General features: G+C 67.1%; 53 protein-coding genes and 1 tRNA gene (2 of these 54 cut by a window edge). 23 read left to right on the plus strand and 31 right to left on the minus strand.

What is annotated here, in order from left to right; all coding sequences use genetic code 11:
* The 3 genes in view from AC07M9_RS07175 to AC07M9_RS07185 are tightly spaced (at most 35 nt apart) and all read left to right on the plus strand, a layout consistent with a single transcriptional unit that may run on beyond the window.
* Positions 1-41, plus strand: the end of a protein-coding gene (locus tag AC07M9_RS07175) for a hypothetical protein (RefSeq protein ID WP_494882534.1). It extends 1,141 nt beyond the left edge of the window; 41 of the gene's 1,182 nt are visible here — the last part of the coding sequence; the start codon falls outside the window, past its left edge; the stop codon is at positions 39-41.
* 35 nt (positions 42-76) lie between these two features.
* A complete protein-coding gene (locus AC07M9_RS07180; RefSeq protein ID WP_494882536.1) occupies positions 77-1,039 on the plus strand; it encodes a hypothetical protein in 963 nt (320 codons plus the stop codon).
* Positions 1,039-2,415 carry a sensor histidine kinase gene (locus AC07M9_RS07185; RefSeq protein ID WP_494883898.1) on the plus strand — a complete coding sequence of 459 codons (1,377 nt, stop codon included), beginning with the start codon at positions 1,039-1,041 and terminating at the stop codon, positions 2,413-2,415. Before AC07M9_RS07180 ends, AC07M9_RS07185 begins: the two co-directional genes overlap by 1 nt.
* A gap of 29 nt (positions 2,416-2,444) precedes the next feature.
* Here AC07M9_RS07185 and AC07M9_RS07190 read toward each other — a convergent pair whose 3' ends face one another.
* The 3 genes from AC07M9_RS07190 to gltX form a co-directional block, all read right to left on the minus strand.
* Entirely contained in the window at positions 2,445-2,642 is a 198-nt protein-coding gene (locus tag AC07M9_RS07190) for a hypothetical protein (RefSeq protein WP_494882538.1), read from the minus strand.
* A 155-nt stretch (positions 2,643-2,797) separates the two neighbouring features.
* On the minus strand, positions 2,798-4,081 hold the full coding sequence (locus AC07M9_RS07195) for a citrate synthase (RefSeq protein WP_494882540.1): 1,284 nt from the start codon (positions 4,079-4,081) through the stop codon (positions 2,798-2,800).
* A gap of 22 nt (positions 4,082-4,103) precedes the next feature.
* On the minus strand, positions 4,104-5,543 hold the full coding sequence (gene gltX / locus AC07M9_RS07200; protein ID WP_494883899.1) for a glutamate--tRNA ligase: 1,440 nt from the start codon (positions 5,541-5,543) through the stop codon (positions 4,104-4,106).
* A 114-nt stretch (positions 5,544-5,657) separates the two neighbouring features.
* On the opposite strand from gltX, the gene AC07M9_RS07205 reads away from it, so the two are divergent.
* Positions 5,658-7,811, plus strand: a complete 2,154-nt coding sequence (locus AC07M9_RS07205) for a ComEC/Rec2 family competence protein (protein WP_494882542.1) — start codon at positions 5,658-5,660, stop codon at positions 7,809-7,811.
* Here AC07M9_RS07205 and lexA read toward each other — a convergent pair.
* The 9 genes from lexA to AC07M9_RS07250 form a co-directional block, all read right to left on the minus strand.
* Positions 7,805-8,494, minus strand: a complete 690-nt coding sequence (gene lexA, locus AC07M9_RS07210) for a transcriptional repressor LexA (RefSeq protein ID WP_494882544.1) — start codon at positions 8,492-8,494, stop codon at positions 7,805-7,807. The two genes, AC07M9_RS07205 and lexA, sit on opposite strands and share 7 nt — an antisense overlap.
* 110 nt (positions 8,495-8,604) lie before the next feature.
* On the minus strand, positions 8,605-9,831 hold the full coding sequence (locus tag AC07M9_RS07215; protein ID WP_494882546.1) for a molybdopterin molybdotransferase MoeA: 1,227 nt from the start codon (positions 9,829-9,831) through the stop codon (positions 8,605-8,607).
* Positions 9,828-10,313: a cyclic pyranopterin monophosphate synthase MoaC gene (gene moaC, locus AC07M9_RS07220; RefSeq protein ID WP_494882548.1), complete on the minus strand. Its 486-nt coding sequence runs from the start codon at positions 10,311-10,313 to the stop codon at positions 9,828-9,830. The genes AC07M9_RS07215 and moaC overlap by 4 nt, the downstream gene beginning before the upstream one ends.
* 49 nt (positions 10,314-10,362) lie before the next feature.
* The gene (gene trpC / locus AC07M9_RS07225; protein ID WP_494882550.1) at positions 10,363-11,154 is read right to left on the minus strand and encodes an indole-3-glycerol phosphate synthase TrpC; all 792 of its coding nucleotides are present in this window, start codon (positions 11,152-11,154) and stop codon (positions 10,363-10,365) included.
* Between the two features lie 10 nt (positions 11,155-11,164).
* Entirely contained in the window at positions 11,165-12,157 is a 993-nt protein-coding gene (trpD, locus tag AC07M9_RS07230; protein WP_494882552.1) for an anthranilate phosphoribosyltransferase, read from the minus strand.
* Positions 12,154-12,765: an anthranilate synthase component II gene (locus AC07M9_RS07235; protein WP_494882554.1), complete on the minus strand. Its 612-nt coding sequence runs from the start codon at positions 12,763-12,765 to the stop codon at positions 12,154-12,156. Before AC07M9_RS07235 ends, trpD begins: the two co-directional genes overlap by 4 nt.
* Positions 12,762-13,556 carry a phosphodiester glycosidase family protein gene (locus tag AC07M9_RS07240; protein WP_494882556.1) on the minus strand — a complete coding sequence of 265 codons (795 nt, stop codon included), beginning with the start codon at positions 13,554-13,556 and terminating at the stop codon, positions 12,762-12,764. The genes AC07M9_RS07235 and AC07M9_RS07240 overlap by 4 nt, the downstream gene beginning before the upstream one ends.
* Positions 13,557-13,713: 157 nt before the next feature.
* On the minus strand, positions 13,714-15,225 hold the full coding sequence (locus tag AC07M9_RS07245; protein ID WP_494882558.1) for an anthranilate synthase component I family protein: 1,512 nt from the start codon (positions 15,223-15,225) through the stop codon (positions 13,714-13,716).
* Between the two features lie 23 nt (positions 15,226-15,248).
* Positions 15,249-17,195, minus strand: coding sequence for a peptidylprolyl isomerase (locus AC07M9_RS07250; RefSeq protein WP_494882560.1), 1,947 nt, complete (start codon positions 17,193-17,195; stop codon positions 15,249-15,251).
* Between the two features lie 369 nt (positions 17,196-17,564).
* Here AC07M9_RS07250 and tpiA point away from each other — a divergent pair, with 369 nt between their 5' ends.
* From tpiA to add, 5 genes are all read left to right on the plus strand, one after another.
* On the plus strand, positions 17,565-18,323 hold the full coding sequence (gene tpiA, locus AC07M9_RS07255; RefSeq protein ID WP_494882562.1) for a triose-phosphate isomerase: 759 nt from the start codon (positions 17,565-17,567) through the stop codon (positions 18,321-18,323).
* Positions 18,324-18,477: 154 nt separating this feature from the next.
* Positions 18,478-18,888, plus strand: a complete 411-nt coding sequence (secG, locus tag AC07M9_RS07260; protein WP_494882564.1) for a preprotein translocase subunit SecG — start codon at positions 18,478-18,480, stop codon at positions 18,886-18,888.
* Positions 18,889-19,029: 141 nt separating this feature from the next.
* Positions 19,030-20,664, plus strand: a complete 1,635-nt coding sequence (gene pyrG, locus AC07M9_RS07265; RefSeq protein WP_494882566.1) for a CTP synthase — start codon at positions 19,030-19,032, stop codon at positions 20,662-20,664.
* 10 nt (positions 20,665-20,674) lie between these two features.
* Positions 20,675-21,706, plus strand: a complete 1,032-nt coding sequence (locus AC07M9_RS07270; RefSeq protein ID WP_494882567.1) for an oxidoreductase — start codon at positions 20,675-20,677, stop codon at positions 21,704-21,706.
* Positions 21,707-21,976: 270 nt separating this feature from the next.
* The gene (gene add / locus AC07M9_RS07275; RefSeq protein WP_494882568.1) at positions 21,977-23,008 is read left to right on the plus strand and encodes an adenosine deaminase; all 1,032 of its coding nucleotides are present in this window, start codon (positions 21,977-21,979) and stop codon (positions 23,006-23,008) included.
* Here the strand turns inward: add and AC07M9_RS07280 are convergent.
* Both AC07M9_RS07280 and AC07M9_RS07285 read right to left on the minus strand, forming a co-directional pair.
* On the minus strand, positions 22,987-23,925 hold the full coding sequence (locus AC07M9_RS07280) for an AEC family transporter (RefSeq protein WP_494882569.1): 939 nt from the start codon (positions 23,923-23,925) through the stop codon (positions 22,987-22,989). The genes add and AC07M9_RS07280 overlap by 22 nt on opposite strands.
* Positions 23,926-24,114: 189 nt before the next feature.
* Positions 24,115-24,585: an Hsp20 family protein gene (locus AC07M9_RS07285; RefSeq protein WP_494882571.1), complete on the minus strand. Its 471-nt coding sequence runs from the start codon at positions 24,583-24,585 to the stop codon at positions 24,115-24,117.
* A gap of 196 nt (positions 24,586-24,781) precedes the next feature.
* On the opposite strand from AC07M9_RS07285, the gene grxC reads away from it, so the two are divergent.
* From grxC to AC07M9_RS07305, 4 genes are all read left to right on the plus strand, one after another.
* Positions 24,782-25,045 (plus strand): glutaredoxin 3, encoded by a 264-nt coding sequence (grxC, locus tag AC07M9_RS07290; protein WP_494882572.1) that lies wholly within the window; start codon positions 24,782-24,784, stop codon positions 25,043-25,045.
* A gap of 5 nt (positions 25,046-25,050) precedes the next feature.
* Positions 25,051-25,878 (plus strand): carbon-nitrogen hydrolase family protein, encoded by an 828-nt coding sequence (locus AC07M9_RS07295; RefSeq protein ID WP_494883900.1) that lies wholly within the window; start codon positions 25,051-25,053, stop codon positions 25,876-25,878.
* A gap of 7 nt (positions 25,879-25,885) precedes the next feature.
* Positions 25,886-26,422 (plus strand): DUF1178 family protein, encoded by a 537-nt coding sequence (locus tag AC07M9_RS07300; RefSeq protein ID WP_494882573.1) that lies wholly within the window; start codon positions 25,886-25,888, stop codon positions 26,420-26,422.
* A gap of 67 nt (positions 26,423-26,489) precedes the next feature.
* A tRNA-Arg gene (locus AC07M9_RS07305) sits at positions 26,490-26,566 on the plus strand.
* A gap of 109 nt (positions 26,567-26,675) precedes the next feature.
* Here the strand turns inward: AC07M9_RS07305 and AC07M9_RS07310 are convergent.
* Positions 26,676-27,017 carry a DUF952 domain-containing protein gene (locus AC07M9_RS07310; protein WP_494882574.1) on the minus strand — a complete coding sequence of 114 codons (342 nt, stop codon included), beginning with the start codon at positions 27,015-27,017 and terminating at the stop codon, positions 26,676-26,678.
* Positions 27,014-29,791 carry a DNA gyrase subunit A gene (gyrA, locus tag AC07M9_RS07315; protein WP_494882576.1) on the minus strand — a complete coding sequence of 926 codons (2,778 nt, stop codon included), beginning with the start codon at positions 29,789-29,791 and terminating at the stop codon, positions 27,014-27,016. Before gyrA ends, AC07M9_RS07310 begins: the two co-directional genes overlap by 4 nt.
* Before the next feature lie 309 nt (positions 29,792-30,100).
* Here gyrA and AC07M9_RS07320 point away from each other — a divergent pair, with 309 nt between their 5' ends.
* Positions 30,101-31,441 (plus strand): hypothetical protein, encoded by a 1,341-nt coding sequence (locus AC07M9_RS07320; RefSeq protein ID WP_494882578.1) that lies wholly within the window; start codon positions 30,101-30,103, stop codon positions 31,439-31,441.
* Positions 31,442-31,539: 98 nt separating this feature from the next.
* Here the strand turns inward: AC07M9_RS07320 and AC07M9_RS07325 are convergent, their stop codons facing one another.
* From AC07M9_RS07325 to tyrS, 6 genes are all read right to left on the minus strand, one after another.
* Positions 31,540-32,244, minus strand: coding sequence for a dienelactone hydrolase family protein (locus tag AC07M9_RS07325; RefSeq protein ID WP_494882580.1), 705 nt, complete (start codon positions 32,242-32,244; stop codon positions 31,540-31,542).
* A complete protein-coding gene (gene cysK, locus AC07M9_RS07330) occupies positions 32,241-33,158 on the minus strand; it encodes a cysteine synthase A (RefSeq protein ID WP_494882582.1) in 918 nt (305 codons plus the stop codon). Before cysK ends, AC07M9_RS07325 begins: the two co-directional genes overlap by 4 nt.
* Positions 33,155-34,417: an MFS transporter gene (locus AC07M9_RS07335; RefSeq protein ID WP_494882584.1), complete on the minus strand. Its 1,263-nt coding sequence runs from the start codon at positions 34,415-34,417 to the stop codon at positions 33,155-33,157. The genes cysK and AC07M9_RS07335 overlap by 4 nt, the downstream gene beginning before the upstream one ends.
* A 91-nt stretch (positions 34,418-34,508) precedes the next feature.
* The gene (locus tag AC07M9_RS07340; RefSeq protein ID WP_494882586.1) at positions 34,509-36,506 is read right to left on the minus strand and encodes a TonB-dependent receptor; all 1,998 of its coding nucleotides are present in this window, start codon (positions 36,504-36,506) and stop codon (positions 34,509-34,511) included.
* Positions 36,507-36,807: 301 nt separating this feature from the next.
* The gene (locus AC07M9_RS07345) at positions 36,808-37,146 is read right to left on the minus strand and encodes a PilZ domain-containing protein (protein ID WP_494882588.1); all 339 of its coding nucleotides are present in this window, start codon (positions 37,144-37,146) and stop codon (positions 36,808-36,810) included.
* Positions 37,147-37,249: 103 nt separating this feature from the next.
* Positions 37,250-38,479 (minus strand): tyrosine--tRNA ligase, encoded by a 1,230-nt coding sequence (tyrS, locus tag AC07M9_RS07350; RefSeq protein WP_494882590.1) that lies wholly within the window; start codon positions 38,477-38,479, stop codon positions 37,250-37,252.
* Positions 38,480-38,752: 273 nt separating this feature from the next.
* On the opposite strand from tyrS, the gene AC07M9_RS07355 reads away from it, so the two are divergent.
* Positions 38,753-39,289, plus strand: coding sequence for a DOMON-like domain-containing protein (locus AC07M9_RS07355; protein WP_494883901.1), 537 nt, complete (start codon positions 38,753-38,755; stop codon positions 39,287-39,289).
* A complete protein-coding gene (locus AC07M9_RS07360; RefSeq protein WP_494882591.1) occupies positions 39,286-40,485 on the plus strand; it encodes an exo-beta-N-acetylmuramidase NamZ family protein in 1,200 nt (399 codons plus the stop codon). Before AC07M9_RS07355 ends, AC07M9_RS07360 begins: the two co-directional genes overlap by 4 nt.
* 142 nt (positions 40,486-40,627) lie before the next feature.
* Here the strand turns inward: AC07M9_RS07360 and AC07M9_RS07365 are convergent, their stop codons facing one another.
* From AC07M9_RS07365 to AC07M9_RS07375, 3 genes are read right to left on the minus strand one after another with little or no spacing between them, the layout of a single operon-like run.
* Positions 40,628-41,809: a vWA domain-containing protein gene (locus tag AC07M9_RS07365; RefSeq protein ID WP_494882593.1), complete on the minus strand. Its 1,182-nt coding sequence runs from the start codon at positions 41,807-41,809 to the stop codon at positions 40,628-40,630.
* Positions 41,810-41,813: 4 nt separating this feature from the next.
* Complete coding sequence (locus tag AC07M9_RS07370; protein ID WP_494882594.1) at positions 41,814-42,245, minus strand: GFA family protein; 432 nt, start codon at positions 42,243-42,245, stop codon at positions 41,814-41,816.
* 1 nt (position 42,246) lies between these two features.
* Positions 42,247-43,092, minus strand: a complete 846-nt coding sequence (locus AC07M9_RS07375; protein ID WP_494882596.1) for an AAA family ATPase — start codon at positions 43,090-43,092, stop codon at positions 42,247-42,249.
* A gap of 128 nt (positions 43,093-43,220) precedes the next feature.
* Here AC07M9_RS07375 and AC07M9_RS07380 point away from each other — a divergent pair, with 128 nt between their 5' ends.
* A complete protein-coding gene (locus AC07M9_RS07380; RefSeq protein ID WP_494882597.1) occupies positions 43,221-44,420 on the plus strand; it encodes a glycosyltransferase family 87 protein in 1,200 nt (399 codons plus the stop codon).
* 71 nt (positions 44,421-44,491) lie between these two features.
* Here AC07M9_RS07380 and parE read toward each other — a convergent pair whose 3' ends face one another.
* A complete protein-coding gene (parE, locus tag AC07M9_RS07385; protein ID WP_494882598.1) occupies positions 44,492-46,501 on the minus strand; it encodes a DNA topoisomerase IV subunit B in 2,010 nt (669 codons plus the stop codon).
* Between the two features lie 124 nt (positions 46,502-46,625).
* Entirely contained in the window at positions 46,626-47,816 is a 1,191-nt protein-coding gene (locus tag AC07M9_RS07390; protein WP_494882600.1) for a penicillin-binding protein activator, read from the minus strand.
* A 39-nt stretch (positions 47,817-47,855) separates the two neighbouring features.
* Here AC07M9_RS07390 and rsmI point away from each other — a divergent pair, with 39 nt between their 5' ends.
* From rsmI to AC07M9_RS07410, 4 genes are all read left to right on the plus strand, one after another.
* Positions 47,856-48,683 carry a 16S rRNA (cytidine(1402)-2'-O)-methyltransferase gene (gene rsmI, locus AC07M9_RS07395; protein WP_494882602.1) on the plus strand — a complete coding sequence of 276 codons (828 nt, stop codon included), beginning with the start codon at positions 47,856-47,858 and terminating at the stop codon, positions 48,681-48,683.
* A complete protein-coding gene (locus AC07M9_RS07400; protein WP_494882603.1) occupies positions 48,680-49,042 on the plus strand; it encodes a YraN family protein in 363 nt (120 codons plus the stop codon). The genes rsmI and AC07M9_RS07400 overlap by 4 nt, the downstream gene beginning before the upstream one ends.
* 103 nt (positions 49,043-49,145) lie before the next feature.
* Entirely contained in the window at positions 49,146-50,117 is a 972-nt protein-coding gene (gene gshB, locus AC07M9_RS07405) for a glutathione synthase (RefSeq protein WP_494882604.1), read from the plus strand.
* Between the two features lie 12 nt (positions 50,118-50,129).
* Entirely contained in the window at positions 50,130-50,732 is a 603-nt protein-coding gene (locus tag AC07M9_RS07410; RefSeq protein ID WP_494882606.1) for a DedA family protein, read from the plus strand.
* Positions 50,733-50,749: 17 nt separating this feature from the next.
* Here the strand turns inward: AC07M9_RS07410 and AC07M9_RS07415 are convergent, their stop codons facing one another.
* The 4 genes from AC07M9_RS07415 to rph form a co-directional block, all read right to left on the minus strand.
* Positions 50,750-51,649 (minus strand): tyrosine recombinase XerC, encoded by a 900-nt coding sequence (locus AC07M9_RS07415; RefSeq protein WP_494882607.1) that lies wholly within the window; start codon positions 51,647-51,649, stop codon positions 50,750-50,752.
* The gene (gene hemW / locus AC07M9_RS07420) at positions 51,649-52,800 is read right to left on the minus strand and encodes a radical SAM family heme chaperone HemW (protein WP_494882609.1); all 1,152 of its coding nucleotides are present in this window, start codon (positions 52,798-52,800) and stop codon (positions 51,649-51,651) included. The genes AC07M9_RS07415 and hemW overlap by 1 nt, the downstream gene beginning before the upstream one ends.
* A 51-nt stretch (positions 52,801-52,851) precedes the next feature.
* Positions 52,852-53,493, minus strand: a complete 642-nt coding sequence (rdgB, locus tag AC07M9_RS07425; protein WP_494882611.1) for an RdgB/HAM1 family non-canonical purine NTP pyrophosphatase — start codon at positions 53,491-53,493, stop codon at positions 52,852-52,854.
* 128 nt (positions 53,494-53,621) lie between these two features.
* Positions 53,622-54,338, minus strand: a complete 717-nt coding sequence (rph, locus tag AC07M9_RS07430; protein ID WP_494882613.1) for a ribonuclease PH — start codon at positions 54,336-54,338, stop codon at positions 53,622-53,624.
* 101 nt (positions 54,339-54,439) lie between these two features.
* Here rph and hrcA point away from each other — a divergent pair, with 101 nt between their 5' ends.
* Positions 54,440-55,483, plus strand: coding sequence for a heat-inducible transcriptional repressor HrcA (gene hrcA, locus AC07M9_RS07435; protein WP_494882615.1), 1,044 nt, complete (start codon positions 54,440-54,442; stop codon positions 55,481-55,483).
* 17 nt (positions 55,484-55,500) lie between these two features.
* Positions 55,501-55,933 carry the 5' portion of a nucleotide exchange factor GrpE gene (grpE, locus tag AC07M9_RS07440; RefSeq protein WP_494882617.1) on the plus strand. The gene runs 143 nt beyond the window's last position, so 433 of the gene's 576 nt are visible here — the first part of the coding sequence; it begins with the start codon at positions 55,501-55,503; its stop codon lies off the right edge, out of view.

Below are 55,933 nucleotides of genomic sequence, written 5' to 3' on the forward strand. Positions count from 1 at the left end.
TCGCCGCGATGCTGCTGCTGCCCCCGCGGCGGCACGGCTAACTTCGATTTAACCAAATGCCGGTTAGACGGGTCATATGATCGACCAAGCCGCCCCTCCGGCCCGCCCGGAACGTGCCGAGACGGCGCTGCGAGACGAGCTCGCGCGGGGTGACGCGCTGGCCGGGACCGCGGTGTCGATCTTGCGCCCGCTCATCGCGGCGGGCGACGTTTCCCTGTTCAGCGAAGAGATTGTGACGCGGATCCGGGCCATGCTGGCCGATATCGCGCGGCAATTGCTCGATGCGCTTGTCGGTGGGCGCGGCCGGGCCCATTCGGCGGCAGAAGTCGAGGTAGTCGGCCATGCGCTGCTCGATAATCCCGCGCTGGTCTCACACCTTCATGCGCTGTCGCTGGAATGGCAGTCGACCGAAGGGCTGCACGACGCGCTCGCGCTCGATCCGGTAGCATCGCCGCTGTTACAGAGGCTGATAGCCTCGCAGGATGATGCGACGCGGAGCAAGGCGAGCGCCTTTCTTGGCGCCCAGGCGCGCTGGTGCCAGGCGCAGCGGCGGATGACCCTGCCTCTCGGGGAATTGCCGGCCGCTCTTCTGAACGTCGCGCTTTACACCCTTCGCACGCTGGCGGGCATAGAACCGGCCCTTGCCGAGCGGGCGACAGTCGTCGAAGGCGAAATCCGCCGGTCCTACGGTGAAAGTGCCACTCGTCTCGGGCTTGCCGCGCATCTGGTAGGATACCTCGTCCAGGACCGACCCGCGACACTGTGCATCGCGCAGGGCGGCGTCTCGCTGTTCCTGACCTCCATCGCAGTTGCATCGGGACAGGATCGTGACACGGCCGCGCTGACCTTGCACCGGACTCAGGCCGCCCGACTGGCCCTGACATTGCGCGCAGCGGGGCTGGGCGCCGGGGCGATCGAGGAGCAGTGTCTGTCGCTACACCCTGACGTCGCGCCGCCGGAGGCCGTGTCGTGGCTCGGCATCGAAGAGGCTGCGGCGCTGCTGCCGGCCGCAACACCCGCGCGGGGGCTCGGCCTGTGATGCACGCTGACGGCACCATAGTCGCGCTGGCGATGAGCGACGCGGAGGACAGGCTGCTCGAAGCGGCCGAGCCTCTCGCAGGCCTTCAGGTCCGCTGCGGCGGTGAATTGCCCGGTACGATAGCGGTGCCCGAACTGCTCGAATTGGTCCGCAAGGCGCGCAGTTCCGGCGTTACCCTTGCGCGCGCGGTCAACGCGCAGGACGGCAGCGATGCGATCAGCGCCTGGGTCGAAGTCGAACCGGACGGGGCGGGCGGGGGCTGTTCCATCCGCGTGCGAACCTGGCAGACGGCGCAGGTCCTGCAGGAGGACGGCGCGGCCGCCGCGCGGCGCCGGGCAGGAATAGATCGACATCTTGCCGAACTCTCCGCCCATCTCGATGCAGGCCAGCGGCTTCTGACCGTGACATCGGACGCGCCCGAACTGGCCGGACTGACTTCCGCCATGGCGGCCGGCGTTGGACAGGTCTGGACCGATTTCCTCGCGCCGGAAAATGTGACGCGCCAGCAACCGCTGCATTGGCGCCTCCTCGAAGGCGCACGCGTCGCCGTGCCGGGATCTGCGCGTGCCTGGCGTGTTTCACTGCTCCCCTTGATGTCGCCCGGGTACGATCCTTCGGGTTTCGAACTTCTGCTCCTCTCCGACCAGGTGGCGGCCGAGAGTCCGATCTTGGCGGAACCTGTGGCACGTCATCCGCGCAGCAGCCTTGTCGGGCAGGACCTTGCGCCGGTACTCAAGCAGCCGATCGCGCGCATCATCGCCAATGCCGAAACGATCCGCACGCGCCTCGCGGGGCCACTGCCGGATGCCTATGCCGAATACGCCGGCGAGATCGCCAGTGCGGGCAAGCTGCTGCTCGGATTGCTGGAAGACATGGCCGATCTGGAAGTCGTCGAATCTGACAGCTTCACCACCATGCCCGATCCCGTCGACCTTTCCGAAGTGGCACGGCAAGCAGCAGGCATTCTCGGCGTGCGGGCGCGCGAGAAGGGTATCGTCATCGATGCACCTCCGCCGCATGAGGCGCGCCCCGCCATTGCGGAGTTCCGCCGCGTCCTGCAGGTGCTGTTGAACCTCATCGGTAATGCGATCCGCTATTCACCGGAAGGCTCGCGCATCACCATCTCGCTGGAGACTGTCGGTGATTGTGCCCGGGTCGTCGTCGCCGATGAAGGTCCGGGCCTTGCCAAGCAGGACCAGGTGCGGGTGTTCGAGAAGTTCGAACGCCTCGGCCGAAGCGGAGATGGTGGATCGGGGCTCGGTCTCTACATCTCGCGCAGCCTGGCGCGAGCGATGGGCGGCGATCTCACGGTCGAAAGCGAGCCCGGCCAAGGCGCACGCTTCATCCTCGCGGTTCCGTCAGACCCTGACGCCTGAAGCTCAGGCCAGCGGATCGGTCCAGAGGGTCAGCAACGCCGCCCCAGCCAGACGACGATCCCGCCGACCACCGCCAGAACCGCGCCGCGAACGGCCCAGCCCCGGTCGGCCAGCATGAAGCTGTCCGCCGGCCACATCAGCACGCCCGTTCCCTGAGCCACGAAAAGCAGACCTGCGGCAATGACGAGCACGCCCAGGACCACCGCCAGTATTCGTACGAAAATCATGTCGTCGCGCCCCGTTGACTTGCGCCAGCCTGCCCCCCGGATGCGGCCAGATTGTGGCGGGATCATCAGGCGCCGTCTGTAAACTCCATGAAAAAAGGCCCCCGCTTTCGCGAGGGCCTTTCTCGGGTACCGCGACTGCTCGCGGAACTGGTCGATCAGCGCTGGCCGATCGGGAGATAGTCGCGCTGCGTCGGGCCCGTGTAGAGCTGGCGCGGACGACCGATCTTCTGGCCGGGATCGGAGATCATTTCGTTCCACTGCGCAACCCAGCCCACGGTGCGGGCGAGGGCGAAGAGCACGGTGAACATCGTGGTCGGGAAGCCGATCGCCGACAGGATGATGCCCGAGTAGAAATCGACGTTCGGGAACAGCTTCTTCTCGATGAAGTACGGATCATTGAGCGCGAGCTCCTCGAGGCGCAGCGCGGTCTCGAACAGCGGGTCGGTGACCTTGAGCGCGTCGAACACCTCGCGCAGGGTCGACTGCATGACCGTCGCGCGCGGATCGTAGTTCTTGTAGACGCGGTGACCGAAGCCCATCAGGCGGAACGGATCGTTCTTGTCCTTGGCGCGCTCGATGTAGTGCGGAATGCGATCGGGGGTGCCGATTTCCTTCAGCATGTTGAGCGCGGCTTCGTTGGCGCCGCCGTGTGCGGGACCCCAGAGGCAGGCGATGCCGGCCGCGATGCATGCGAACGGGTTGGCGCCCGAAGACCCTGCAAGCCGCACCGTCGAAGTCGAGGCGTTCTGCTCGTGGTCGGCGTGGAGGATGAAGATCCGGTCCATCGCCTTCTCGATCGCCGGGTGTACCACGTAATCCTCCGCGGGCACGCCGAAGGTCATGCGCAGGAAGTTGCCGGTGTAGCTCAGCGAGTTGTCGGGATAGACGAAGGGCTGGCCGACCGAATACTTGTAGGCCATCGCCGCGATCGTCGGCATCTTCGCGATCAGGCGGTGCGAGCTGATCTTGCGATGCTCGGGGTCCGCAATGTCCGTGGAATCGTGGTAGAACGCCGAAAGCGCACCGACCACGCCGCACATGATCGCCATCGGGTGCGCGTCACGGCGGAAGCCGCGGTAGAACGTCGCCAGCTGCTCGTGCAGCATGGTGTGGCGCGTGATGGTGTTCTCGAAAGTGGAAAGCTCATCCTTGCTCGGCAGTTCACCATTGAGCAGCAGGTAGCTCGTTTCCATGAACGAGGAATTCTCGGCCAGCTGGCCGATCGGGTAGCCGCGGTGCAGCAGCACGCCCTCGTCGCCGTCGATGTAGGTCAGCGCCGACTCGCAGCTTGCGGTCGAAGTGAAGCCGGGATCGAACGTGAACTTGCCGGTCTGGGCATAGAGCTTGCGGATGTCGACGACATCCGGGCCGACGCTCCCCTTGAGGATCGGGTATTCGAAATCCGCGCCACCAGCGCTCAGTTTAGCCTGATCACCCACCAGTTATATCTCCTTATGACGGTTACCCGACAGGAACGTCCGCCTGCGCACCGATACGTGCGAGGCTCTCTTCCCGTCCGAGCAAAACCAGTACGTCGAAAATCCCCGGCGAGGTCGTCTGACCTGTCAGGGCCGCCCGCAAGGGTTGCGCGAGCTTGCCGAGCCCCAGTCCCAGTGTCTCGGCCATTGCCTTCAGGTTTCCTTCCAGTCCCTCCAGTGTCCAGTCGCCAGAACTGGACAGGCGCTCGTGAATCGCGGCAAGGCGGCCACGCGCCTCGTCGGTCAGGAGGCCAAGCGCCTTTTCGCTCATGGCAAGCGGGCGCTTGGCGAACAGGAAGGCAGAGCCTTCTGCAAGTTCGTTGAGGTCCTTTGCGCGGACCTTGAGCACGGGCATGGCGCGCGTCAGTAGGTCGAGTTCCGCATCGGCGGCCCCATCCAGACGCAGCGCCACCAGCGCGGCCAGCCGCGCATCGTCGGCCTCGCGCAGGTAGTGCCCGTTGAGATTGTGAAGCTTGGCGAGGTCGAAGCGCGAGGGCGACTTGCCCACGTCGACCATGTCGAACCACTCGACCGCCTGCTCGCGCGAGATGATCTCCTCGTCGCCGTGGCCCCAGCCAAGGCGCAGCAGGTAGTTGAAAACCGCCTCGGGCAGGATGCCGAGCTCGTCGCGGTAGGCATCGACGCCCAGCGCGCCGTGGCGCTTGGACAGCTTCGCGCCATCGGAGCCATGGATCAGCGGAACGTGGCCGTAGACCGGCACGTCCCAGCCCATCGCCTGGATGACGATCAACTGGCGGAAGGCGTTGTTGAGGTGGTCGTCGCCGCGCAGGACGTGGGTCACGCCCATGTCGTTGTCGTCCACCACGACGGCGAGCATGTAGGTCGGCGTGCCGTCGCTGCGCAGGATGACGAAATCGTCGATTTCGATATTCTGGACGGTGACCGAGCCCTGCACGAGGTCGTCGATCGTGGTCTCGCCGTCGCGCGGGGCCTTCATGCGCACGACATAGGTCTTGTCGGCCGGCCAGGTCGAAGGATCGGCGTCACGCCATTCGCTGTCGATGCGGAATGGGCGGCGCTCTTCCTGCGCCTTCTGGCGGCGTTCGGCGAGTTCCTCGCTCGTCAGGTAGCAGCGATAGGCATGGCCGCTCTCGAGCATCTGCGCCGCCACGTCGGCGTGGCGGTCAGAGCGCGCGAACTGAAACACGGGCTCTTCGTCACCTTCGAGGCCAAGCCACGAGAGGCCGTCGAAGATCGCGTCGATCGCCGGCTCGGTCGAACGGGCGCGGTCCGTGTCCTCGATGCGAAGCAGGTATTTGCCACCGTGATGGCGCGCGAACAGCCAGTTGAAAAGCGCCGTGCGGGCGCCGCCGATATGAAGATAACCGGTAGGCGAGGGGGCAAACCGCGTGACGACGGCCTTGGTGCCCGTCGCTCCGCCCGTTGCACTGCCGCTTGCCATCGATACCACCTTGCTGTCCTAATGCGCGCCATGGGGAGCCAGGCCGCAACTGTCGAAAATTCGTCTCCGGAAGGCGCCGGAGCCGCTGCATTGCAGCATCGGCCATGGAACAGCGTGAACGACTTGTCGAGGGTTTTGGGCGCTCTGGAGCGATTTCTTTCGGGCGCCGGATTCGATCGCGGACCGTGGTTGACGGTGGCTTTTGCGGGTGGGATCGTAAGCTGGTTCGCGTTGCCTGCGCCGGTCTGGTGGAGTGCTGCCTGCGCCCTTTGCGGGCTGCTGGCGGCAGCAGGCGTCACGCCGTGGCACGGGCGCGAGCGGTATCCGCATCTGTTCAGGGCGGTACTGGTCCTGCCGCTACTGGTCGCGGCCGGATGCCTGGCTATCTGGGCGCGTTCGACAATAGCGGGAGAGGCTCCGCTCGAACGCCCGATCGCCGGCATTTTTGCCGCCAGGATCCTCCAGATCGAACCCCAGCCGGCGCTGGACCGCGATCGCCTGATCCTCGCCATGCGCGAGCCGGGAACAGGGCGCGCCATGAAGGTGCGCGTAAACGTGCCGGGCAGGAACCTCGCAGCGCACGTCCGCATCGGCGATGTAGTACGATTCAAGGGGCGGCTCATGCCGCCGGCGCCTCCGATGCTGCCGGGCGCCTACAACTTCGCGCGAACGGCGTGGTTCGCCGGCATAGCGGCGAGCGGTTCCGTCATCGGTGAGGTCGAGGTCGTCGAGCGGGGAAAGATCGGTGGCGGGTGGCTGTCTGGCCTGCGTCGTTCGCTTGCGGACCATATCCGCGCGAGGATCGGCACCGAGCGCGCCGGCATCGCCACCGCCTTCGTGACCGGCGACCGGGGCGGCATTTCCGACGCCGACGACGAAGCGATGCGCGATTCCGGGCTAGCGCACCTGCTATCCGTTAGCGGCCTGCATGTCGGCGCCGTCGTCGGGGCAGTCTACGTGCTGTTCGTGCGCGCGCTGGCCCTGTTTCCGTGGCTGGCCCTGCGCGTTCGGCTTCCGGTGGTAGCAGCCGCCGCGGGCGCGCTTGCCGGCATCGCCTATACGCTGTTGTCGGGGTCGGAGGTACCGACGGTACGCTCCTGCATCGGCTCGCTGCTGGTCCTCGCCGCGCTGGCGCTGGGGCGTGAACCGTTGTCGCTGCGCATGTTGGCTGTCGCCGCCTTCTGCGTCATGCTTCTCTGGCCGGAGGCGGTCACCGGACCCAGCTTCCAGATGAGCTTCGGGGCCGTACTGGCGCTCGTCGCGGTCGGCACGTCCGCACCGGCCAAGGCATTCATGGCGCCGAGGGACGAGTCGCTCGCCATCAAGGCGCTGCGGCACCTGGCGATGCTGCTGGTGACCGGTGTGGTCATCGACCTTGCACTGATGCCGATCGGGCTTTTTCACTTCCACCGGGCCGGTATCTACGGCGCGCTCGCCAATGTCATCGCCATTCCGCTGACGACTTTCGTCGTTATGCCATTGCTGGCCGGTGCGCTGGTCCTCGACTCGGTGGGCGCCGGCGGACCGGTTTGGTGGCTGGCGCAGGGTTCGATCGACCTGCTGACTGCGATCGCCCACTGGATCGCATCGCGGACGGCAGCCGTGACCATCCTCCCCGCCGGCGGCAACGGCGCGTTCATGCTGTTTGTTTCGGGGGGGCTTTGGGTGGGCCTATGGGGCGGGCGCCTCCGCTGGCTGGGCCTGCCGCCGGCGTTGCTCGGTGCGGGCCTGCTCGCGATGGCAGCGCCCGCCGACATCCTGATTTCGGGCGATGGCCGTCATGTCGGGCTGGTCGAGCCGAGTGGAGAGCGGCTTTTCGTCCTGCGCGACGGCGGCGAAGGCTACGCCCGCGACAACCTCATGGAACTGGCCGGTATGGAGGGGGAACCGGTGGCAATCGATCAATGGCCCGTCGCACGTTGCAATCCCGATTTCTGCGCCATCCGCATGGAGCGTAAGGGCGTTACCTGGCGGCTTCTCGTCTCGCGAGGCCGGGATGCTGTTCCGGAAAGGGCGCTAGCCGCCGCCTGCGATCGTAGCGACATTGTCGTGTCCGACCGCTGGCTTCCGCGCAGTTGTTCCCCGCGCTGGTTCAAGGCCGATCGTGACAGTCTCGGCCAGACAGGCGGCCTTGCAATCCATCTGAGCGCCGGCCGAGTGGACACCGTGGCCGGGAGTGAAGGCGAGCATGGCTGGTGGCGCCCCGCCTCACCGCGCTTTCCGCGCTTCGGGCCGGAGCCGAGCCCTCCTTCGCCGCGGGCTCAATGATAGCGGCGGAGCAATCCTGCCAACTTGCCCTGCACTTCGACTTCGTCAGGACCGTAAATCTGTGGTTCGTAGGCGCCATTGGCAGGGTCGAGGCGGACCATGCCGTTCTCGCGGCGCAGATACTTCAACGTCGCTTCCTCGCCGCGGATCAGGGCGACGACGATCTCGCCGTCCCGCGCGGAATTCGTGCGTTTCACCAAGGCGAAATCGCCATCCAGAATGCCGGCTTCCACCATCGAGTCGCCTGAGACTTCCAACGCGTAGTGTTCGCCCGAACCGAGCAGAGCCGCAGGCACCGGTAGCATCGACTGGCCTTCCAGGGCTTCGATCGGCACCCCGGCGGCGATGCGGCCGTGGAGGGGAATTTCGATGACATCGTTAGCGGCCCGGGGCGCAGCCTGAGCAGCACGGATAGGCACCACCTCATCATTGTTGGTAGGGGCCGATCGAGGCGCCTTGTTGCCGGAATCGTCCGGCTGGCGCAGCACCTCTAGCGCACGCGCACGATTGGGCAGGCGGCGGATGAATCCGCGCTCCTCAAGCGCCGAGATCAGGCGGTGAACACCTGACTTCGACTTGAGATCGAGCGCTTCCTTCATTTCCTCGAAGCTGGGGGAGATACCGCTCTCCTCCAGCCTGGCCTGGATGAACCGGAGCAATTCGTGCTGCTTGCGCGTCAACATGGTCGCTGCCTCTTCGTTGCTGCCGGCGAAGCCCCTTCGGCCGGGCATGTTCCGATCGTGAACATTGAGGGAACAATTAAGCAACGAATTTCCGCGCGTCAAGCGGTGCCTCAGGCGAAACCGCCATTCTGGAGCAGGAACACGCGCACCTCCTCGCCGATTCCAGAAGCGGCGGAACGGCCGGGGCGGTCAATCAGCACGTTGCTGGCTGCCAGAGAGGTGAGTGCGCCGCTGTCCTGGAGCGTGTGCGGCACCACGCATTCGCCGTCCCACCAACCGCGCAGGAATTCGCGGCGAGGGCCGTTCGCGCGTATTGAAGCGCCCAGGCGCGTGGTGATCTGTATCGGCAGGGCCTGCTTCGCACCCTGCATCCGGCGCAGCAGCGGCAACAGGAAATGATAGGCGGTGACATAGCTCGACACCGGATTGCCGGGAAGACCGAGGATGATCTGCGGCCGACCAGGCCTGCCCGGCCGTTCGCGCGTTGCGACCAGGATCGGCTTGCCCGGCTTGATGGCGACGCGCCAGAAATCGACGCTCGCGCCCCAGTCTTCGAGCGCCGGCCTGACGAGGTCGTGATCACCTACGGATGCCCCGCCGCTGGTGACGATCACCTCGGCATCCACAGCGGCGGCGAAGGCGTCGGCCAGGGCATCGAGGGTGTCGGCCACGGGACCGAGGCGGATCGTCCCGGTTGCGAAAGGCCGCGCGAGCGCTGCCAACATGGCGCCGTTGCTTGCCGGAATCTGGTGCGGCTCGCAGCATTCCGGATCGGCGGCGAGTTCGTCCCCGCTGTCGATCACGACGACGCGCGGCATGCGGTGTACTGGCAGGTGGCGGTGGCCCGCGGCCATGGCGAGCGCGGCTTCGGCCGGACCGACGCGCTTGCCGGAGGCTATGACTTCGTCGTTCTCGGCGAAGTCCATGCCGCGGCGGCGGATGTGCTTGTGCGGGGGCTCCGGTGCCTCGCCGGTGAGCGCGAGCCGTCTGTCCCTCAAGGCGACATCTTCCTGCACGATGACGGCATCAGCATCGGCGGGAAGAATGGCTCCGGTAGAGACGCGCACGGCCTCGCCACGGCTGATCGTGCCGGCGAAAGGATGCCCTGCCGCGCTCTCGCCGATGATGATCCAGGGCCCGGAAAGGTCACCTGCGGTCACGGCATAGCCGTCCATCGCAGAGAGGTCGGCGGCGGGCTGGGTGCGGCGCGCATACAGCGGCGCGGCGAGATAACGGCCGATCGCGCCCTCGACATCGACATGCTCGACAGGCAGCGGTTCAGCCAAAGCGAGAAGGCGGGCCTGCGCTTGCTCCAGAGGGATCGGCGGCGGACTCACTGGTTCCAGTCTTCCGCGCGCCAGTGCCCGGACTTTCCTCCGCGCTTCTCCATGAGGCGGATGTCGCCGATGACCATGCTCTTGTCGAGTGCCTTTGCCATGTCGTAGATTGTCAGGAGTGCGATGGAAGCTGCTGTAATAGCTTCCATTTCTACCCCTGTTTTACCTGTGAGCGATGCAGTCGCAGTGACACGGACAGCGTCTTCCTCGAATGCAAAATCCACGTTCACGGCATCGATCATGAGAGGGTGGCACATCGGAATTAGCTCGGCAGTACGCTTCGCCGCCATGATCCCGGCGATCCGCGCGGTTCCCAGCACGTCACCCTTTGGAGCGTCACCGGCACGGATCGCGGCGAGAGCCTGCGGAGTCATGCCTATGCGGCCCGAAGCGATGGCGACACGCTGGGTTTCGGCCTTGGCGCCGACATCAACCATCCGCGCGGTGCCCTCCGAATCGATGTGGGTTAGAGTTTTGCTCATGACAGTTTTCCGTCATCACATGCCGCGACCTGCATGTCCAAGCCCGGGCTCAGCCGCCGCCGAGCAAGGCCCGCGTCGCTGCTTCGACATCGCCCTGGCGCATCAGGCTCTCGCCGACGAGGAACGTCCGGGCCCCGCAGTCCGAGAGGCGTTGGAGATCGGCATGGACGTTGATGCCGCTTTCGCTGACCAGCAGGGTGCCTTCCGGAGCCAGCGGGGCGAGGCGTTCGGTCGTTCCGACATCGGTAACAAAGCGCTTGAGATCGCGATTGTTGACGCCAATCAACCTTGATTTCAAAAGCCTTGCACGATCGAGTTCAAGTTCATTGTGAACTTCGACGAGGCAGTCCATTCCGCGCTCATGGGCTGCAGCCTCAAGTTCTTTCATCAGCCCGTCTTCGAGCGCGGCGACGATGATGAGGATGGCATCGGCACCGATCGCGCGGGATTCCGCGACCTGCCAGGGATCAACCATGAAATCCTTTCGGATGACGGGCAGGCCACAGGCTGCTCGGGCATCCATGAGATAGTCTTCATGACCTTGGAAATAGGGCGCGTCGGTGAGGACGGAGAGGCAGGCCGCCCCCCCCTTTTCATAGGCCAAGGCGTGTTCACCGGGGCGGAAATCTGGGCGGATCAGGCCCTTGGAGGGGCTGGCCTTCTTGATCTCGGCGATAAGCGCGAAGCCGATTTCGGCCCTGGCGCGCAAGGCCGCCTCGAACCCGCGCGGGGCGGTCTGCTCGGCGGCGATCGCGTCGAGGTCGTTGATCGTGGCGACGCCCTTGCGCGCGGCGACTTCCTCGCGCTTGGTGTAGCAGATCTCGGTGAGCTTGTCGGTCATGCTTGTTCTCTCAGGCGCGCGTCGCGGCGATCCAGCAGTCGAGCAGGGCCTTGGCAAGCCCCTTGTCGATGGTTTCGGCGGCTTCCTCGACGCCTTCGACCCAGCTCTCCACCTCGCCCGCGACCATCAGGGCGGCGGCGGCGTTGAGCAGGACGGCGTCGCGGTAGGCGCCGGGCTCGCCCATCAGCAGGCGGCGCAGCGCTTCGGCGTTGTAGGCGGGGTCGCCGCCGCGGATGGCGTCGACGGGCGCGAGCGGCAGGCCGGCGTCCTGCGGGCTGACGCGGCGCATGAACAGTTCGCCCCCGCGCACGTCGGCCACTTCGTTGCCGCCCGCGAGGCTCAGTTCGTCGAGTCCTTCGTCGCCCGAGATCACCATCGAATGCTCGGTGCCGAGCCGCAGCAGGGCCTCGGCGTAGATCGGCACGTAGGCGGGGCGGGCGATGCCGACGAGCTGGCGCGAGACCTGCGCGGGATTGGCGAGCGGACCCATGAGGTTGAAGATCGTGCGCCGGCCGAGCGCTTTGCGCAGCGGCATGAGCCGCCCCATCGTCGGGTGGTGGCGGGCGGCGAAGAGGAAGCCGATACCGATCTCGGACAGCGTCGATTCGGCGGTCTCGACCGCGCGGTCGAGGTCGAGGCCGAGGGCCTCGAGGGTGTCGGCGGCACCGGCCTTGGAGCTGGCGGCGCGGTTGCCGTGCTTGGCGACGGGGACGCCGGCGGCGGCCACCACCAGCGACACGGCGGTCGAGACGTTGAGCGTGTGGAAGCCGTCGCCGCCGGTGCCGCAGACGTCGATGGCATTGGCGGGGGCGTTCACCGGGATCATGCGGGCACGCATGGCGCGCGCGGCCCCGGCGATCTCGCTCGCGGTTTCGCCCCGGTCGGACAGCGCGACGAGGAAGTCGGCGATCGCGGCTTCGGGCACTTCGCCGTCGAGGATCGCGGAGAAGGCGGCCTCGGCTTCGTCTTCGGCGACGGGGTGCAGCGGGTCGGGGAGGGTCATGCGGCCTTCGGGGCGGCGACGACGCGGTCGGGGAGGCGGGCGTCGATGCCGCAGAGGCGCAGGAAGTTCGCCAGCATCGCGTGGCCGTGCTGGGTGGCGATGCTCTCGGGGTGGAACTGGACGCCGTGGATCGGCAGTTCGACATGGCGGAAGCCCATGACGTGGCCGTCGTCCGAGCGGGCGTTGACGACGAGTGTCTCGGGAATGTTCTCGACAATCAGCGAGTGGTAGCGCGCGGCCTTCATCGGCGAGGGCACGTCCTGGAACAGGCCGGTGCCGTCGTGGGTGATGGTCGAGGTCTTGCCGTGCATCAGCCCGCCGCGCACGACCTTGCCGCCGAAGTGCTGGCCGATCGACTGGTGGCCCAGGCACACGCCGAGCAGCGGAATGCCCGCCTTCGCTGCCGCGCCCACAAGATCGAGGCTGATGCCCGCCTCGTTGGGGGTGCAGGGGCCGGGCGATACGAGGAAGCCCTGCGGGTCCATCTCCATCGCCAGGCCCACGCTCAGCGCGTCGTTACGCACGACCTGGACTTCCGCGCCCAGTTCCATGACGTAGTGGACGAGGTTCCAGGTGAAGCTGTCGTAATTGTCGATGACGAGGATCATGTCTTCGCCTTTGCGCTTTTTTCGACGACGATCAAGGGGCCGAGCGGGGGACCGCCATCGACGCGGCCATGTTCGGGGTCCCACAGCGAGGATACGCTGCCGTCGAGGAACAGGGCGTTGGTGCACCTGAGCCCGTCGCGGAAGTAGCGGGCGAGCTTGCCGAACGACACCGGCTCGTCGGAAATGACGAAGTGGGCGCGGCCTTGCGCGTCGACGCCGACGCCGTTGCGCAGCTTGAGCGACTTGCCCTTTTCGTCGGTGCTGGCGTCGATCTTCGGGTGGAGCTTGCCGGCGATGACCAGCATCGGGCCGGACTGGGTGCCGAAGTCGGGGCGGTCGGTGACGGTCTTCTCGAAGTCCTGCGCCGTGCTCACGCGCCAGTGGCCTTTGGCGTCGCCGTAGAACACGCCGTTGGGGAGCAGGTGGAAATTGCCCCAGCCCGCCTTGGTGTTCAGCGCATGGCGGCGCTCGCCTTCCTCGACGTAGTAGCCGATCGGGTAGCCGGCGGCGTCGAACATGCCGCCGTTGGTGGCGAAGGCGACCGCGTGGCTCTTATCCGGACGGCCGACCGCCAGCTGCGACAGGCTGCGATAGGGCGCGCCGTCCTTGGGGCCGAGAACGGTGTGGATGACGTGGCGGCCGGGAACGGCGGTGCAGTGCGTGAAGCTCGCCCCCTCGAACGTCGCGCCTTCGCAGGGCGGCGGGGGCGGGGCCTCGGGCTTGGGCGCGGGGTCGGAGGAACAGGCGGCGAGAAGCAGGGCTGTGCTGGCGAGCAGGGCACCGACGCACACCCATTTTCCGTCATCCCCGCGAAGGCGGGGGCCCAGCTGATGCCGGTTCAACATGAGCGAACGTCAGATGGGTTCCCGCCTTCGCGGGAATGACGAAGGTAGGAGGCAAAGCCATGTGTATCGCCGTGAAGGAAACCGCAGGCGGTCTCAACTCGAATCACTGCCCGAACCCGGGTTCCCCCGCTACCCGCACCGCTTCGCGTGCCGCCGCGAACAGCGCGCCGCTCTTGGCCTGGCATTCGCGCAGTTCGTATTCGGGGTCGCTGTCGGCGACGATGCCGGCGCCCGCCTGGACGTGGAGCACGCCGCCCTTGAGCAGGCCGGTGCGCAGGACGATGCAGCTGTCGACCGAGCCGTCGGGTGCGAAGTAACCGACGCCGCCGGCGTAGGGGCCGCGCGTCTCGGGTTCGAGCTCGGCGATCACCTCGCAGGCGCGGACCTTGGGGGCGCCCGAGACGGTGCCGGCGGGGAAGCCGGCGAGCACCGCGTCGATCGCGTCGTGGTGCGCGGTGTCGAGCCGGCCGACCACGTTCGAGACGATATGCATGACGTGGCTGTAGCGCTCGATCGTGTAGCTGTCGGTCACCTCGACGGTGCCGGCTTCTGCCACACGGCCGACGTCGTTGCGGCCGAGGTCGAGCAGCATCAGGTGCTCGGCGCGTTCCTTGGGGTCGGCGAGCAGGGCGACTTCGTTGGCCTTGTCCTCGACCGCGGTCTTGCCGCGCGGGCGGGTGCCGGCGATCGGACGGATGGTGACCTCGCCGTCGCGCACCCGGACCAGGATCTCGGGGCTCGAGCCGATCAGCGCGAAGCCGGGCAGGTCGAGGAAATAGAGGAACGGCGACGGGTTGATCCGGCGCAGCGAGCGGTAGAGCGCCAGCGGCGGCAGCGGGAAGTCGCAGGTGAAGCGCTGGGCCAGCACGACCTGGAAGATGTCGCCCGCCTCGATGTAGTCCTTGGCCCGGAGAGCCATGGCCTTGTAGTCCTCGGGCGCCATGACCGGGACCTGCACCGGCTCGGGCAGGTCGGCCGGGGCGGCTGAGGCGGGAGCGGGCGCGGCGAGGCGGCGCAGGGCTTCGTCGATGCGCTCGGCGGCCCCCAGCACGGCCTGCATCGGGCTGGTGCGGGTCGGCCAGACCGGGGCGACGCAGAACAGTTCGTCGGAAAGCCGGTCGAAGATCAGGATCAGCGAGGGGCGCACGAACAGCATGTCGGGCAGTTCGAGCGGGCTCTGCGGCGCGCGCGGCAGCTTCTCGACGAGGCCGATCGTCTCGTAGCCGAAGTAGCCGACGAGGCAGGCGAGGGCGCGGGGCAGCTCTGCCGGAACCTCGCAGCGGCAGCTTTCGACGAGCGCGCGCAGTTCGGCGAGGCTGTCGCCCTCGAGCGCGGAGAACGCCTCGCGGTCGGCCTGCCAGTGGCGGTTGATCTCGCACGAGGGGCCGCTGGCGCGGAACACGAGGTCGGGATCGAGGCCGATCAGGCTGTAGCGCCCGCGCGTCTCGCCGCCCTCGACCGATTCGAGGAGGAAGTCGCCGCGGCCGTCCTCGAACAGCTTGAGCGCGGCGCCGACCGGGGTCTCGGTGTCGGCCACGAGGCGCCGCCACACCAGCGCAGGCTCACCTTTCGCAAGCTGCGCCAATGCCGCCGAACGATCCGATTCGCGCTCCATGTCCTGCCTTTTGCCTCGGGTTCTCAGTTCGCGGACGCGGTGCCGGCGAGCTGCTCGCGCACGGACTTGATCGCCGCCGCATTACGCTTGACGCCGACTTCCTTGCGGACGGCCTTGCCGAGCGCGTCGGCATAGGCCTGGCCCAGCTGCTGGCCCAGTTCGGTGCGGGTGCCCTTAACGAGATCGGCGGATTCGACCTTGCCCGGCACGATATCCTTGAGCTGGACCACGAACCAGCCGCGGTCGCTGGCGGCGGCCTGCACCTTCACCGTGCCCTTGGACATGTGGAACATCAGCGAGACCGGCGGCGGTACCTCACGGCCGGCGTTAAGCGCGGCGGCGAGCGTGGGGCGCGACATGGCGACCTGCTGTGGCGGGGGCAGCTTCTTGCCCGACGCGGCCATGACCTGCTCCAGCGTGCGGCCCTTGCGGATTTCGGCCTGCATGCGCAGCGCCGCCACCTTGGCCGCCTTGGAGCCGGCGTCGATGGCCCAGGCCAGTTTCACGTCGTCCTTGATCTGGGCGAGCGGAGCGGGCGCGGACGGGGTGATCTGGGTGACATCGAAGATAGCGAAGCTCTTGCCCCGCTCGACCTCGGCGACCTGCGGCTGCTCCTGGTCCATCGAGAACGCGGTGGCGAGCACGGGCTTCAGTTCGGCGGGAAGAACCTCGCCCGGCTTCATGTAGACGCCGCCGTCAGCGGTGACGGGCTGGGTCTGCTGGACTTGGCCGCCTACCGACTTGACGACTTCGTTGAGGTTGGCGCCGCCCGAGAACTGCTCCTCGATGTTCGCCAGCGTGTCGGTGAAGGCCTTGCGGCGCTTCTCCTCCGCGACCTGCGTGGTCAGTTCAGCCTTCACGTCGGCGAGCGCGCGGGCCGGGGTCTTCTGCTCCGCGTCGACGCGGATGACGTGCCAGCCCAGTACGCTCTTCTGCGGGACGGCGAGCTTGCCGACGGGCGCGGCGAACACCGCCTGCGACACGGCGGGCGAGAACTGGGTGGAAAGCTGCTCGCGGCTGAAGAATTCCAGCGGCGCGGCCGAGAGGCCCTTTTCGCGCGCGGCGACTTCGAGCGTCTTGCCGCCCTGGAGTTCGGCGAGGACCGCCTTGGCGGCGGCTTCGGTCGGCACGATCAGCTGGGTGATCTTGCGGTTGTCCTGCGCAGCGTAAGTGGCCTTGTTCGCCTCGTAGCGGGCGGCGATCTCGGCGTCGGTCGGCGCGGGGACGGACTTGAGCGAATCCGCGCTCAGGATCGCGTACCGGATCGTGCGGCGCTCGGGACGGACGAACTGGCTGGAATGGGTCTTGTAGAAGGCGGAAAGCTGGGCATCGGTCGGCGGCCCGGCGGGCGTGAACAGCATCGAGGGCAGGGCGATCACGGTGCCGCTGCGGGTCTCGTCGAGAAGCGCGGCGTAACGCTTCGCCGCATATTCCGACATGACCGAGCCGATCTGCGCGGGCACGATCAGTTCGCGGGCGACGAGGCTCTCGCGGATGTCGTCGCGCAGGGCCGGCTCGGATATCCGCTGCTGGGCGAGCGCCTGGCGGAACACGGCCTGGTCGAACTTGCCGTCGACGCCCTGGAAGCCGGGGATCTGCGCGAGTTCGCTATCGACCAGACGGTCGCTGATGGTGACGCCATTGCCGGTGCCGAAGGCGAACAGCGCGGTACGGTCGATCAGTTCGTTCAGGACCTGCTCGAGACCGCCCTGTTCGAGCAGCATCTTCATCGTGACGTTCGGGTTCTGCTGGCGCACGCGTTCGAGCGAGCGCTTGGCGCCCTGGTCCAGCATCTCGGCGCTCACGCTTTCACCGCCGACCTTGGCGACCGAGTTGCCTGCGACGCCCGAGGAGCTGTTGAAGCCCGCGATGTCACCGCTGGCGAAAGCGATCGCGATGACCCCCAGCACCAGCAGGCCGACGATGGCGCCGACCTTGGACTTGAGGAACGAACGGAAGAAATTGAGCATGAACCGGACCGATCAGCGATTGCCTGCGAAGCCGGGAACTAGCCCCGACTTTCGTCTATGAAACGGGCGCTGGCTTTAGGGGGGCTTGGCCCATCCTGCAATGCCGCATAGCGCGAGCGGCAGGCAAAACAGAAGTGGCGGGCCAAACTGTCGCTGGCGCTCGCCGGAGCCTGTGGCATTATGGAGATAGTGGGGGACCGTCGCGCTGAACGACGGATGAATTTTTGACAAGCCGGGGCGCGCTGGCCTAGCTGCGCCGCAACAGAGACGACCTGATTCCCTCGGCCGCGATCACGGCGAGGGGACCGGGCGATGGGGACCCGCGGGGCACTTTACCGAGGTTCGCCAGTATTTGATCAAGGGATTCAAATGGCTGCACTGCCTTACATCGTCGGAAACTGGAAAATGAACGGCACGCGCGCGATGCTCAACGAGGCGCGCGCCATCGATCGTTCGGCCGCACGCTTTCCCAAGGTGCAGGTCGGGATCGCGCCGCCGGCGACCCTGCTCTACCGCGTGCGCGATGCGGCGGAGGTGATCGGTGTGGGAGGGCAGGACTGCCACGCCAAGGACAACGGAGCGTTCACCGGCGATGTCTCCGCAGTAATGCTCAAGGATGCGGGCGCCGATTTCACCATCGTCGGCCACTCGGAGCGCCGCGAGTATCACTCCGAGAGCGATGCGGACGTGAAGGCCAAGGCGGAGGCGGCGCTTTCGGCCGGCCTCGCGGTCATCCTCTGCGTGGGCGAGACCGAAGCCCAGCGCGATGCCGGGGACGCCGAAGCGGTCGTCGGCGCGCAGCTCCAGGGCTCGTGCCCGGGCACCGACGGGGCGGCGGAGAAGCTCTCGGTCGCCTACGAGCCGGTCTGGGCGATCGGAACCGGCCGCGTTCCTTCGGTCGAGGACGTGGCCGCGATGCACAAGTCGATTCGCGCTCAGCTCGTCGCCATCTTCGGGTCGGCCGGCGCGGACGTGCGCATTCTCTACGGCGGTTCGGTCAAGGCGGACAACGCATCCGAACTGCTGGCGATCCCCGATGTCGGCGGCGCCCTGGTGGGCGGCGCCAGCCTCACGGCCGAGAGCTTCCTCGCCATCGTCGGCGCCGCAGCCTCGCTGGCCGCCGACTGAGCATTTCCCGATGCGTGCGGGCGGGGCCGTTGAGGTCCGCCCGCGCCGTCGGGACACCATTACCAAGCTCACGGGTTGCGCGTGGGCGCGCCAGCGCCTATCTGCGCGGGCAGAACGATGCGGGCACGCACCCCGCCAGAAGGCTGAAACGACAATGTTCCTTTTCCTGACCGTGGTCCAGGCGCTGGTCGCCGCTCTGCTCGTGGGTGTCATCCTGGTGCAGAAGTCCGAAGGCGGTGGCCTCGGTGTCGGCGGCAGCCCATCGGGCCTCATGTCGGCGCGCGGCGCCGCCAACTTCCTGACCCGCGCGACCTCGGTTCTGGCGACGCTTTTCGTGGTTCTGAGCATCGTGCTCGCCGCGATGGCGGTCAACGAGACCACCGGCCGCGACATCGACACCTCGCTCGAGCGCAGCACCTCGCCGACCGCTCCGGTCCAGCCGGCCGATCCGCTCGCTGGCTCCGCCAACCCCGCCGCGACTCCGGCGACGAACCCGGCGGCCACGCAGCCGGTTCCCGCCGACTCGGTTCCGGCCGATCCGCTTTCGGGTGCTGCCAAGCAGTAGCCCTTGAGGCGCTTTTAAGCGCTTCACCGTAATCGGAATGCCGTCTGGCGCTGTCAGACGGCTTTTCCTTGTGTTTGACCTGTGGATTGAGGCTCCGGGCGCTTGCCTGAGGGCCCCCATGCAATTTAAGGCCCGACTCCCATGGCGCGGCACATTTTCATTACCGGCGGCGTGGTCTCCTCGCTGGGCAAGGGTTTGATGGCGGCAAGCCTCGCGGCACTGCTGCAGGCGCGCGGCTACAAGGTCCGCATCCGCAAGTTCGATCCGTACCTGAACGTCGATCCGGGCACGATGAGCCCCTACCAGCACGGCGAGGTCTACGTCACCGACGACGGCGCCGAGACCGACCTCGACCTTGGCCACTACGAGCGCTTCACCGGCGTCTCGGCGCGCCAGGCGGACAACATCACCTCGGGCCGCATCTACCGCGACATCATCGCCAAGGAGCGCCGCGGCGACTACCTCGGCGCAACTGTACAGGTGATCCCGCACGTCACCGACGCGATCAAGGACTTCGCCCTTGCCGAGACCGAGGACCTCGACTTCGTACTCTGCGAGATCGGCGGCACCGTCGGCGACATCGAGGGCCTGCCCTTCGTTGAGGCGATGCGCCAGCTGCGCAACGAACTGGGGCGCGAGCAGACCTGCTTCGTCCACGTCACCCTGGTCCCCTACATCGCCGCCGCCGGCGAGCTGAAGACCAAGCCCACGCAGCACTCGGTGCGCGAACTGACGGGCTTGGGCATCCAGCCCGACATCCTACTGTGCCGCTGCGACCGCGAACTGCCCGAGGGCGAGCGCCGCAAGATAGCGCTGTTCTGCAACGTGCGCCCGCAGGCGGTCATCCAGGCGCTCGACGCACCTAACATCTACGCCGTCCCGCTGCAGTATCACCGCGAAGGCCTCGACGCCGAGGTGCTCCACCACTTCGGTCTGACCGAAGAGGCCAAGGCGCCGGTGCTGGGCCGCTGGGACGACATCACCGATCGCTACGAGCACCCCGAGGGCGAAGTGACCATCGGCGTCGTCGGCAAGTACATCGGCCTCCAGGACGCCTACAAGTCGCTCAACGAGGCGCTGGTCCACGGTGGCATGGCCAACCGCGTCAAGGTCAACGTGCGCTGGATCGACGCGGAGATCTTCGAGAAGGAAGATTCCGAGATCGCCGCCGCGCTCGAACCGATGCACGGCATCCTCGTCCCCGGCGGCTTCGGCGAGCGCGGGACCGAGGGGAAGATCGCCTCGGTCCGCTTCGCGCGTGAACGCGGCGTGCCGTTCTTCGGCATCTGCCTCGGCATGCAAATGGCCTGCATCGAGGGCGCCCGCTCGGCCGGCATCGCCAAGGCCAGCTCGACCGAATTCGGCCCGACCGAGGAACCCGTCGTCGGCATCATCACCGAATGGATGACCAGCGACGGCCTCCAGACCCGAGCCGAGGGCGGCGACCTGGGCGGCACCATGCGTGTCGGTGCCTACCCGGCCGCGCTCTCGCCCAACAGCCATGTCGCCTCGATCTACAACGCGACCGAGATCAGCGAGCGCCACCGCCACCGCTACGAGGTCAACGGCTCGTACCGCGAGGCGCTGGAAGGCAATGGCCTGATCTTCTCGGGCATGTCGCCCGACGGCCTGCTGCCCGAGATCGTCGAGCGTCCGGACCATCCGTGGTTCGTCGGCGTGCAGTTCCACCCGGAACTGAAGTCGCGCCCGTTCGACCCGCACCCGCTGTTCTCCGGCTTCGTCGCCGCCGCGCTGCGCCAGGCGCGTCTGGTCTGAGGTAGCAGTCATGAGCAGGATCGGCGTCGGCATCATCGGTAATGGGATGGCGACGCGGGTCTTCCACGCGCCCTACATCAAGGACTGCGACGACCTCGAACTCAAAGCCGTGGTCGCCCGCAAGCCGGGCGCGGTGGCGCCGGTCGAGGGCGTGGCGATCGTGCCCGACGTCGAGACGCTGCTGGCCGACCCGGCGATCGGGCTGGTGGTCGTCGCCACCCCCAGCGCCACCCATGCCGCCATCGCGAGGCAGGTGCTGGAGGCGGGCAAGCACGTCGTCGTCGAGAAGCCTTTCACGCTGGACCTTGCCGACGCGCACTCGCTGGCCGCGCTGGCGCAGGAGCGGGGCCTCGTCCTCAGCGTCTTCCACAACCGGCGCTGGGACACCGACTTCCTCGCCGTGCGCGACGCGATCGAGCGGGGTCTGATCGGCCGCGTCGTCCATTTCGAATCGCACTTCGACCGCTTCCGCCCGCAGGTCCGCGACCGGTGGCGCGAGGACGGCAGCGCCGGCTCGGGCGTGTGGTACGACCTCGGCCCGCACCTTGCCGACCAGGCGCTCCTGCTGTTCGGCCGCCCCGAGGCGGTCAGCGCCGACATCGCGAGCTTGCGGGATGGCAGCGGCGCGTCCGACTGGGCGCATGTCGTCCTGCGCTACCCCGACAAGCGCGTGATCCTGCATGCGGGCATGTGCGTGGCCGGCGGGGAACCGCGCTTCCGCGTCCACGGCACCGACGGCTCGCTGGTCAAGCAGCACCTCGATCCGCAGGAAGCGCAGTCAGTCGCGGGACTGCGGCCCGGTGACCCTCAATGGGGCATCGATGCCGATCCGCTGGTGTACTTCGACGGCGAGGGCGGGAGCCGTGAGATCATCGCGCCGAGAGGTTCGCAGCAACGCTTCTACGCGATGATGGCGCACGCCTGCCTCGGCACGGGACCGGCGCCTGCCGGTCTGCACGAAGTTCTGCTGGTGCAGGAAGTCGTGCACGCTGCCCTGATTTCAGCACGCGAAGGCAGCGTGGTGGCGCTGTCCCCGCAATAGGAAAGAGCGCGCACCCGCGGCTTCTCCTCCTTCATCCTGAAACAAGTTCCGGATGACGAAGGAGGAGAAGGCTGGGTTGCGGTCGCGCTGCACCGACGATTTTCCTACATGGCCGGCCGCTGCTACCGCGTGCATGTACTTCATCAACTAACAAGACTTTCAAGGCGGTTTTTCCGCACTTGCGAAATGCCTCCTTCCGGCGCGCCGGATTTTTGTTACTCTTCCGCCGGGCGCGCTGCCCATGACCCGCGCGCCCGCCAAGGAGACGCCGTGCAATCGATCGCCGAGTTCATCGCGGGCCTGCCCAAGGCCGAGCTTCACGTCCACCTCGAAGGCACGCTCGAAGCCGAGCTGAAGTTCGAACTGGCCGCCCGCAACAAGGTCGATCTGCCTTATGCCGACGTCGAGGAAATGCGCGCCAGCTACGTCTACCACGACCTGCCGAGCTTCCTGACCATCTTCTACGAAGGCAGCTTCGTACTCCATCAGGAGGCCGATTTTCGAGACCTTGTCTATGCTTACCTGAAAAAGGTCGCCTCGCAGAACGTGCTCTATGCCGAGATGTTCTTCGATCCCCAGCAGCACACCGACCGCGGCGTACCCTTCTCCGCGATGATCGAAGGCCTGACCCGCGGCCGCCTGGAAGCCGAGCGCGATTTCGGCATCCGCTCGCAACTCATCATGTGCTTCGTGCGAGAACGCAGTGCGGAAAGTGCCATGGCCGTGTTCGAGATGGCGCTACCCTACAAGCACCTGATCGTGGGGCTCGGCCTCGATTCCGATGAGAAGGACAACCCGCCCGCCAAGTTCGCCGCCATCTTCCGACGCGGCCGCGAGGAGGGTTTCCGTCTCACCATGCACTGCGACGTCGACCAGGTGAACACCCACGAGCACATCCGCCAGGCCATCGAGGACATCGGCGTCGAGCGCATCGACCACGGCGCCAATCTGCTCGACCGCCCCGAACTCGTCGCTAGGGCGAAGGAGAAGGGCTTGTTCTTCACCGTCTGCCCCTACGCCAACGAGATGATGCGCCCCGGCGAAAACCAGTCGATCGCCCGCGCCATGCTCGACCTTGGCCTGCGGCTGACGCTCAATTCGGATGACCCGGCCTATATGGAAGGCAAGTACATCAACGAGAACATGCTGATGGCACACGAACTCGCCGGCTTCGGCCCGCAGGACCTCGTCACGGTCAGCCGCAATGCTTTCGACGCCGCCTGGATCGATGAAGACCTGCGCGGGGAGTTCAAGGCGCGGCTCACCACATATGCCGAGACTCAGCTGATGACCGCCAGATAGGCCGAGATCGTCGCTATCGAAAGCACGGTTGAGACGAGGATGGTCCGGGCGGTAACCCCGGCCTCGCGTCCGTAGAACTCGGCCAGCATGAACGGCCCGGTACCGGTAGGCAGCATCGCCAGCAAAATGGCGGCGTGACGGGCAGGGGCCGGAAGCGGAAACAGCGTCGTCGCCAGCAGCCACGCCAACGCGGGATGGACGAGCAGCTTGAGCGCCACCATGCCGGCCGCCTGTCTGCCCAGACGGCCCCCTTGTTTCGGCCGCTCCTGCGCGAGAAACAGTCCAAGCCCAACCAGCGCACAAGGTGAGGCGGCAGCTCCCAGAAGCTTGAGGAACACCTGTGCCGGATGGGGCACTTCCAGCCCGGTTGCCGGAAAGAATACCGCAATGATGGGCGCGACGATCAGCGGGTTCCTCGCCAGCGACTTCGCCACTTTGGCCAGCACGCTCAGCGGATGGCTCCCGATATGGAGCCGGATCTCGATCAGCACGATCGCGCCGCCGAACAGGACGCAGGCGGTGATGATCGTCGAGATCAGCGTCAAAGTATTGCTCGACGGACCAAGCGCCGCGAGCAACAGCGGAAAACCAAGATAACCAGTGTTGGGATAGGCTGCGGCGAGCCCAGACACCGGCCCGTCCGCGTCGAATCCAGAACGCCGGGCATGGAGCAGCACTGCCAGCGCGAATACCCCGCCGGTGCTCAGCATGAACACGGCAACGAAAGCAGGCTGCCACAACTGCCGCCAGCTCGATCCCGAGACGATGTCGAACAGCAGCGCGGGCAGGGCGAGGTACACAACGAAGCGATTGAGTTCGGTCGTGGCCTGCGGTCCCATGACGCCAATGCGCCGCACCAGCCAGCCGGCGAATATCAGGGCGAAGACGGGCAGGACGATCCCGAGGATCGCGGTCATGCGGACACACTCATGCCTCAGCGGCTAATGGCGGGCCGGGGGAGGAGCCAGCGATTTCTTCGGCGCTATGGGTGCGCCGGTTGCAACCAGACACGCAAAAGGGGCGGCCTGGCATCCCGGACCGCCCCATCGTACCACGCAGATTTTCCAGGCGCACCCCCGAGGGAACCGGAGCGCGCCCGGAGGAAATCAGGCTGCGGCGGTTTCTTCGCCGGCGTCGCCATCGACCACGGTCAGCCGGTTGCCACCGATGGCGACCTTCTTGGGCTTCATCGCCTCGGGAACCTCGCGCACGAGATCTATCACGAGCAGGCCGTCGGCGAGGTCGGCGCCGTCAACGCGGACGTAGTCCGCCAGTTCGAAACGGCGCTCGAACCCGCGCTGGGCGATGCCGACGTGCAGGTATTCGCCGTCAGCCATCTCGTCGGGCTTCTGGCCCTTGACCACCAGCAGGTTTGCCTGCGCGGTGATGTCGATGTCGGCGGGCTTGAAGCCGGCTACGGCGAGGGTGATGCGATAGGCATCGGCGCCCCGGCGCTCGATGTTGAAGGGGGGGTACTTGTCGCCTGGATTGGCGCGGCCCTGGTTTTCGATCATGTCGAACAAACGGTCGAAACCGACCATGGTGCGGCGGTAAGGCGAAAAATCGATGCGGTTCATGACAAAAATCCTCTGATGAGCAATCTTCGTAAGCCGAGGCCCGTCAACCGGCGCCTCGTCGATCGAGTCATCCCCATGGCGGGCCATGACTCGCGTTCCTAGATATGGTAGCCGCCGGCCCTTTCAAGGCCAGCCCCGCATGGGGCATTCTTCAAGGGTCGCAACTCTCAGCCGCAACGGCCGAAAGGAACCAAGCATGAGCCAGCCCAGGATCGAGATCTACACCAAGTGGGGCTGCCCCTACTGCGTCGCCGCCAAATCGCTGCTGGACGGCAAGGGCGTGTCTTACGAGGAATACGATGTGACCACGGGCGGCCCCAAGCGCGCAGAGATGGTGGCGCGGGTGCCCGGCGCCGCGACCGTCCCGCAAGTGCTCGTCGACGACAAGGCCTATGGCGGATACGACGACATCAGCGCGCTTGACCGCGAGGGCAAGCTGGACCCGATCCTGGGACTCTGATGCAAATGGTCCGCGCTGCATTGCTCCAGATGACGACGGGAATCGACCCGCAGGCGAACGCTGCCACGATCGGGGCGGCGGTCGCGCAGGCGCGCGTCGGCGGCGCGGCCATGCTGTTCACGCCGGAGATGTCCGGGCTGCTCGACCGCAAGCGCGAGCGTGGCAGCGCCTCCATCCGCACGGAACCGGCGGACGTGGTGCTTTCGGCCGTGCGCGAGGCTGCGCGGCGCGAGGGGGTATGGGTTCATCTCGGCTCGCTGGCGATCGTACGCGACGACGGCAAGTGGGCCAACCGCGCGTTCGTCATCGACGACCTGGGCGAAATCCGCGCGCGCTACGACAAGATGCACATGTTCGATGTCGACCTTGCGACCGGCGAAAGTTGGCGCGAGTCCAACGCCTATGCCGCTGGCGGTGAAGTCGTAACGGTGGAGACGCCGCTCGGCCGCCTGGGACTTGCGATCTGCTACGATGTGCGCTTCCCGGCCTTGTTCGAGGCGCTTGGGCAGGCACGGTGCGATGTGATCGCGATCCCTGCCGCCTTCACCGTCCCGACCGGCCAGGCCCATTGGCACCTCCTGCAACGTGCCAGAGCGGTGGAGGCCAGCGCCTACGTGCTCTCTGCCGCCCAGGTGGGATGTCATGAGGACGGCCGCGAAACCTACGGCCATTCGCTGGCGATCGACCCTTGGGGCGATGTGCTGCTCGACATGGGCGGCGCCGACGACGGAGGCAAGGCCGGCCTCGGATTCGTCGAGGTTGACCCCGCCCGCACCGCGCAGGTTCGGGCGCAGCTGCCCAGCCTTGCCAACCGCCGCCCCATCGGCACATAGCCTCGTCATGATCGTCTACGACCTGGAGTGCCACGAGGGGCAGCATCGATTCGAGGGCTGGTTCAAGTCCTCGGACGACTTCGCGCACCAGCGGCAGCGCAGCCTCGTCAGCTGTCCCTATTGCGGTTCGGGTGAGGTCGACAAGGCTGTGCAGGCACCGCGCCTGGCACGCAAAGGCAACCAATTGCCGGATGTCACGTCGCCGAGACCCACGAAGATCGTATCGGCCGCTCCTGTCGCGACTACGCATGCGCTGACTGCCGTCAGCCCGCAGGATGGCGCCCCGCTATCCAATGCACAGCTGCCGCCGCAGGCCGTGGAAATGGTCGAGGCATTGGCGAGAATGCAGGCGGAGGCGCTGAAATCGTCGCGTTTCGTGGGCGACAAGTTCGCCGACAGTGCGCGTGCCATGCACTATGGTGAGCGTGAGGCCGAAACCATCCACGGCCAGGCCACGTTCGCCGAAGCCAGGGAATTGCTGGAAGAAGGTATCGGGGTCATGCCGCTACCGTTGCCCGTCGTCCCGCCGGAAAAGGCGAACTGAGCGGGGGAGATCTTGCATTCCGGGCAATTGCCAAGTGGACATGTGCAAGCTAGGACGCCCCTTGCGTGCGCCCGTAGCTCAGCCGGATAGAGCACCAGATTCCTAATCTGGGGGCCATGGGTTCGAATCCCGTCGGGCGCACCACGTGTCGTTAGCGCCCAGGTAAGGGGCGGTTAGCGACCACTTTCCCATGCGGATATGTCGAAGGTCGGGACCCGGCCCTGCGTGAGGCCCTCCGGGCAAGGGCCGAGGCTCAGGCGGGGAGGGCCATCATCCCATTTTCATCGCGCGTCACCGGGCCGTGGGCCAGCACCGCCGAAAGCGGCAGGTCGGCGTAGATGTGCGGGAACAGCGCACCGCCGCGCGAGACTTCCCACTTGATCGCATTGCCGAGCGCCGAAAGGTCCACTGCCGCGACGTGGAGGTCATCCTGCCCGGCGAAATGCTTGTCCAGCGTGCCCTGAGCCTGATCGGCGGTGGACAGGTGGATGTACCCGTCCGCCAGATCGACCGGGGCACCGGCGAAGGTCCCGTCGGCGAGCAGCTGTGCAAGCTGCCCGCCGGTCAGGATCTTGTAGGCTACGGCGTCGCTCACTCGTCGTCTTCGGGCGCTTCGGGGCGTTCAGTTGCTTCGCTGCTGCCGGGTGCGTCCGTCGTTTCGCCGACGACAGGCGCCACCGGGGTTTCGCCCTCGGGCTCCTCGTCGAGGCGCACGGCGCTGACCACGTGCTCGTCACCGGAGACGGTGAACAGGCGGACGCCTGCCGAACCGCGACCGATGACGCGCAGCGATGCCAGCGGCAGGCGGATCAGCTTGGCCTGGTCGGTGACCAGCATGAGCTGCTGCGCCCGGGTTGCCGGGAAGCTCGCCACCACGGGGCCGTTGCGGCCGATGTTGTCGATATTGGTGATGCCCTGGCCGCCGCGACCGGTGCGGCGGTACTCGTAGGCTGACGACAGCTTGCCGTAGCCGTTGGCGCAGACGGTGAGGATGAACTGCTCGCGGGCGGCGAGTTCCTCCATGCGCTGTGCTTCGAGCGTGGGCTCGCCTTCCTTCTCGCCCTTCCAGGGGGCGAAGCGCAGGTACTGCTCGCGCTCCTCGGCGTCGGTGCCGACGCGGTGCAGAATCGACAGCGAGATGACCTCGTCGTCTTCCTTCAGCGTCATGCCCCGAACGCCGGTGGAGGTGCGGCTCGTGAATTCGCGGACGTCGTCTCCGGCGAAGCGGATCGCGCGGCCCTTGCGGGTGGCGAGCAGCACGTCGTCGGAAGCTTCGAGAAGAGCGACGCCGATCAGCCGGTCATCGCTGCCTTCCTCGAAGCGCATTGCGAACTTGCCGTTGCTCGGCACGTTGGCGAACGAATCCATCGAGTTGCGGCGGACGTTGCCCTTGGCTGTGGCGAACACGACCGAGAGCTTGCCCCATTCCGCCTCGTCCTCGGGGAGGGCGAGCACGGTCTGGATCGTCTCGTCCTTTTCCAGCGCGGGAAGGAGATTGACGATCGGGCGGCCGCGCGTGGTCGGACCGCCTTCGGGCAGCTTGTAGACCTTGAGGCGGTAGACCTTGCCGGCGGTGGAGAAGAACAGCACCGGGTTGTGCGTGGAGGTGACGAACATCGTCGTCACGGCATCTTCTTCCTTGGTCGCCATGCCGGCGCGGCCCTTGCCGCCGCGCGCCTGGGCGCGGAAGGTGGAGAGGGCGGTGCGCTTGATGTAGCCGTCCATGGTGACGGTCACCACCATGTCTTCCCGCTCGATCAGGTCCTCGTCCTCGATCCCGTCGAAGGCGGCGGTGATCTCGGACAGGCGCGGGGTGGCGTAGGCGTCACGTACCGCCTGAAGTTCCTCGCGCATCACATAGTAAAGTTTGACCCTGTCGGCCAGGATCGCGAGGTATCCCTCGATCGCGATGGACAGTTGCTTGAGCTCGTCGCCGATCTCGTCGCGGCCCAGCGCGGTGAGGCGGTGGAGGCGCAGGTCGAGGATCGCCTTCACCTGCGCTTCGGACAGGCGGTAGGTGCCGCCCGCCTGCTCGGCGTCGGGCTCGATCGCCTCGACGAGGCGGATGTAGGGCGCGATGTCCCCGATCGGCCATTCCTTGGCGAGCAGCTTGGCGCGGGCGTCCGCCGGGTTGGCCGCGCCGCGAATGATCTTCACGACCTCGTCCATGTTGGACACGGCGACGACCAGGCCGAGCAAGATGTGCGCGCGTTCGCGGGCCTTGTTCAGCTCGAACTTGGTGCGGCGGGTGATGACCTGCTCGCGGAACTGGATGAACGCCTGGAGGATGTCGCGCAGCGACATGATCTCGGGACGGCCGCCGCGGATCGCCAGCATGTTGGCCGGGAAGTTCGACTGCGCCGGAGTGCTGCGCCAGATCTGGTTGAGCACCACTTCGGGCGAGGCATCGCGCTTGAGGTCAACGACGACGCGCACACCCTCGCGGTTGGATTCGTCGCGGATGTCCGAGACGCCCTCGATCCGCTTGTCCTTGGCGGCCTCGGCGATCTTCTCGACGAGGTTGGACTTGCCGACCTGGAAGGGGATGCTGGTCAGCACGATCGAGCGCGCGCCGCGGCTCGCGCCGCGGGCTTCCTCGACGTGGGCGCGGCAGCGCTGCACGATCGAGCCCCGCCCGGTGGTGGCGGCAAGCCGCGCGCCGCTCTGGCCCAGGATCAGCGGTGCGGTCGGGAAGTCGGGGCCGGGGATGATCTGGAACAGTTCCTCCGAGGTGATGCCCGGATTTTCCATCATCGCGAAGCAGCCGTCGATCACTTCGCCCAGGTTGTGCGGCGGAATGTTGGTGGCCATGCCGACCGCGATGCCGCCGGCGCCGTTGACCAGCAGGTTCGGGTAGCGCGCGGGCAGCACCGAAGGCTCCCGACGCGAACCGTCGTAGTTGTCGAGGAAGTCGACAGTGTCCTTGTCGAGATCGTCCATCAACGAGTTGGCGACCCGGGCAAGGCGCGCCTCGGTGTAGCGCATCGAGGCCGGTGGATCGGGGTCCATCGAGCCGAAGTTGCCCTGGCCGTCGATCAGCGGGAGGCGCATCGACCAATCCTGCGTCATGCGGGCCAGCGCGTCGTAGATCGCGCTGTCGCCGTGCGGGTGGTAGTTGCCCATGACGTCGCCGACGATCTTGGCGGACTTGCGGTACGGACGGCCGGCGACGAAGCCGCCTTCCTGGCTCGCGAACAGGATGCGGCGGTGGACGGGCTTCAGGCCGTCCCGCACGTCGGGAAGCGCGCGGCTCACGATCACGCTCATCGCGTAGTCGAGATAGCTCGTCTTCATCTCGTCGACGATGTCGACGCGGGTGTACTCGCCCTCGGGGCCGCTGTTCTCGTTGATGTCGGTCTCGTCGCTCACGCGGTTCTGTCGCCCGGTTACTGCAGCAGGGTTGCTGTGGGAAAAGGATGATGGAACGCCCTAGGACATGCGTCACGCGAATGCCACCTGAACCGTGCCATGGAGGCAGGGAGGGCACCCCTTTTCCACACATAACGATGGGAACCCTGAACGGGTGCGACGAATTGCATTCAAACAGCGTTCAGTGGCGCTTCCCTATTCCGCTGACGAGGTTGCCAAGGGCCGAATTCGTCGTCAAACCGGCGCGGCCCATTTTTACGGTCCTGCTTGCGGGCAGGATTTGTTTTGTCTTGAGAGGAGTTAGCCTTGATGGCTCGCAAGTTCCTTGTTTCCCGTGTCGCCCTTGCCGTTGCGCTTTCGAGCGGCCTTGCGATCGGCCTCGCCTCGCCCGCCATGGCGGCCAAGAAGGAAAAGGCGCCTGCCTCGAACTTCTCGCCCGAGTTCGTGAAGGCTGCCGGCCCGATCGAGAAGGCGATGACCGAAGTGACCGCAAAGGTGCCGGCGAACGCCCAGCCGACCGACCTTGCAACCGCCAAGACGGCGTTCGACACCGCTGTCGGCGGCAACGGCAAGACCGCCCTCGAAGGCGCCGCCGCCATTGCCACCACGCCGGACGACAAGTTCGCCGTGGCCCAGTGGTTCCGCAACTACGGCATCATCTCGCAGGACCGCGCGTTCACGCAGCGCGGCAACGTCATGCTGCTCGAAAGCGGCAAGCTGCCGGCCGCCAATGTCGGCTCGACCAACTACAGCGCCGGCATCACCGCGTACCAGCTGAGCGACTACGCCAACTCGGCCAAGTATCTGAAGGCCGCCAAGGACGCCGGCTACGTGGACTCCACGGGGCAGCTCGACCTCGTTCTGGCGGACGCCTACAAGAAGTCGAACAACCCTGAAGCCGCGCTGCAGATGGCCAAGGACGATGTCGCCGCCGCCCAGGCCAAGGGCGTCGCACCCTCGGAGGCCGCGCTGCGCGGCGTGCTTCAGCAGACCTACACCGCCAAGCAACTGGCACCGTCGACCGAATATGCGGCGCTGCTCGGCCAGTATTATCCTGCAACCTGGGGCACCGCGATCTCGGTCGTGGCACAGCTTGCGGCGCTGCCGCGCGATCAGGACCTCGACCTCATCCGCCTGAAGTACGTGACGGGCACGATGACCGAGAAGCGCGACTATTACGAGTATCTCGACGCCGTCGATCCGCGCGCCTTCCCCGGCGAAGCGGCCAAGATCATGAACGACGGTATCGCCAAGGGCAAGCTGACCAAGGCCGAGATCGGCGCCGACCTCGCCAATGCACAAGGCCGCGTCGCCGCCGACAAGGCCTCGCTGCCGTCGGTTGAACGCGACGCCAACAAGCCCGGCGCCACGGGCACGAGCGTGGTGGCGGCAGGTGACCTGTTCCTGAGCTACGATGACCCCGCGAAGGCGGAGACGTTCTACTCCAAGGCGCTGTCGATGCCGGGGGTCGATGCCAGCAAGGTTGCGCTGCGCCTTGGCATGTCGCAGGCGCTGACGGGCAAGTACGCCGAGGCGCAGACCAGCCTGGCGAAGGTCACCGGCACCCGCCTGCCCGTGGCAAAGCTGTGGACGGCCTATGCCAAGAGCAAGGCATCCCCGGCTCCGGCGGCACCAGCCGCCGCGAACTGAACCTCGCGAGGGATTGAAAACGAAAAGGGCGACGGGAAACCGTCGCCCTTTTGCTTGTTTCGGGACCGGAGCGGCGAGCAAACGCCGGGCGGGAAAGACTATACGATCACTTCGTCGAAGAGAGACAGCATCGCCGACCAGGACTGCTGGTCGGCGCTGGCATCGTAGCCCAGCGCGGCCATGCCGCGCGCGTCGCTGCCAGGGTCGGTGAAGCCGTGGCGCACGCCGCTGTAGGCATGGAAGTGCCAGTGCGCGCCAGCGCGGTCCATTTCATCCCAGAACGCGGTGACCTGCTCGCGCGGGGCGAGGGGATCGGCGTCGCCGTGGCACACGAGGATGCGGGCCGTGACGGCGCCCGGCTCGGCCGGAAGCTCGGTCGAGAGCACGCCGTGGAAGCTGACGACGGCGAGCAGGTCGTGTCCATCGCGTGCGGCTTCCAGCGCGGCCTGGCCTCCCATGCAGTATCCGATCGCCAAAACCGGCAGCCCCTCCACCCCGGGAAGCGCGCGCAAGGCCGCGACTGCCGCCGCGATGCGAGCGCGGTAGTGGGTAAAGTCCGCCCGCAGCCTTTCGGCCAGCGGGAGCGAGGCTTCGAAGCTGGGCACCGGCTCGCCGTAGAAGTCCGCGATCAGCGCGAGATAGCCCAGGTCGGCCAGCATCCGCGCCCGCCGCTCCATCGCCGCATTGGCATTGGCGATGGTCGGCAGGACGAGGACGGCGGCCTTCGCGGCCCCCTCGGGCCGGGCGAGCCAGCCGGTAAGGGCGGTCTCGCCGTGGGCGTAAGGAACGGGCTCGAGCGTCATTCCGGCAGGAAATCCGGAACCGAGAGATAACGCTCACCGGTGTCGTAGTTGAAGCCGAGGACGCGGCTGCCTGCGGGCAGTTCCTTCAGCTTCTGGGCGATGGCGGCGAGCGTCGCCCCCGAGCTGATGCCCACCAGCATGCCCTCGACCGTGGCGCTGCGGCGCGCCCAGTCCTTGGCGTCGGCCGGGTCGACCTGGATGGCGCCGTCGATCGCCTTGGTGTGGAGGTTGCCGGGGATGAAGCCGGCGCCGATTCCCTGGATCGGGTGCGGACCCGGCTGGCCGCCCGAGATCACCGGCGAGAGCGTCGGCTCGACGGCGTATGCCTTGAGCTGCGGCCACGAGGCCTTGAGCGTCTCGGCGCAGCCGGTGAGGTGGCCGCCGGTGCCGACGCCGGTGATGAGCACGTCGATCGGCGTGTCGGCGAAGTCGGTCAGGATTTCCTGCGCGGTGGTCTTTACATGGATGTCGATGTTCGCGGGATTGTCGAACTGCTGGGGCATCCACGAGCCGGGGGTGGCCTCGATCAGTTCGCGGGCCCGTTCGATCGCGCCCTTCATGCCCTTTTCGCGCGGCGTCAGGTCGAACTGCGCGCCGTAGGCGAGCATCAGTCGGCGGCGCTCGATCGACATCGATTCGGGCATGACGAGGATGAGCTTGTAGCCCTTCACCGCGGCCGCCATGGCAAGACCGATGCCGGTGTTGCCGGAGGTCGGCTCGATGATCGTGCCGCCGGGCTGGAGGCTGCCTTCCGTTTCGGCCGCCTCGATCATGGCGAGGCCGATGCGGTCCTTGATCGAGCCGCCGGGATTGGCGCGCTCGGCCTTCACCCAGACCTCGTGGTCGGGGAACAGGCGGGACAACCGGATATGCGGGGTGTTGCCGATCGTGGCGAGGATGCTGTCGGCCTTCATGGTTTCTGCTCCCAACGGGGTTCGAAGGTACGGGCCCGGCGTATTTCCGGGAAGAGCCAGGCCCAGGCAAGGGTGATGACTATGGCAGCGCTGCCGCCGAAAACAACCGCTCCGGTCGCGCCGAGGAGGGCGGCGGCGAAGCCGGACTGCAACTCTCCCAGCTCGTTCGAGGCCGAGATGGCAAGCCCGGAGATCGCCGAGACCCGTCCGCGCACGTCGTCGGGCGTGCGCAGCTGGACAAGCGAACTGCGGATGAAGACCGAGATCATGTCGGCTGCTCCCAGCAGCGCGAGGAAGACCAGGGAAAGCAGGAAATGCCGCGAAAGCCCGAAGGCGACGGTCATCGCGCCATAGCCGACGACCGCAATGAGCATCTTGACGCCGACGTTGGACTTCAGCGGCCGGAACGAGAGCCACAGCGCCACGACGGCCGCGCCCGCTGCGGTCGCCGCGCGCATCTGGCCAAGGCCCTCCGGTCCGACATGCAGTATGTCGCGCGCGAAGACCGGCATCAGCGCGGTGGCGCCCCCGAGCAGGACCGCGAAAAGGTCGAGCGTCAGGCAGCCGAGCAAGAAACGCTCGCGCGAGACGAACTGGAAGCCCTCGACGATCTGCCGGATCGGATGCGCCTTGCGCGCGTCGGGGCGCGGCGGCGGCAGGTTGCGGATCGACTGGATGGCGATCGAGGCGCCCAGCGTGAACACCGCCGAGGACCAGTAGGGCAGGGCATGGCCGGCGGCGAACAGGAAGCCGTAGGCGGCGGGGCCGATGATCGTGCCCGCCTGCATCGCGATCGAATTGAAGCCGATCGCCCGCGGGATCAGCCGGGGGGGCACGATGTTGGGCGCGATCGCCGCCATCGAGGGGCTGATGAAAACGCGCACGGTGCCGTGGAGAACGGCGAAGAAGTAGAGCACCGGAAGGCTGCGCAGATCCATCTCGGTGGTGACGCCCAGCCCTATTGCCACGACCATGTCGAGCAGCGCCGCGACGCCGGCGACCTTGCGGCGGTCGAACCGGTCGGCCACCACGCCCGCCACCGGGGTCAGCAGGAAGACTGGCAGGAACTGCGCGAAGCCCAGCAGGCCAAGCTGGAAAGCGGCCTCGGGGATCGACATGGCATAGTCGGTCCGGGCGATGTCGTAGAGCTGGTAGCCGATGATGACCACCGTGCCGGTCGTGGCCAGCACCGCGAAGAAGCGGGCCAGCCAGAACCGGCGGTAGTCGGCGATGCCCAGCGGCGAAGTGGGCTCTGCCAAGGGTGGGGGCGCGGGCGGGGAAGGGGGGAGACTCACCTCGCGGTGCATGGCAGTGCGGCCCCCCCTTGCCAAGATGCCCTGCGTTTTTAGATCAATAGGTGAACTTCGCGGTCAGGCGCACATCGCGCCCGGCGATCGGCACGAAGTCGCGGGTGAACGACGCCGACCGGCGGCCGACGACGTCGAACAGGTTGTCCGCCGCCAGCATCAGGGTGACCGGGCCGTCCGCGCCCATCGGGTGCCAGTCGGCGCTGAGATTAACGAGGGTGAAGGCCGAAGTGGGGTTCTCGTAGTCGCCGACGCGGTCCTGCTGCGCGTTCCATTCCACCTCGCCGCGCAGGCGCACGTCCCCCAGCGTGACTGCGCTGCCGCCGCGCAGGCGAAGCGGCGGGATGCGCGGAACCGGACCGTAGCCCTTGATCTGCGCGCGGGTGTAGTCGGCCGCGCCGTCGAACCGCAGTTCGCCGCTGGACCAGGCCACCGCCTGGAAGCTGCCGGCCGCCTCGAAGCCCTTGAAGCGCGCCTGGACGCCCGTGTACCGGTAGACGGGCTGGCCTTCCTGCTCCTCGCCGGTCGCGAGGGGGGCGATGTAGTTGTCGAAGTCGGTGAGATAGCCCGTCAGCGAGAAGTCGAGCGTCGGCGTATTATACCGCGCGTAAGCCTCGAAACCGTTGCTCTTTTCGATGCCGAGAGTCCGGTCGCCCACTTCGTAGGACTGGGTGGCGACGTGGATGCCGTCGCTCAGCAGTTCCTCGGGTGAGGGAGCGCGCTCGCCGTGGACGAAGTTGGCGCCCAGGTTGAAGCCGGTGTCGGACTTCCAGCTCGCGCCGACGGCGCCGGACCACAGGTCGAATGACTTGTCGAACGAAGCACCGCGCGACTGGACGTGCGAGCTGTCGTAGCGCCCGGATGCGTCGAGCGAAAAGCCGCCGCCCACTTCCAGCGACTGCAGCGTGAAGACGCCGATGCGGTCGATCTCGTAGTCCGGGACGACAGCCTCGGGGCCGGTGACGGTCAGCTGGCGCCAGAGGTACTGAACGCCGCTGCGGCCGCGCCAGCCGCCGTGGTTGGCCTGGACGAGGTCGGCGCGGGTCTCGATGCCCTGGCCCTCGAACACGGTGCCGACTTCGTCGCCCTCGAATTCGGTGTGCTTATAATCGGCATAGGCGCCGCGCACCTGCACGCTGTCGAGGAAGCCGGCCAGCTTGAGCTCGCCGCGCAGGTCGAAACGATCCTGGTGCAGGCCGATCGTGACCGGGCCTTCGCCATGGTCGTGGCCGCCTTCTTCTGCGTCATGCTCGTCCTCGTGGCCATGGCCGGTGTCGGGACGGTCGGGGGCGCCGTAACGACTGTCGTAGCGTTGGTACGAGATGCCGAGGCTGCCGCCCGCGTCGATGAAGGCGAGGCCGGCGCCGAGAGTGTAAGCGCGTGCCGCCGTGTTGGGAATGCGGCCCGAGCGGCCCGCCTCGGTTTCCAGTTCGACCGCTTCCGCGTCTTCGCCATCTTCGCGCAGGTGTTCGGCGGCGTGGAGCATGTCGCCGCGCAGCGCCTGCGAATAGACATGCCCGCCGGTCAGCAGGTCGTCGCTCTTGCGCCAGGATGCATCGACGTGGGCGACGAAGCGTTCGCCCAGCGGGGCGTCGACGGCACCGCTCACCGCGCGCTCGTCGGCGGCGGTGGCGTAGCTGCCGATGCCGGTGGCGGTGATGCGATCGGGGACCTGACGAGGGATGCGCTTGTCGATCGCATTCACCGCGCCGCCGATGGCATTGCCGCCGAACAGCAGTACCGAGGGACCGTGGAACACGTCGATGTGATCGACGGTCAGCGGATCGAAGACGACGGCGTGATCGACCGAGACGTTGGAGGCGTCGAGCGAGCCAATGCCGTCGGTCAGTACGCTGACACGGTCACCGCTGAAGCCGCGAAGCACGGGGCGTGAAGCACCCGGGGAGAAACTGGTCGAGGAGACGCCGGGGAGGGAATTCAGGATTTCGCCGATCTGGCCGCGCGTCTCGGCCACCAGCGCGTCGCCCGACAGGCTGGCAGTCGCGGCAAGCAGGCCATAGTCGGTCGGGGGATGGCCCACGACGACAATGTCCCTGGTGTCGTCCGCGTCGTCGGAATGGGCCGGGGCATGCGCAGTGTCATTGGTCCGCGCGGACGCCGCTCGAGAACTGGTATCCTGCGCGTGAGCGGCTGTCGCAAGCGTCACTGCGCTGCACGTCGTGAAGAAGCCGGCCATAGCCAGCAGGGCGATTCGGGAAGTCTGCGTGTCCATGCGCCTCCCGCTAATTGTGATGTTATACTATAACAATACGCGAAGTCCGAATTCCGACGACCCGACTTCCGCTAGCGACGAACCGAGTTAGAGGAGTTGCGCGCGAATTTCAGCGGCGGGGGCGCAGGCGGGGGTTGGGCTGCAGCGTGTCCACCAGCTTGAGGAAATCATCGACACGGATGATCCGCTCGAACTGGAAGCCCGCGCGGCCCTCATGCGCCCAGATCATGTGGGCTTCGATGCGGCCGATCACGGGAAGGCGCATCACGATGCGTTCGCCGCGGTCGAGGCCAAGTTCGCCCTGGGCCATGAAGCCCTGTGCGGAAACATTGATGATATGCAGGTCCAAGTCGCCAAGCTGGCGATGCTCGGCGATCACGGTGTAGTCGACCGGATGGCGCGCTGCGCGCCGCTTGTCGGTTACAGTGAGCTGCGCTCCTGCACTCATGTTACGTTGCCTTTGTTCTTGGACCGTCACCTGTCCATAAATGCAAATGGCAAACAATCGGTAAATTCCCCCGGTCCGAGGATGACCCGGACCGGGATGGAGATCAGACGCCCTTGATCACGCCGTGCTTTTTCCTGCCTAGGCTCAGCTTGCGGCTTTGGCCAGCCGTTACGGTGATGAGCAGGGTGGGATCGGAGACCGTTTCGTCGTCGAGTCGCACCGCGCCTTCGGCGATCTTGCGCTTGGCCTCGCCGTTGGAGGCGACGAACCCGAGTGCAGTGCAGGCGGCGGCGAGGCGGACGCCTTCGGCATCGACCTCGATGGCGGGCAGATCATCGCCCATGCCGCCGCCGGCGAAGGTCGCCTGCGCGGTGGACGCGGCGGCGGTTGCGGCATCCTCGCCGCGGCAGAGCTTCGTGACCTCGTTGGCCAGCGCGACCTTGGCGTCGTTGATCGCGGCGCCCTCCAGGTTTTCGAGCCGGGCGATCTCGTCCATCGGCAGGTCGGTGAACAGGCGCAGGAACTTGCCCACGTCGCGGTCGTCGCAGTTGCGCCAGTATTGCCAGAAATCGTAGGCGGGCAGCTGGTCCTCGTTGAGCCAGACCGCGCCGCCGACCGACTTGCCCATCTTCGCGCCATCGGCCGTGGTCAGCAGCGGCGTGGTGACGCCGAATACCTCGCGCTGGTCCATGCGGCGCGTCAGTTCGACGCCGTTGATGATGTTGCCCCACTGGTCCGAGCCGCCCATCTGGAGGCGCACACCCTGGTCCTTCGACAGGTGGCGGAAGTCGTAGCCCTGCAGGATCATGTAGTTGAATTCGAGGAACGTCATCGGCTGCTCGCGCTCGAGGCGCAGCTTCACCGAGTCGAACGACAGCATGCGGTTGACCGTGAAGTGGGTGCCCACTTCCTGCAGGACCTGGATGTAGCCGAGCTGGCCCAGCCAGTCCTGATTGTTGACCATGACCGCGTCGGTCGGGCCGTCGCCGAACTTGAGCAGGCGCGCAAAGATCGAGAAGATGCCCTTGATGTTGGCTTCGATCGTCTCGTCCGACAGCATCTTGCGGCTCTCGTCGCGCCCGGTCGGATCGCCGATGCGGGTGGTGCCTCCGCCCATCAGCACGATCGGCTTGTGGCCGGTCTGCTGGAGGCGGCGGAGCATCATGATCTGCACGAGGCTGCCGATGTGCAGCGAGGGGGCGGTCGCGTCGAAGCCGATATATCCCGGCACCACCTGCTTCGCGGCAAGGGCATCGAGGCCCTCTGCATCGGTCGTCTGGTGGATGTAGCCGCGCTCGTCGAGCAGGCGGAGCAGGGAGGAATTGTAGGTCATCGTCTCGCTTCGGCGTTGGAATGAGCGGCGCGACTAGCATGCGATGCGCGACAAATAAACGCCGGCGATGATGCCAAGGGCCTAATCCGTCGTCCCCGCGAACGCGGGGATCGCTGGGTAACCGTCAGGCGACAGCAGCACATCGGCCACCGAATCGCGGCGTAGGTCATGGTCCGGGGCGGCCCTGCCAGCGTTGCCGATCAGGCCCGTGACGACGGGCGGTTGGACGAATCCCGATTGTCACGCGGTCGCCAGACGCTTTACCCCGGCTTCATGACCGAACTCACCTTCCACCCCGCGCACCCTCCGCTCGCTATCCGCAGCGTCGAGGCGCGGATCATCGGCTTCGATGCGACATGGCTGAGGGTCCGGTGGAGGATCATGGGCGCCGGAAAGCTGGTCGTGCCCGCCTTCGCCGGCAAGGGCCGCGCCGATGGCCTGTGGCAGACGACCTGTTTCGAGCTGTTCCTTCAGGCCGGGGAAGGGCCGGGCTACACCGAACTCAACCTGTCCCCCTCCGAACGCTGGAACGTCTACGACTTCACCAGCCGGCGCGAGGGAATGGCCGAAAGGCCGATGCCGCGCGAGCCGGACTGCGCCATGCGGCTCGGCACCGACCTCGCGATCTTCGACGCCGCCATCCCCGTCGCCGGACTTCCCGATGCGCCGTGGCGCTGCGGCTTCACGGCCGTGCTGGAGGAGCAGGGTGGGCACAGGAGCTACTGGGCTTTGGTGCACGGCGGCGATGTGCCCGACTTCCACGATCCGGCTTGCTTCCTCGAAACGGTTGCGGCACCGAACCGCGCATGAAGTTCGGTATCGACCGCCTGCTCGCGGACCCCGCCCTGCGCCAGCCTCTTGAGGGCAAGCGCGTGTCCCTGATCGCCCACCCCGCCTCGGTCACAGAGGGGCTGGTCCATTCGCTCGATGCGCTGATCGCGGCGGGCGTGAACATGACCAGCGCCTTCGGCCCGCAGCACGGGCTCAAGGGCGACAAGCAGGACAACATGGTCGAAACGGCGGACGAGACCGATCCGGTCCACGGCATCCCGGTCTTCAGCCTCTACGGCGAGGTGCGCCGCCCGACGCCCGCGATGATGGATACCGCCGACGTCTTCCTGTTCGACCTGCAGGACCTCGGCTGCCGCATCTACACCTTCGTGACCACGCTGCTCTACCTCCTCGAGGAAGCGGCGCGCGAGGGCAAGAGCGTCTGGGTGCTCGACCGCCCCAACCCCGCCGGCCGCCCGGTCGAGGGCACGACGCTGATCGCCGGGCAGGAAAGCTTCGTCGGCGCCGGGCCCATGCCGATGCGCCACGGCCTGACGCTGGGCGAGATGGGCCATTGGTTCATCCGCCAATTCAACCTCGACGTCGATTACCGCGTGATCGCCATGGAAGGCTGGCTGCCCGATGCCGCGCCCGGCTTCGGCTGGCCGGAGGACCGCATCTGGATCAACCCCAGCCCCAATGCAGCCAACATCAACATGGCCCGCGCCTACGCCGGTACCGTCATGATCGAGGGCGCGACGGTTTCGGAAGGGCGCGGCACCACGCGTCCGCTCGAAGTCCTGTGCGGCGCACCGGATATCGACGCGAAGGCGGTTCTGGCTGAAATGCAGGCCTTTGCGCCCCATTGGCTGACCGGCTGCGCCCTACGGGAATGCTGGTTCGAGCCGACCTTCCACAAACACGCCAAGACCCTTTGCAACGGCTTGATGATCCACGCCGAGGGTGCGTTCTACGACCACCACGCCTTCCGTCCGTGGCGGCTCCAGGCGCTGGCGTTCAAGGCCATCCGCCGGCTGTACCCGGACTACCCGCTCTGGCGTGATTTTCCGTATGAGTACGAGTTCGACCGTCTTGCGATCGACGTCATCAACGGCGGTCCGGCGCTGCGCGACTGGGTGGATAATTCCACCTCTACGCCGGACGATCTCGAGCGCATCGCCGTCGCCGACGAAGCAGCGTGGCGGGCCGACATCGCCGATCTGCTGCTGTACTGAAAACCCCGTCGTCCCCGCGCAGGCGGGGACCGCTGGGAACCCTTGAGGCGACAGTTCTCCGGCCGCCACCTGCCGGCAGGCGCTTGCCGAGACATGGGCCCGGCCCGGCCAGCGGTCCCCGCCTGCGCGGGAACGACGTAATCTACGCCTTCTTCCGCGTCAGTTCGCGCATTGCCCGGTCCAGCCCGTCCAGCGTCAACGGGAACATCGAGCCGCCAACGAGTTCCCGGATCATCTTCGTCGAGCCGGAATATTCCCACTGCCGCTCGGGCGTCGGATTGAGCCACACCGTTGCCGGGTAAGTCTGCACCACGCGTTGCATCCACACCGCACCGGCTTCCTCGTTCATGTGCTCGACCGAACCGCCGGGATGGCTGATCTCGTAGGGGCTCATCGCCGCGTCGCCGACGAAGATCACCTTGTAGTCGTGCCCGTACTTGTGGAGCAGGTCCCAGGTCTGCGTGCGCTGCGACCAGCGACGCTTGTTGTCCTTCCACACGCCTTCGTAGAGGCAGTTGTGGAAGTAGAAGAACTCCATGTTCTTGAATTCGCCGGTGGCGGCGCTGAACAGCTCCTCCATCAGCTTGATGAACGGATCCATCGAGCCGCCGACGTCGAGGAACAGCAGCACCTTGACCGCATTGTGCCGCTCGGGCCGCATCACCACGTCGAGCCAGCCCTGCTTCGCGGTGCCCGAGATGGTGGCGTCGAGGTCAAGTTCCTCAGCGGCGCCCTCGCGGGCGAAGCGGCGCAGGCGGCGCAGCGCCACCTTGATGTTGCGGGTGCCCAGTTCCTTCGAGTTGTCGAGATTGGCGAACTCGCGCTTTTCCCAGACCTTCACCGCGCGCCCGTGCTGGCCTTCGCCGCCGATGCGCACGCCTTCAGGGTTGTAGCCCGAGTGTCCGAATGGCGAGGTGCCGTTGGTGCCGACCCACTTGTTGCCTCCCGAGTGGCGCTTCTGCTGTTCCTCGAGCCGCTTCTTGAGCGTCTCCATGATCTCGTCCCACGAGCCCAGCGCCTTGACCTTCTCCATCTCCTCGGCGGAGAAGTAGCGCTCGGCCATCTTCTTGAGCCAGTCCTCGGGGATGTCGACCGGCTGCTGGCCGTAGTCGGTGAGGATGCCCTTGAAGACCTTGTTGAACACCTGGTCGAAGCGGTCGAGCAGCCCCTCGTCCTTCACGAAAGTGGCGCGGCTGAGGTAATAGAACGCCTCGGGCGTCTGCTCGATCACGTCCTTGTCGAGCGCTTCGAGCAGCACAAGGTGCTCCTTGAGCGACGCGGGGATGCCTGCCGCGCGAAGTTCGTCGATGAAGTTCAGGAACACGCCGTCAGTCCTTCGGCGCGGCGGGCGAAGGCGGCTGACGGGGCCAGCTTTCGAGGCCGGGATCGATCACCGCCCAGCCGGGCGCTTCGTCGGTCCAGATCGCCATCTGCGGGCTCAGGCCGTGCCCTTCGTCGAGCAGGCCGAGGCGGATCGTGCGGAACTGCGGCCGCGCGCTCGACCGGCCGAGCACCGGGGTTCCGCAGTCGGGGCAATATTCATGCGTTAGAACGTTCGCGCTGGCCGCGACGTAGGCGTGGTCCGCCCGGGCCCCGGTGATCGTCACTGCATCGGTGGGAAACATCGCGTTGTTGGTCGGCCCGCCCGCCGCGATTCGCTGGCACTGGCGGCACCAGCACTGGCGCGTGGCGACCGGCTCGGCGATGATCTCGACGGTGACGGCGCCGCAGTTGCAGCGTCCGGTGTATGGCGCGGCCATGTCAGCTTCCCCGGCGCGTCATGAAGGCCAGCCGCTCGAACAGCATCACGTCCTGTTCGTTCTTCAATAGCGCGCCATGCAGCGGCGGGATCGCCTTGGCCGGGTCCTTGTTCTGCAGGACGTCGAGCGGCATGTCCTCGTTCAGCAGCAACTTGAGCCAGTCGAGCAGTTCGCTGGTCGAAGGCTTCTTCTTGAGGCCCGGCACGTCGCGGAGCTCATAGAAGATCTCCATTGCCTTTCGGACGAGGGTTTTCTGGATGCCCGGGAAGTGGACGTCGACGATGGCCTCCATCGTCTCGCGGTCGGGAAACTTGATGTAGTGGAAGAAGCAGCGGCGCAGGAATGCGTCGGGCAGGTCCTTCTCGTTGTTCGAGGTGATCACCACGATCGGCCGTTCCACGGCGGCGATGTGCTCGCCGGTCTCGTAGACATCGAAGGCCATGCGATCGAGTTCGGCGAGCAGGTCGTTGGGAAACTCGATGTCGGCCTTGTCGATCTCGTCGATCAGCAGGACGGGAAGCTCGGGCGCGGTGAAGGCTTCCCATAGTTTGCCCTTGCGGATGTAGTTCGAGATGTCGTGGACCCGCTCGTCGCCAAGCTGGCCGTCGCGCAGGCGGGCGACGGCGTCGTATTCATAGAGGCCCTGGTGCGCCTTGGTGGTCGACTTGACGTTCCAGGTGATCAGCGGCGCGCCCAGCGCGGCGGCGATCTGCTCGGCCAGCACGGTCTTGCCGGTGCCGGGCTCACCCTTCACCAGCAGCGGCCTGCGCAGCAGCACGGCGGCATTGACCGCGACCTTGAGATCTTCCGTCGCGACGTAATCGCTGGTGCCTTCGAAGCGCTGCATGAAGCCGTCCTGTCCGCTTTTAACTATACGATTAAGCCTTATGTGGTGCGGCGCAGCAAGACAAGATCGTTCAGGCGGCGCGCGAGGCAGCATGGACAACCCCGCCGCGGCGTTGCACAGCATGACCCATGGGGGCTGATTTCCTGCGCAGGATGGACTGGCTGGGTACGGCGCGGGCGAGGGGATACCTGCGCCTGCTGGCGGTGATCAACGTTGTGATGCTGGCCGCTTTGGTGCTGACCTCGCACGGCGGCGTCGACCGCAACGGCTTCCTGCTGGGCAGCGATTTCGTGAGCTTCTGGACCGTGGGCCGCATGCTCGCGATCGGTGCCGACCCTTACGACAGTGCCGCCCATATCGCCGCGCAGCGGGGCTTCTTCGCCGCCAGCACGGGTTACACGGCGTTCTTCTATCCGCCGTCGTTCCTTCCGTTCTGCCGCCCACTGGGCCTGCTCGGCTACTTTCCCGCGCTGGCGGGATGGCTGATCGTGACGGGGGCGTTGTATGTCGCCGCCGCGCGGTGCTGGTGGCGCGAGGCGGGTGTGCATGCACCGCTCTGGCTGCTGTTCCTTGCGGTCCCCGCCGTGCCGATCGTCGTGACGCACGGCCAGACCGCGTTCCTCGTCGCCGGCCTGCTGGGACTCGGCGCCTTGCTGGTGCCATCGCGGCCGGCGTGGGCGGGCGTGCTGTTGGGCCTCGCCACGATCAAGCCGCAGTTCGGGCTGCTCCTGCCGCTCGCGCTGCTCGTCACCGGCGAGTGGAAAGTCATCGCCGTCGCCGTTCTGACCGCGCTGGCACTGGCCGCCTGCTCGGCGCTGGCTTTCGGGCCGGAAGTCTGGCCGCATTGGCTGGCCGCGAGCGCGCGGGCGGAAAACGCCATGGCGGCCGGTGCGGTGGGCTATGCCAAGATGACGAGCCCCTTTGCCGCGCTCAAGCTGCTAGGCGCGCCGACGACGTTGGCCTATGCCGTGCAGGCGCTGACCTCTCTCGGCACGGCCGCACTGCTCGGATTCGCCGCATGGCGCCGCCGCTGGTCGGCCGGACTGGCGGCCCTGACCTTCACCGGAGCGCTGCTGGCGACGCCCTTCGTGCTCGACTACGATATGGTCCTGCTAGCCTTTCCGCTGCTGTGGCTGACAGGGACGGGCCTGCGCCACGGCTTTCGTGACTGGGAAAAGCTCGCGATCGTGCTGGCCTTCGCCGCACCGGCGTTTGCCCGGCCGCTGGCCATGAATGCCGGGCTACCGATCATGCCGCTGGTGCTGGCCGGGCTGTTCGCCATGATACGGCGGCGCCTTCGGGCGACAGACCGCCCTGCTCAGGCCTGATGGCCGAACAGCCTGTCCAACCACTCATGATCTGCGGGCGTTTGCCGGGATGAGGCTGGAGCATGGGACGCTCAAGCGTCGATCAGTTCCGGATCGATTTCGCCGGCACGGTTCTGGATGAACTGGAAGCGGTGTTCGGGATTGCGGCCCATCAGGCGGTCGACGAGGTCCTTCACCGCCGCGCGGTCCTCGTATTCGGGGGGCAGCGTGATGCGGATGAGCGAGCGGCTGTCCGGGCTCATGGTCGTCTCGCGCAGCTGCTGCGGGTTCATTTCGCCAAGGCCCTTGAAGCGGCCTACTTCGACCTTCTTGCCCTTGAACTGCGTGGCCTCCAGTTCGGCGCGGTGGGCGTCGTCGCGGGCGTAGGCGGAGGTCGAACCGGAGACGAGCCGGTAGAGCGGCGGCTGCGCAAGGTAGAGGTGACCGCGCCGGACGATGTCGGGCATTTCCTGGAAGAAGAAGGTCATCAGCAGCGTTGCGATGTGGGCGCCGTCCACGTCCGCGTCGGTCATGATGACCACGCGGTCGTAGCGCAGGTTGTCGGCGTTGCAGTCCTTGCGCATGCCGCAGCCGAGCGCGAGGCCGAGGTCGGCGATCTCCTGGTTGGCACGGATCTTGTCGGCGGTGGCCGATGCGACGTTGAGGATCTTGCCGCGGATCGGCAGGATCGCCTGGGTCTTGCGGTTGCGCGCCTGCTTGGCCGACCCGCCTGCCGAATCGCCCTCGACGATGAACAGTTCGGTCTCGCCCGAGCCTTCACCCGAGCAGTCGGTGAGCTTGCCGGGAAGGCGCAGCTTGCGGGCATTGGTGGCGGTCTTGCGCTTGACCTCGCGCTCGGCCTTGCGGCGCAGGCGGTCGTCCATGCGCTCCATCACCGCGCCGAGCAGAGCCTTGCCGCGGTCGAGGTTGTCGGTGAGGAAGTGATCGAAGTGGTCGCGCACGGCCGCCTCGACCATGCGCGCGGCCTCGGGAGAGGTCAGGCGGTCCTTGGTCTGGCTCTGGAACTGCGGCTCGCGGATGAAGACCGAGAGCATGACCTCGCTGCCGGTCGTCACATCGTCAGGCGTGATGTCCTTGGCCTTCTTGGCCTGCCCGACGAGGTCGGCGAAAGCGCGGATACCCTTGGTCAGAGCGGCGCGCAGGCCCTGTTCGTGGGTGCCGCCATCGGGGGTCGGAATGGTGTTGCAGTACCAGGAATAGGACCCGTCCGAGTAGAGCGGCCAGGCGATCGCCCATTCGACGCGCCCCTGCTCGGAGCCGTCCTCACCCTTGGGGAAGTCCTGCGAGCCCGAGAAGAACTGCGCGGTGACGCACTCGCGCGCGCCGATCTGCTCGGCGAGGTGGTCGGCGAGACCGCCGGGGAACTGGAACGTCGCTTCGGCCGGAACACCGTCGACCGCGAGCGAGGGCGCGCACTTCCAGCGGATTTCGACACCGGCGAAAAGGTAGGCCTTCGAGCGGACCAGCTTGAACAGACGGGCCGCCTTGAACTTCTGGTCGCCGAAGATTTCGGTGTCGGGGGTGAAGATCACCGCCGTGCCGCGCCGGTTGGGCGCCGCACCGACGCGCTGGATCGGCCCGAGCGTGACCCCGCGCGAGAATTCCTGCGCGTAGAGTTCCTTGTTCCGGGCCACTTCGATGCGGGTCTTCACGGAAAGCGCGTTGACCACCGAGATGCCGACGCCGTGGAGCCCCCCCGAGGTGGCGTAGGCCTTGCCCGAGAATTTGCCGCCCGAGTGCAGCGTGGAGAGGATGACCTCCAGCGCTGACTTGCCGGGGAACTTGGGGTGCTCGTCGACCGGGATGCCGCGCCCGTTATCGTGGACGGTGATGCGCCCGGCGGTGCCCGGTTCCTCCTCCAGGATGAATTCGATGCGGTTGGCGTGGCCGGCGACGGCCTCGTCCATCGCGTTGTCGAGCACCTCGGCGGCAAGGTGGTGCAGGGCGCGCTCGTCGGTGCCGCCGATGTACATGCCGGGTCGGCGCCGGACGGGCTCTAGCCCTTCCAGCACTTCGATCGCGGAACCATCGTAGGACTCGCCGGTGGCGGCGGGGAGCTTGTCGAAAAGATCGTCGGCCATGGCCGGACTATAGGGCGCGCGCGAATCCGCAATCAAGCGCGGCTTCGCTCTTATCCGGCGAATAAAAAGAGAACATCGGCCAAAGAGGACCGTCGGCCCGGACGCGGTCCGGGACGAGCGTCGATCACTCCCCGAACTTGACCGGCGCTGGACTGATGACCTTCACCGTGCCGGCCTGCACCTCGCGCACTTCCAGCGCGCGCTCGACGAGGCCGCCCCGGGTAAAGCGGAAAGCCCCGTCGACACCGAGGAAGCCGCCCGGGAAGGCCTTGGCGTCACGTAGGGAATCCGCGGGGAAACGGGTGCCGGGTTTCCAGTCTCGGGCGACGCGTAGGGTCAGCAGGACGGCGTCGTAGCCCAGCGTCGCGATGCGGAAAGGCTGGCCGCCGAAGCGGGCACGGTAGCTCTTGGAAAACTGGCCGAAGCGCTGGTCGGACACGGTGGCGAACCAGGCGCCCGCCAGGGCCGGGGTGGTCGCCAGTTCGCGCTCCCCGCTCCACAGTTCGGTGCCGAGCAGGCGTACGCCGCCGGTGGTTCCCCTGGGACCCTTGAACGCCGTGGCGGCACGGGCCGAGAGGCTGCCGCTGTCGGCGATGAGCAGGGCTCCGAAGCCGCCCTTCGCCTTGATCCGCTGGGCGGCGGCGGCGATCGAGGCGGCGCTGCGGTCGTAAGGTTCCAGGGCGATGACCGAGCCGCCGCCGGCGCGCACGGCGCTCAGCAGTGCGCCGCTGGTGCGGTCGCCGTAGTCGCCGCGCGGGACAAGCGCGGCAAAGCTGGAGACACCTTGGGCGCGTGCATATTGCACGGTGCGCGTGACCGACTGGCCGGGCAGGTTGCCCATGATGAAGACATCGCGGCTGGCCGCCTGCTCGTCGTTCGAGAACGAGATGACCGGGATCTTCGAAGCCTTGGCGATTCCGGAGATCGCCGGGATGTCGTCGGCCAGCAGGGGGCCGAGAATCAGCTGGTTGCCGTCGGCGATGGCGCGGCGGGCGGCTGCGGCCGGGTCGGTCGAGGTGTCGTAGGTCGTGACGCGCAGGTTCTTGGCGGCCGTGTCGAGCAAGGCCATGTTCGCGGCATTGGCGATCGCCTGGCCGACGCCTGCATTGGCGCCGGTGATGGGCACCAGAAGCGCAACCCGGTGCCGTTCGGTGTCGACCGGGATGTCGCTGGGGGGCGGGGCCGGTTTCGGCGCAGGGGCCGGAGCGGTGATCGGCGCCTTGGGCACGACCGCGCAGCCGGCGAGCACGGCCATCGCGGCTGCGGCGAGAAGATTACGCCGATTTATCCGCCGATTCAGGCTCTTGTCGAACATTGCTTGCCGCTCCCTTGGTCTATGGCCATGAGTCAGGTGATGGAAAACACTCTTTCGCCGGGCCTGTACATAGTCGCAACCCCCATTGGCAACCTGGGCGACATAACCCTGCGTGCCGTGGAAACCCTGAAAGGCGTGGCGGCGGTGGCCTGCGAGGACACCCGCGTCACCGGCAAGCTGCTGCATCATCTGGGGATAAAGCAGCGGATGATCCGATACGACGACCACGCCGGGGAGGGCGACCGCGAACGCCTCCTCGCCCTCATGGAGGCCGAGCCGGTCGCGCTCGTCAGCGATGCGGGCACGCCGCTGATCTCCGACCCGGGCTATCGCCTCGTCCGCACGGCAAGGGAGCGGGGTATTGCCGTCACCAGCTTGCCGGGAGCCAACGCCGCGGTACTGGCGATGACGCTTTCGGGCCTGCCCAACGACCGGTTCCTGTTCGCCGGATTCCTGCCTAACAAGGCCAAGGCCCGCGAGGATACGCTGGCGCGCCTCGCGACAGTACCCGCGACGCTGGTGTTCTACGAAACCGCGCCGCGCCTCGATGCCTCGCTGGCGGCGATCGGCGAGGTGCTGCCGGGGCGCGAGGTCGCGGTGGCGCGCGAACTGACCAAGAAGTTCGAGGAATGTCGCAGCGGGCCGCCGGGCGAACTGGCCGTCCACTACGCCGCTCATCCGCCCAAGGGCGAGATCGTCCTGTTGATCGCGCCGCCGGGTGACGAGCCCATGGGCGAAGTCGACGTCGATGCGCTGCTGCGCGCGGCACTCGTCGATGCCAAGGCCTCGCAGGCGGCAGGGATGGTGGCAAAGGCGACCGGGCTCGACCGCAAGACGCTCTACGCACGGGCCATGGAACTGAAATGAGCGAGCGCCGGGCCAGAGCGGAGAAGCAGGGGCGGCGCGGCGAGACGCTGGCGGCGCTCTACCTGTGGCTCACCGGCTGGCGCGTGCTCGCCAGACGGGTGAAGACGCGGCGGGGTGAAGTCGATATCGTCGCGCGGCGGGGGCGCCTCGTCTGTTTCGTCGAAGTGAAGTGGCGGCGCACGGCAAAGGAGCTCGACATGGCGATCGACGCCTACCGCCTGCGGCGCGTCGCCGATGCGGCAGGCTTGCTGGCGGCGCGCTACCAGAAACCCGGCGACGATGTGCGCATCGACGTCGTGCTGATCGCGCCCGGCGTGTGGCCGCGCCGGATCGAGAATGCCTGGCAACCAATGAATTGACGATCGTTGTCATGGCGCTTGAAACGCGCAATTCCAGTCGCACCTTGGACCGGTTGCGGCTAAGCCGCGCGGCACAACCCTTTCTCAGAGGCCGACAATCGCCATGACCCTACGCGTCGCCGTCCAGATGGATCCGCTCGAAACCGTCAAGATCGGGGGCGATTCCTCGTTCGCGCTCATGCTGTCGGCGCAGGCACGGGGGCACACGCTGTTCCACTATGACGTGCGCACGCTGGCCTACGATGCGTCGCACGGTGCCGGCGGACGGCTCACCTGCTGGGGCGCGCCGGTGACCGTGCAGCGCGTCGAGGGCGCGCATTTCACGCGCGGGGAGTACCGCCTGATCGACCTTGGCGAGGACATCGACGTGGTGCTGATGCGGCAGGATCCGCCGTTCGACCTCGGCTACATCACCGCCACGCATCTGCTCGAGCGCCTCGCCGGTCGCACGCTGGTGGTCAACGACCCCGCCTCGGTGCGCAACGCACCCGAGAAGGTCTTCGTGCTCGATTATGCACGGTTCATGCCGCCGACCTTCATTGCCCGCCGGATCGAGGACGTGAAGGCGTTCAACCAGCGTCATCCCGGTGACATCGTCATCAAGCCGCTCCACGGCAACGGCGGCAAGGCGGTTTTTCGCGTGCCCGCTGACGGCTCCAACCTCGGGGCGCTGATCGAGATGTTCGAGAATGCCTGGGTCGAGCCGTTCATGGTCCAGCCCTTCCTTCCCGACGTATCGGAAGGCGACAAGCGCATCGTCCTGGTGGACGGCGTCTTCGCGGGCGCCATCAACCGCAAGCCGGGCGCTGGCGAGTTCCGGTCGAACCTCGCGGTTGGCGGCTCGGCCGAGGCCAGCGAACTCACTTCGGCCGAAGAGGAAATCTGCGCGGCGCTCGGCCCGGAACTGAAGGCGCGCGGGCTGGTTTTCGTGGGCATCGACGTGATTGGCGGGAAATGGCTGACGGAAATCAACGTGACTTCGCCCACCGGCATCGTGGCGATCGACCGGTTCAACGGAACCGATACCGGCGCGCTGATCTGGGACGCCATCGAGGCGCGCCACGCGGCGATGTGATCGGTGCCGTCCATGGCTGAGTGGGTCTACGAGATCGTCCGGCAGGGCGGTTACCTCGGCATCATGTTCCTGATGGCGCTGGAGAACATCATCCCGCCGATCCCTTCCGAACTCATCATGGGGCTTGGCGGGATCGCGGTGGCGCGCGGCGACATGCATTTCTGGCCGCTGCTGTTCTGGGGCACGCTGGGTGCGGCTCTGGGTAACTACGTCCTGTTCCTGATCGCCGACCGCCTGGGCTACGAGCGGCTGCGTCCGTTCATCGAACGTTGGGGCCGCTGGCTCACGCTCGAATGGCACGATGTGGAAGTGGCGGGGCGGTTTCTGCGCCGCCACGGGCATTGGGTGGTCTTCGTGCTGCGCTTCATGCCGATGTTCCGCACGGTGATCTCGATCCCGGCGGGCCTCGCGCACATGGGCCACTTCCGCTTCCTGTTCTTCACGGCGGCGGGTGCGGCGATCTGGAATGCGCTGCTGATCCTGGGTGGTCGCTGGCTGGGCCGTACCCTGGCCGAGGCCGAGCAGTGGCTGGGCTGGGCGACCGTCGCTGTCGCGGCGGTGACGATCGTGTTCTACGTTTGGCGTGTGTCGACCTGGAAGCCTAGGCAGGAATAGATACGGCCTCGAGGTGGTCAGCCGCGCTCGCGAGGATGGGCATTGCGGTAGACATCCAGCAAGGTCGCCGCATCGACCCGGGTGTAGATCTGTGTGGAACTCAGCGATGCATGACCCAGCAGTTCCTGCAGGGAACGCAAGTCCGCCCCCGCGCCAAGCAGATGCGTGGCGAAGCTGTGCCGCAGTGCATGGGGCGTGGCACTCGCGGGCAGGCCGAGCATGACGCGGGCCCGGGCGACGGCCTTCTGCACCATGCCCTGCGCCAAGGCCCCGCCTTTCGCTCCCCGGAACAGCGCTTTGTCGCGCTCGATGGGCCAGGGGGCTTTGTCCAGATAGTCAGCCATGCCGGAGCGCACGATCGGCAGCAGCGGCACCATGCGCTGCTTGCCGCCCTTGCCGGTGACCAGCAGCGTCTCACCCAACGGCAGCGCCGCACCGGTCAGCGAAAGGGCCTCGGCGATGCGCAACCCGGCGCCGTAGAGCAGCAGCAGCACCGCCCGGTCGCGTGCGCCGATCCAAGGCTGGCTCGCGTCCTCCTCCACCATGGCGGCAAGGTTCACCGCCTCATCCGGGGTTACCGGACGCGGTAGGCCTTTCTTGATGCGCGGGCCCTTGAGGCGGGGCGGCGTCGCCTGGATCATGCCGGACTTGTCACGCGCAAAGGCGAGGAAGGCCTTGAGCGCTGATAGCTCTCTCGCGGCCGAGATATTGCCGATGCCGTTCTCCCGGCGCGCCGCGAGATAGCTGCGCAGGGCGGGCGCCTCTACGGCTGCGAGCGAGGCCCAGTCGCTTTCGCCCAAGGCATCGAGCAGCCGCGAAGCGGTTGCGATATAGGCTCGGACGGTGTGCGGGCTGCGCCTGCGGTCCTGTGCAAGATAGCCGCCCCAGGCCTCCAGCAGGTCCGCCTTCTGCGCCATCAGCCTTCGACCAATTGGCCGGGCACCAGTTCGCCGAGCAGCCCGTCGAGCAGGCACATCCCCGCGTCGGTCACCCCGATCCAGGCGCCATCGCGGCGGATGAGCCCCTGGCTTTCGTAGAATTGCGCCTTGGCCGGGTCGCACAGCAGTTCTGGCGCAAGCCCGAAGCGCGCGGCCATGGCGTCGAGGTCGACACCCTCGCGCAGGCGCAGGCCCATCAGCATGGCCTCGCTGGCCTGTTCGGGCAGGGCGAGGCCGCGTTCCTCCGCCACGCCGTGCGCGCTGCGCTCGATCTCCGCGAGCCAGTTTTCGGGCTTGCGGTGGCGCACCGTCGCCAGCCCGCCGCGCCGTCCGTGGGCGCCGGGGCCGATCCCGGCATAGTCGTGGTAGCGCCAGTAGGTGAGGTTGTGGCGGCTTTCCTCGCCGGGGCGGGCGTGGTTGCTGATTTCGTAGGCGGGCAGACCCGCGGCGGCGGTCATCTCGCGGGTGAGGGCGAACATGTCGGCGCAGGCGTCCTCGTCCAGCGGATCGAAGTCGCCCTTGCGCACCATGGTCTCGAAGCGTGTGCCGGGTTCGATGGTCAGCTGGTAGAGCGAGAGGTGCCCGGTGCCGAACGACAGCGCCCGCGCCAGTTCCGCGCGCCAGCCGTCCAGCGACTGTCCGGGGCGGGCGTAGATCAGGTCGAAGCTCACGCGTTCGAAGTTCGCCTGCGCCACGTCCAGCGCTGCGAGGCCTTCGGAAGCGTCGTGGAGCCGGCCGAGGAAGCGCAGGGTCTCGTTGTCGAGCGCCTGAAGGCCCAGCGAGACGCGGTTGACGCCGACGCTCGCCAGCGCGGCGTAGTTCGACGCCTCTACCGAGGAGGGGTTGCCTTCCAGCGTGATCTCGATCCCGGGCGCGAAGCCCCAGAGCGCTTCCGCTTCCTCGATCAGCCGGGCGACGAGGGCAGGGGGCATCAGCGAGGGTGTGCCGCCGCCGAAGAAGACCGATTCGAGCCGTTCGCCGCCTGCCAGTTCATGCTCGTGGCGCATGTCGGCGAGCAGGCCTGCCTGCCAGGCCGCATGATCGACCCGGTCGCGCACATGGCTGTTGAAGTCGCAGTACGGGCACTTGGCGAGGCAGAACGGCCAGTGGATGTAGAGGGCGCGGGCCATGGTGTTCTCAGGCGCGGGTTCGGCCGCGAAGTCAATAGCGTGCGGATAGCGTCAGGGTAAGAGGCCGTCACCGAACTGATCGGCCACCAGCTTCGCGAAGGCATCGGCGCGGTGGCTCATGCCTTGCTTCTCCTCGGAGGGCAGCTGGGCGAACGTCACGTCGCGGCCGTTCGGCACGAAGACGGGGTCGTAGCCAAAGCCCATCGTCCCGCGCGGCGGCCAGGAGAACGTGCCTTCGACGCGGCCTTCGTAGACCGCCTCGTCCCCTTCGGGCCAGGCGATCGCGAGCGTGCAGGAGAACCAGCACGAACGGTCGACATCCGGGCCCTGTTCGCTGAGCAGGCCTTCCACCTTGCCCATCGCCATGTACCAGTCGCGGCCGGGATCGCCCTCGAACCATTGCCGCTCGGCCCAGTCGGCGGTGTAGACGCCGGGACGTCCGCCCAGCGCCGTCACCGACAGCCCGCTGTCGTCGGCGAGCGCCGGGAGCTGCGCGGCCCTCGCGGCGGCGTGGGCCTTGAGCAGGGCGTTCTGGGCGAAGGTGGTGCCCGTCTCCTCCGGCTCGGGCAGGCCGAGCTGGCCGGCGGACAGGCACTCGACGCCGTAAGGAGCGAGCAGCGCGGAAATCTCGCGCAGCTTGCCCGCGTTGTGGGTGGCGATGACGAGGCGTTGGCCGTCGAACTTGCGGGTCATTCGTAAATCCCTACGCCACCTTTTTCGTCATCCCCGCGCAGGCGGGGATCCCGCTTTTCTTCTCCGGCGTCGAAAGAAGCAAGCGGGGCCCCCGCCTGTGCGGGGGCGACGGGGATATCAGACGAAAATCAGCGTCCGACCGCCTTGGCCTGCGCGGCGAAGATGCCGTCGCAGCCGATGCGGGCGAGGCGCAGGAGGCGCAGCAGGCCTTCCTCGTCGTAAGTCGCGCCCTCGGCGGTGGCCTGGGCCTCGGCGATCTTGCCGCCCTCGATCAGCACGAAGTTGGCGTCGGCGTCGGCGGCGCTGTCCTCGATGTAGTCGAGATCGAGAACCGGCGTGCCTTCGCAGATGCCGCAGGACACGGCGGCAACGCGGCCCTGGATCGGGTCTTCCTTGATCTTGCCGTCAGCCATCAGCTTGTCGACCGCGAGGCGCAGCGCGACCCATGCGCCCGAGATCGAGGCGGTGCGGGTGCCGCCGTCGGCCTGGATGACGTCGCAGTCGAGCACGATCTGGCGTTCGCCCAGCTTCTTCATGTCGACCACCGAACGCAGCGAACGGCCGATCAGGCGCTGGATTTCCTGCGTGCGGCCCGACTGCTTGCCCTTGGCCGCTTCACGGCTGCCGCGGGTGTGCGTGGCGCGCGGGAGCATCGAGTATTCCGCCGTCACCCAGCCCTCGCCCTTGCCGCGCAGAAATGGCGGCACCTTTTCCTCGACCGAGGCGGTGACGAGCACGCGCGTGTCGCCGAACGAGATGAGGACGGAACCCTCGGCGTGCTTGGTGAAGCCGGTCTGGATGTCGATGGCGCGCATTTGGTCTGCGGCACGGCCTGAAGGGCGCATGAAAGATCCTCATCTTTGAATTGTGCAAATCGAATTATGCACGGGCCCTAAGCGCATTGGGCTTGAGGCCGCAAGTGCATAAGGCCTAGGCTGGTCGCGAGATGCCCACGCCCCCGATCACAGAACTGACCACCCGCGCCCGCGACATCTTCCGGCTCGTGGTGGAAGGCTATCTCGCCACCGGCATTCCGGTGGGGTCGAAGGCGCTTGCCGGGCCGGGGGGCATGAACCTGTCGTCGGCGTCGATCCGGTCGGTACTGGCGGACCTCGAGGGGCTGGGGCTGCTGGCAGCGCCCCACACCAGCGCCGGAAGGTTGCCCACCGAGGCGGGCCTCCGGCTGTTCGTCGACGGCATCATGCAGGTGGCCGAACCGACGGTGGAAGAGCGCATCGCCATCGAAAGCCGCATCTCCGCGCCAGGCCCGATCGAGGCGGCGCTGGAGGCGACGAGCACGCTGCTGTCCAGCCTCTCCTCGGGCGCGGGCGTGGTCATGGTGCCCCGGCGCGAGCCGCGGCTCATGCACCTGCAACTCGTGCCGCTGGGGCCGGGCCGGGCGCTCGCGGTGCTGGTCGGCGAGGACGGGGGGGTGGAGAACCGCATCGTCGAGCTGCCCCTGAGCCTGCCGCCGGGCGCGCTGGAGGAAGCCTCGAACTATATTTCCGCGCATCTGGGCGGGCGCACGCTGGCGCAGGCCGCGCGAATGATGCGCGCGCAGATCGCCTCGGGCCAGTCGGCGCTCGATTCGGCGAGCCGCGACCTGGTCGAACGGGGGCTGGCCGTCTGGAGCGAAGACGCGGCGGCGCGCCCGGTGCTGATCGTGCGCGGGCAGGCCAACCTGCTCGACGAGGCGGCGTTGACGGACCTCGAGCGCGTCCGCTCGCTGCTCGACGATCTCGAGAACAAGCAGTCGGTCGCCGACCTGCTCGACACCGCGCGCGAGGCGCAGGCGACGCGGATATTCATCGGCTCGGAGAACCGTCTTTTCGCGCTTTCCGGCTCCTCGGTGATCGCCTCGCCCTATCGCGACCGCGAGGGCAGGGTGGTCGGCGTGGTGGGGGTTATCGGCCCCACGCGGTTGAATTATGCGCGCGTAGTGCCCATGGTGGACTTCACCGCCCAGAGCCTGGGCAAGCTCATCGGATAGCTGGACAGACACACGAAATGACCGACGACAAGAAGAACGAGACCGTGGACGCCCCCAAGGATTCCAATCTGGCAGAGGAACTCCAGGGCGTTCCCGAGGACTTCCTCGACACTGCCGGAGAGAACGACGAGATCGCGAAGCTGCGCGAGGAACTCGCCGGGGCCAAGCAGGAAGTGCTCTACGCCCGCGCCGAGACGCAGAACGTGCGCCGCCGTCTCGAAAAGGACGTCGCCGACACCCGCGCCTATGCCGCGACCGGCTTTGCGCGCGATATCCTCTCGGTATCGGACAACCTCGCCCGTGCGCTTTCGGCGATCCCCGCCGATCTGCGCGAGGACGAGAAGCTCAAGAGCCTCGTCGCCGGCATCGAAGCCACCGGGCGCGAGATCGACAAGGTCTTCGCCAGCCACGGCATCAGCCGCATTGCCGCCATGGGCCTGCCGCTCGACC

It is taken from the genome of Novosphingobium sp. GW821-FHT09E05, assembly GCF_059416165.1.

Bases quoted from the DNA above. Each gene is read 5' to 3' on its own strand.
- AC07M9_RS07180 (WP_494882536.1), top strand. From the start codon at position 77: ATGATCGACCAAGCCGCCCCTCCGGCCCGCCCGGAACGTGCCGAGACG.
- AC07M9_RS07185 (WP_494883898.1), top strand. From the start codon at position 1,039: ATGCACGCTGACGGCACCATAGTCGCGCTGGCGATGAGCGACGCGGAG.
- AC07M9_RS07190 (WP_494882538.1), bottom strand. From the start codon at position 2,642: ATGATTTTCGTACGAATACTGGCGGTGGTCCTGGGCGTGCTCGTCATT.
- gltX (WP_494883899.1), bottom strand. From the start codon at position 5,543: ATGGCAAGCGGCAGTGCAACGGGCGGAGCGACGGGCACCAAGGCCGTC.
- lexA (WP_494882544.1), bottom strand. From the start codon at position 8,494: ATGTTGACGCGCAAGCAGCACGAATTGCTCCGGTTCATCCAGGCCAGG.
- moaC (WP_494882548.1), bottom strand. From the start codon at position 10,313: ATGAGCAAAACTCTAACCCACATCGATTCGGAGGGCACCGCGCGGATG.
- trpC (WP_494882550.1), bottom strand. From the start codon at position 11,154: ATGACCGACAAGCTCACCGAGATCTGCTACACCAAGCGCGAGGAAGTC.
- trpD (WP_494882552.1), bottom strand. From the start codon at position 12,157: ATGACCCTCCCCGACCCGCTGCACCCCGTCGCCGAAGACGAAGCCGAG.
- AC07M9_RS07235 (WP_494882554.1), bottom strand. From the start codon at position 12,765: ATGATCCTCGTCATCGACAATTACGACAGCTTCACCTGGAACCTCGTC.
- AC07M9_RS07245 (WP_494882558.1), bottom strand. From the start codon at position 15,225: ATGGAGCGCGAATCGGATCGTTCGGCGGCATTGGCGCAGCTTGCGAAA.
- AC07M9_RS07250 (WP_494882560.1), bottom strand. From the start codon at position 17,195: ATGCTCAATTTCTTCCGTTCGTTCCTCAAGTCCAAGGTCGGCGCCATC.
- tpiA (WP_494882562.1), top strand. From the start codon at position 17,565: ATGGCTGCACTGCCTTACATCGTCGGAAACTGGAAAATGAACGGCACG.
- secG (WP_494882564.1), top strand. From the start codon at position 18,478: ATGTTCCTTTTCCTGACCGTGGTCCAGGCGCTGGTCGCCGCTCTGCTC.
- pyrG (WP_494882566.1), top strand. From the start codon at position 19,030: ATGGCGCGGCACATTTTCATTACCGGCGGCGTGGTCTCCTCGCTGGGC.
- AC07M9_RS07270 (WP_494882567.1), top strand. From the start codon at position 20,675: ATGAGCAGGATCGGCGTCGGCATCATCGGTAATGGGATGGCGACGCGG.
- AC07M9_RS07280 (WP_494882569.1), bottom strand. From the start codon at position 23,925: ATGACCGCGATCCTCGGGATCGTCCTGCCCGTCTTCGCCCTGATATTC.
- AC07M9_RS07285 (WP_494882571.1), bottom strand. From the start codon at position 24,585: ATGAACCGCATCGATTTTTCGCCTTACCGCCGCACCATGGTCGGTTTC.
- grxC (WP_494882572.1), top strand. From the start codon at position 24,782: ATGAGCCAGCCCAGGATCGAGATCTACACCAAGTGGGGCTGCCCCTAC.
- AC07M9_RS07295 (WP_494883900.1), top strand. From the start codon at position 25,051: ATGGTCCGCGCTGCATTGCTCCAGATGACGACGGGAATCGACCCGCAG.
- AC07M9_RS07300 (WP_494882573.1), top strand. From the start codon at position 25,886: ATGATCGTCTACGACCTGGAGTGCCACGAGGGGCAGCATCGATTCGAG.
- AC07M9_RS07320 (WP_494882578.1), top strand. From the start codon at position 30,101: ATGGCTCGCAAGTTCCTTGTTTCCCGTGTCGCCCTTGCCGTTGCGCTT.
- AC07M9_RS07325 (WP_494882580.1), bottom strand. From the start codon at position 32,244: ATGACGCTCGAGCCCGTTCCTTACGCCCACGGCGAGACCGCCCTTACC.
- cysK (WP_494882582.1), bottom strand. From the start codon at position 33,158: ATGAAGGCCGACAGCATCCTCGCCACGATCGGCAACACCCCGCATATC.
- AC07M9_RS07345 (WP_494882588.1), bottom strand. From the start codon at position 37,146: ATGAGTGCAGGAGCGCAGCTCACTGTAACCGACAAGCGGCGCGCAGCG.
- tyrS (WP_494882590.1), bottom strand. From the start codon at position 38,479: ATGACCTACAATTCCTCCCTGCTCCGCCTGCTCGACGAGCGCGGCTAC.
- AC07M9_RS07355 (WP_494883901.1), top strand. From the start codon at position 38,753: ATGACCGAACTCACCTTCCACCCCGCGCACCCTCCGCTCGCTATCCGC.
- AC07M9_RS07360 (WP_494882591.1), top strand. From the start codon at position 39,286: ATGAAGTTCGGTATCGACCGCCTGCTCGCGGACCCCGCCCTGCGCCAG.
- AC07M9_RS07370 (WP_494882594.1), bottom strand. From the start codon at position 42,245: ATGGCCGCGCCATACACCGGACGCTGCAACTGCGGCGCCGTCACCGTC.
- AC07M9_RS07375 (WP_494882596.1), bottom strand. From the start codon at position 43,092: ATGCAGCGCTTCGAAGGCACCAGCGATTACGTCGCGACGGAAGATCTC.
- AC07M9_RS07380 (WP_494882597.1), top strand. From the start codon at position 43,221: ATGGGGGCTGATTTCCTGCGCAGGATGGACTGGCTGGGTACGGCGCGG.
- parE (WP_494882598.1), bottom strand. From the start codon at position 46,501: ATGGCCGACGATCTTTTCGACAAGCTCCCCGCCGCCACCGGCGAGTCC.
- AC07M9_RS07390 (WP_494882600.1), bottom strand. From the start codon at position 47,816: ATGTTCGACAAGAGCCTGAATCGGCGGATAAATCGGCGTAATCTTCTC.
- rsmI (WP_494882602.1), top strand. From the start codon at position 47,856: ATGGAAAACACTCTTTCGCCGGGCCTGTACATAGTCGCAACCCCCATT.
- AC07M9_RS07400 (WP_494882603.1), top strand. From the start codon at position 48,680: ATGAGCGAGCGCCGGGCCAGAGCGGAGAAGCAGGGGCGGCGCGGCGAG.
- gshB (WP_494882604.1), top strand. From the start codon at position 49,146: ATGACCCTACGCGTCGCCGTCCAGATGGATCCGCTCGAAACCGTCAAG.
- AC07M9_RS07410 (WP_494882606.1), top strand. From the start codon at position 50,130: ATGGCTGAGTGGGTCTACGAGATCGTCCGGCAGGGCGGTTACCTCGGC.
- AC07M9_RS07415 (WP_494882607.1), bottom strand. From the start codon at position 51,649: ATGGCGCAGAAGGCGGACCTGCTGGAGGCCTGGGGCGGCTATCTTGCA.
- hemW (WP_494882609.1), bottom strand. From the start codon at position 52,800: ATGGCCCGCGCCCTCTACATCCACTGGCCGTTCTGCCTCGCCAAGTGC.
- rdgB (WP_494882611.1), bottom strand. From the start codon at position 53,493: ATGACCCGCAAGTTCGACGGCCAACGCCTCGTCATCGCCACCCACAAC.
- rph (WP_494882613.1), bottom strand. From the start codon at position 54,338: ATGCGCCCTTCAGGCCGTGCCGCAGACCAAATGCGCGCCATCGACATC.
- hrcA (WP_494882615.1), top strand. From the start codon at position 54,440: ATGCCCACGCCCCCGATCACAGAACTGACCACCCGCGCCCGCGACATC.